The 55,148-nt window shown below is 57.2% G+C and carries 59 protein-coding genes and 1 tRNA gene (1 of these 60 running past the window's edge); 29 read left to right on the top strand and 31 right to left on the bottom strand.

All coding sequences use genetic code 11. From position 1 onward, the window contains the following. The 7 genes from ACN0SC_RS14245 to rsfS form a co-directional block, all read right to left on the bottom strand. Positions 1-1,043, bottom strand: the 5' end (the start) of a protein-coding gene (locus tag ACN0SC_RS14245) for an error-prone DNA polymerase (protein WP_417250352.1). It extends 1,888 nt beyond the left edge of the window; only the first 1,043 of its 2,931 coding nucleotides appear in the window; the start codon lies at positions 1,041-1,043; its stop codon lies off the left edge, out of view. A gap of 89 nt (positions 1,044-1,132) precedes the next feature. Further along, the gene (locus tag ACN0SC_RS14240) at positions 1,133-1,612 is read right to left on the bottom strand and encodes an RNA pyrophosphohydrolase (protein ID WP_417250351.1); all 480 of its coding nucleotides are present in this window, start codon (positions 1,610-1,612) and stop codon (positions 1,133-1,135) included. 50 nt (positions 1,613-1,662) lie between these two features. Then, positions 1,663-2,991 (bottom strand): S41 family peptidase, encoded by a 1,329-nt coding sequence (locus tag ACN0SC_RS14235; RefSeq protein WP_417250350.1) that lies wholly within the window; start codon positions 2,989-2,991, stop codon positions 1,663-1,665. Positions 2,992-3,078: 87 nt separating this feature from the next. After that, the gene (locus ACN0SC_RS14230; protein ID WP_417250349.1) at positions 3,079-4,203 is read right to left on the bottom strand and encodes a murein hydrolase activator EnvC family protein; all 1,125 of its coding nucleotides are present in this window, start codon (positions 4,201-4,203) and stop codon (positions 3,079-3,081) included. Beyond that, positions 4,200-5,726 carry a 2,3-bisphosphoglycerate-independent phosphoglycerate mutase gene (gene gpmI / locus ACN0SC_RS14225; protein WP_417250348.1) on the bottom strand — a complete coding sequence of 509 codons (1,527 nt, stop codon included), beginning with the start codon at positions 5,724-5,726 and terminating at the stop codon, positions 4,200-4,202. The genes ACN0SC_RS14230 and gpmI overlap by 4 nt, the downstream gene beginning before the upstream one ends. Before the next feature lie 93 nt (positions 5,727-5,819). After that, positions 5,820-6,290 carry a 23S rRNA (pseudouridine(1915)-N(3))-methyltransferase RlmH gene (rlmH, locus tag ACN0SC_RS14220; RefSeq protein WP_417250347.1) on the bottom strand — a complete coding sequence of 157 codons (471 nt, stop codon included), beginning with the start codon at positions 6,288-6,290 and terminating at the stop codon, positions 5,820-5,822. Next, the gene (rsfS, locus tag ACN0SC_RS14215; protein WP_417250346.1) at positions 6,290-6,661 is read right to left on the bottom strand and encodes a ribosome silencing factor; all 372 of its coding nucleotides are present in this window, start codon (positions 6,659-6,661) and stop codon (positions 6,290-6,292) included. The genes rlmH and rsfS overlap by 1 nt, the downstream gene beginning before the upstream one ends. A gap of 524 nt (positions 6,662-7,185) precedes the next feature. On the opposite strand from rsfS, the gene leuC reads away from it, so the two are divergent. The 3 genes from leuC (at position 7,186) to ACN0SC_RS14200 (ending at position 9,834) form a co-directional block, all read left to right on the top strand. Then, positions 7,186-8,595 carry a 3-isopropylmalate dehydratase large subunit gene (leuC, locus tag ACN0SC_RS14210; protein WP_417250345.1) on the top strand — a complete coding sequence of 470 codons (1,410 nt, stop codon included), beginning with the start codon at positions 7,186-7,188 and terminating at the stop codon, positions 8,593-8,595. A gap of 11 nt (positions 8,596-8,606) precedes the next feature. Then, a complete protein-coding gene (gene leuD / locus ACN0SC_RS14205; protein ID WP_417250344.1) occupies positions 8,607-9,212 on the top strand; it encodes a 3-isopropylmalate dehydratase small subunit in 606 nt (201 codons plus the stop codon). 103 nt (positions 9,213-9,315) lie between these two features. Next, positions 9,316-9,834 carry an HdeD family acid-resistance protein gene (locus tag ACN0SC_RS14200; protein WP_417250343.1) on the top strand — a complete coding sequence of 173 codons (519 nt, stop codon included), beginning with the start codon at positions 9,316-9,318 and terminating at the stop codon, positions 9,832-9,834. Positions 9,835-9,893: 59 nt separating this feature from the next. On the opposite strand, the gene ACN0SC_RS14195 is transcribed toward ACN0SC_RS14200, so the two are convergent. From ACN0SC_RS14195 to ACN0SC_RS14185, 3 genes are all read right to left on the bottom strand, one after another. Then, entirely contained in the window at positions 9,894-10,133 is a 240-nt protein-coding gene (locus tag ACN0SC_RS14195; RefSeq protein ID WP_417250342.1) for an EF-hand domain-containing protein, read from the bottom strand. A 389-nt stretch (positions 10,134-10,522) separates the two neighbouring features. Then, positions 10,523-11,176, bottom strand: coding sequence for a 3-oxoacid CoA-transferase subunit B (locus tag ACN0SC_RS14190; RefSeq protein WP_417250341.1), 654 nt, complete (start codon positions 11,174-11,176; stop codon positions 10,523-10,525). Between the two features lie 12 nt (positions 11,177-11,188). Further along, complete coding sequence (locus tag ACN0SC_RS14185; RefSeq protein WP_417250409.1) at positions 11,189-11,839, bottom strand: CoA transferase subunit A; 651 nt, start codon at positions 11,837-11,839, stop codon at positions 11,189-11,191. A 348-nt stretch (positions 11,840-12,187) separates the two neighbouring features. Between ACN0SC_RS14185 and ACN0SC_RS14180 the strand changes: the two genes are divergently transcribed. From ACN0SC_RS14180 to ACN0SC_RS14160, 5 genes are all read left to right on the top strand, one after another. Further along, positions 12,188-13,054 (top strand): hypothetical protein, encoded by an 867-nt coding sequence (locus tag ACN0SC_RS14180; RefSeq protein ID WP_417250340.1) that lies wholly within the window; start codon positions 12,188-12,190, stop codon positions 13,052-13,054. 62 nt (positions 13,055-13,116) lie between these two features. Beyond that, a complete protein-coding gene (locus ACN0SC_RS14175) occupies positions 13,117-14,091 on the top strand; it encodes an endonuclease/exonuclease/phosphatase family protein (protein ID WP_417250339.1) in 975 nt (324 codons plus the stop codon). Positions 14,092-14,151: 60 nt separating this feature from the next. Further along, a complete protein-coding gene (gene leuB / locus ACN0SC_RS14170; protein WP_417250338.1) occupies positions 14,152-15,255 on the top strand; it encodes a 3-isopropylmalate dehydrogenase in 1,104 nt (367 codons plus the stop codon). 190 nt (positions 15,256-15,445) lie between these two features. Next, on the top strand, positions 15,446-16,393 hold the full coding sequence (locus ACN0SC_RS14165; protein ID WP_417250337.1) for a DMT family transporter: 948 nt from the start codon (positions 15,446-15,448) through the stop codon (positions 16,391-16,393). 90 nt (positions 16,394-16,483) lie between these two features. Further along, positions 16,484-16,560 (top strand) — tRNA-Pro (locus tag ACN0SC_RS14160). Positions 16,561-16,719: 159 nt separating this feature from the next. On the opposite strand, the gene gyrB is transcribed toward ACN0SC_RS14160, so the two are convergent. The 8 genes from gyrB to mutM all read right to left on the bottom strand — a co-directional run bounded on the left by gyrB (position 16,720) and on the right by mutM (position 26,539). Next, positions 16,720-19,158 (bottom strand): DNA topoisomerase (ATP-hydrolyzing) subunit B, encoded by a 2,439-nt coding sequence (gene gyrB / locus ACN0SC_RS14155; protein ID WP_417250336.1) that lies wholly within the window; start codon positions 19,156-19,158, stop codon positions 16,720-16,722. 90 nt (positions 19,159-19,248) lie between these two features. Further along, positions 19,249-19,869, bottom strand: coding sequence for a LysE family translocator (locus ACN0SC_RS14150; RefSeq protein ID WP_417250335.1), 621 nt, complete (start codon positions 19,867-19,869; stop codon positions 19,249-19,251). Further along, on the bottom strand, positions 19,866-20,975 hold the full coding sequence (gene recF / locus ACN0SC_RS14145; RefSeq protein ID WP_417250334.1) for a DNA replication/repair protein RecF: 1,110 nt from the start codon (positions 20,973-20,975) through the stop codon (positions 19,866-19,868). The genes ACN0SC_RS14150 and recF overlap by 4 nt, the downstream gene beginning before the upstream one ends. 34 nt (positions 20,976-21,009) lie before the next feature. Further along, a complete protein-coding gene (gene dnaN, locus ACN0SC_RS14140) occupies positions 21,010-22,128 on the bottom strand; it encodes a DNA polymerase III subunit beta (protein WP_417250333.1) in 1,119 nt (372 codons plus the stop codon). Between the two features lie 180 nt (positions 22,129-22,308). Then, entirely contained in the window at positions 22,309-23,691 is a 1,383-nt protein-coding gene (dnaA, locus tag ACN0SC_RS14135; RefSeq protein ID WP_417250332.1) for a chromosomal replication initiator protein DnaA, read from the bottom strand. A 727-nt stretch (positions 23,692-24,418) separates the two neighbouring features. Next, complete coding sequence (rpsT, locus tag ACN0SC_RS14130; RefSeq protein ID WP_417250331.1) at positions 24,419-24,682, bottom strand: 30S ribosomal protein S20; 264 nt, start codon at positions 24,680-24,682, stop codon at positions 24,419-24,421. A gap of 167 nt (positions 24,683-24,849) precedes the next feature. Continuing rightward, positions 24,850-25,626 (bottom strand): enoyl-CoA hydratase, encoded by a 777-nt coding sequence (locus tag ACN0SC_RS14125; RefSeq protein WP_417250330.1) that lies wholly within the window; start codon positions 25,624-25,626, stop codon positions 24,850-24,852. 61 nt (positions 25,627-25,687) lie between these two features. After that, positions 25,688-26,539, bottom strand: a complete 852-nt coding sequence (mutM, locus tag ACN0SC_RS14120; protein WP_417250329.1) for a bifunctional DNA-formamidopyrimidine glycosylase/DNA-(apurinic or apyrimidinic site) lyase — start codon at positions 26,537-26,539, stop codon at positions 25,688-25,690. An 86-nt stretch (positions 26,540-26,625) separates the two neighbouring features. Here mutM and ubiE point away from each other — a divergent pair, with 86 nt between their 5' ends. Beyond that, a complete protein-coding gene (ubiE, locus tag ACN0SC_RS14115) occupies positions 26,626-27,378 on the top strand; it encodes a bifunctional demethylmenaquinone methyltransferase/2-methoxy-6-polyprenyl-1,4-benzoquinol methylase UbiE (RefSeq protein WP_417250408.1) in 753 nt (250 codons plus the stop codon). After that, on the top strand, positions 27,378-28,913 hold the full coding sequence (ubiB, locus tag ACN0SC_RS14110) for a 2-polyprenylphenol 6-hydroxylase (protein ID WP_417250328.1): 1,536 nt from the start codon (positions 27,378-27,380) through the stop codon (positions 28,911-28,913). The genes ubiE and ubiB overlap by 1 nt, the downstream gene beginning before the upstream one ends. Positions 28,914-28,916: 3 nt before the next feature. Here ubiB and ACN0SC_RS14105 read toward each other — a convergent pair whose 3' ends face one another. The 3 genes from ACN0SC_RS14105 to ACN0SC_RS14095 are packed head-to-tail and all read right to left on the bottom strand — an operon-like array spanning position 28,917 to position 32,243. Further along, complete coding sequence (locus ACN0SC_RS14105) at positions 28,917-29,744, bottom strand: phosphotransferase family protein (protein ID WP_417250327.1); 828 nt, start codon at positions 29,742-29,744, stop codon at positions 28,917-28,919. Between the two features lie 56 nt (positions 29,745-29,800). Then, positions 29,801-30,472 (bottom strand): flagellar hook capping FlgD N-terminal domain-containing protein, encoded by a 672-nt coding sequence (locus tag ACN0SC_RS14100; RefSeq protein WP_417250326.1) that lies wholly within the window; start codon positions 30,470-30,472, stop codon positions 29,801-29,803. A 1-nt stretch (position 30,473) separates the two neighbouring features. Next, the gene (locus tag ACN0SC_RS14095) at positions 30,474-32,243 is read right to left on the bottom strand and encodes a flagellar hook-length control protein FliK (RefSeq protein WP_417250325.1); all 1,770 of its coding nucleotides are present in this window, start codon (positions 32,241-32,243) and stop codon (positions 30,474-30,476) included. Positions 32,244-32,354: 111 nt separating this feature from the next. On the opposite strand from ACN0SC_RS14095, the gene ACN0SC_RS14090 reads away from it, so the two are divergent. The 6 genes from ACN0SC_RS14090 to ACN0SC_RS14065 all read left to right on the top strand — a co-directional run bounded on the left by ACN0SC_RS14090 (position 32,355) and on the right by ACN0SC_RS14065 (position 36,347). Continuing rightward, on the top strand, positions 32,355-32,645 hold the full coding sequence (locus ACN0SC_RS14090) for a rod-binding protein (protein ID WP_417250324.1): 291 nt from the start codon (positions 32,355-32,357) through the stop codon (positions 32,643-32,645). Further along, the gene (locus ACN0SC_RS14085) at positions 32,632-32,976 is read left to right on the top strand and encodes a hypothetical protein (protein ID WP_417250323.1); all 345 of its coding nucleotides are present in this window, start codon (positions 32,632-32,634) and stop codon (positions 32,974-32,976) included. Before ACN0SC_RS14090 ends, ACN0SC_RS14085 begins: the two co-directional genes overlap by 14 nt. Positions 32,977-33,206: 230 nt before the next feature. Then, positions 33,207-34,682, top strand: a complete 1,476-nt coding sequence (locus ACN0SC_RS14080; protein WP_417250322.1) for a flagellin — start codon at positions 33,207-33,209, stop codon at positions 34,680-34,682. An 89-nt stretch (positions 34,683-34,771) separates the two neighbouring features. Next, positions 34,772-35,149 (top strand): flagellar biosynthesis regulator FlaF, encoded by a 378-nt coding sequence (gene flaF / locus ACN0SC_RS14075; protein WP_417250321.1) that lies wholly within the window; start codon positions 34,772-34,774, stop codon positions 35,147-35,149. Beyond that, positions 35,146-35,553: a flagellar biosynthesis repressor FlbT gene (flbT, locus tag ACN0SC_RS14070; RefSeq protein ID WP_417250320.1), complete on the top strand. Its 408-nt coding sequence runs from the start codon at positions 35,146-35,148 to the stop codon at positions 35,551-35,553. Before flaF ends, flbT begins: the two co-directional genes overlap by 4 nt. Then, positions 35,550-36,347 carry a DUF1217 domain-containing protein gene (locus ACN0SC_RS14065; RefSeq protein ID WP_417250319.1) on the top strand — a complete coding sequence of 266 codons (798 nt, stop codon included), beginning with the start codon at positions 35,550-35,552 and terminating at the stop codon, positions 36,345-36,347. Before flbT ends, ACN0SC_RS14065 begins: the two co-directional genes overlap by 4 nt. A gap of 106 nt (positions 36,348-36,453) precedes the next feature. Here the strand turns inward: ACN0SC_RS14065 and ACN0SC_RS14060 are convergent, their stop codons facing one another. Next, positions 36,454-37,782: a FliI/YscN family ATPase gene (locus tag ACN0SC_RS14060; protein ID WP_417250318.1), complete on the bottom strand. Its 1,329-nt coding sequence runs from the start codon at positions 37,780-37,782 to the stop codon at positions 36,454-36,456. A gap of 81 nt (positions 37,783-37,863) precedes the next feature. On the opposite strand from ACN0SC_RS14060, the gene ACN0SC_RS14055 reads away from it, so the two are divergent. From ACN0SC_RS14055 to ACN0SC_RS14015, 9 genes are read left to right on the top strand one after another with little or no spacing between them, the layout of a single operon-like run. Beyond that, a complete protein-coding gene (locus ACN0SC_RS14055; protein ID WP_417250317.1) occupies positions 37,864-38,256 on the top strand; it encodes a FlgB family protein in 393 nt (130 codons plus the stop codon). 10 nt (positions 38,257-38,266) lie between these two features. Continuing rightward, positions 38,267-38,659, top strand: coding sequence for a flagellar basal body rod protein FlgC (flgC, locus tag ACN0SC_RS14050; RefSeq protein ID WP_417250316.1), 393 nt, complete (start codon positions 38,267-38,269; stop codon positions 38,657-38,659). 22 nt (positions 38,660-38,681) lie between these two features. After that, the gene (gene fliE / locus ACN0SC_RS14045; protein WP_417250315.1) at positions 38,682-38,978 is read left to right on the top strand and encodes a flagellar hook-basal body complex protein FliE; all 297 of its coding nucleotides are present in this window, start codon (positions 38,682-38,684) and stop codon (positions 38,976-38,978) included. Between the two features lie 3 nt (positions 38,979-38,981). After that, positions 38,982-39,248, top strand: a complete 267-nt coding sequence (locus tag ACN0SC_RS14040) for a flagellar biosynthetic protein FliQ (protein ID WP_417250314.1) — start codon at positions 38,982-38,984, stop codon at positions 39,246-39,248. Beyond that, positions 39,248-39,964, top strand: coding sequence for a flagellar hook-basal body complex protein (locus ACN0SC_RS14035; RefSeq protein ID WP_417250313.1), 717 nt, complete (start codon positions 39,248-39,250; stop codon positions 39,962-39,964). The genes ACN0SC_RS14040 and ACN0SC_RS14035 overlap by 1 nt, the downstream gene beginning before the upstream one ends. Positions 39,965-39,977: 13 nt before the next feature. Next, positions 39,978-40,763, top strand: coding sequence for a flagellar basal-body rod protein FlgG (flgG, locus tag ACN0SC_RS14030; protein WP_417250312.1), 786 nt, complete (start codon positions 39,978-39,980; stop codon positions 40,761-40,763). After that, on the top strand, positions 40,760-41,197 hold the full coding sequence (gene flgA, locus ACN0SC_RS14025) for a flagellar basal body P-ring formation chaperone FlgA (protein ID WP_417250311.1): 438 nt from the start codon (positions 40,760-40,762) through the stop codon (positions 41,195-41,197). The genes flgG and flgA overlap by 4 nt, the downstream gene beginning before the upstream one ends. Further along, positions 41,194-41,931 carry a flagellar basal body L-ring protein FlgH gene (gene flgH / locus ACN0SC_RS14020; protein WP_417250310.1) on the top strand — a complete coding sequence of 246 codons (738 nt, stop codon included), beginning with the start codon at positions 41,194-41,196 and terminating at the stop codon, positions 41,929-41,931. The genes flgA and flgH overlap by 4 nt, the downstream gene beginning before the upstream one ends. A gap of 15 nt (positions 41,932-41,946) precedes the next feature. After that, on the top strand, positions 41,947-42,447 hold the full coding sequence (locus tag ACN0SC_RS14015; protein WP_417250309.1) for a flagellar basal body-associated protein FliL: 501 nt from the start codon (positions 41,947-41,949) through the stop codon (positions 42,445-42,447). A 5-nt stretch (positions 42,448-42,452) separates the two neighbouring features. Here ACN0SC_RS14015 and ACN0SC_RS14010 read toward each other — a convergent pair whose 3' ends face one another. The 9 genes from ACN0SC_RS14010 to ACN0SC_RS13970 form a co-directional block, all read right to left on the bottom strand. Then, the gene (locus ACN0SC_RS14010) at positions 42,453-42,812 is read right to left on the bottom strand and encodes a hypothetical protein (RefSeq protein ID WP_417250308.1); all 360 of its coding nucleotides are present in this window, start codon (positions 42,810-42,812) and stop codon (positions 42,453-42,455) included. After that, entirely contained in the window at positions 42,809-43,903 is a 1,095-nt protein-coding gene (locus tag ACN0SC_RS14005; protein ID WP_417250307.1) for an EscU/YscU/HrcU family type III secretion system export apparatus switch protein, read from the bottom strand. The genes ACN0SC_RS14010 and ACN0SC_RS14005 overlap by 4 nt, the downstream gene beginning before the upstream one ends. Further along, positions 43,904-44,680 carry a flagellar biosynthetic protein FliR gene (locus ACN0SC_RS14000; protein ID WP_417250306.1) on the bottom strand — a complete coding sequence of 259 codons (777 nt, stop codon included), beginning with the start codon at positions 44,678-44,680 and terminating at the stop codon, positions 43,904-43,906. Next, the gene (gene flhA / locus ACN0SC_RS13995; protein WP_417250305.1) at positions 44,677-46,761 is read right to left on the bottom strand and encodes a flagellar biosynthesis protein FlhA; all 2,085 of its coding nucleotides are present in this window, start codon (positions 46,759-46,761) and stop codon (positions 44,677-44,679) included. Before flhA ends, ACN0SC_RS14000 begins: the two co-directional genes overlap by 4 nt. Positions 46,762-46,912: 151 nt before the next feature. After that, on the bottom strand, positions 46,913-49,126 hold the full coding sequence (locus tag ACN0SC_RS13990) for a hypothetical protein (RefSeq protein WP_417250304.1): 2,214 nt from the start codon (positions 49,124-49,126) through the stop codon (positions 46,913-46,915). Next, a complete protein-coding gene (gene motA / locus ACN0SC_RS13985; protein ID WP_417250303.1) occupies positions 49,123-49,992 on the bottom strand; it encodes a flagellar motor stator protein MotA in 870 nt (289 codons plus the stop codon). Before motA ends, ACN0SC_RS13990 begins: the two co-directional genes overlap by 4 nt. 70 nt (positions 49,993-50,062) lie before the next feature. Further along, positions 50,063-50,704: a magnesium transporter MgtE N-terminal domain-containing protein gene (locus ACN0SC_RS13980; RefSeq protein WP_417250302.1), complete on the bottom strand. Its 642-nt coding sequence runs from the start codon at positions 50,702-50,704 to the stop codon at positions 50,063-50,065. Next, complete coding sequence (locus tag ACN0SC_RS13975; protein ID WP_417250301.1) at positions 50,701-51,096, bottom strand: hypothetical protein; 396 nt, start codon at positions 51,094-51,096, stop codon at positions 50,701-50,703. The genes ACN0SC_RS13980 and ACN0SC_RS13975 overlap by 4 nt, the downstream gene beginning before the upstream one ends. 10 nt (positions 51,097-51,106) lie before the next feature. Continuing rightward, positions 51,107-51,604: a flagellar basal body-associated FliL family protein gene (locus ACN0SC_RS13970; RefSeq protein WP_417250300.1), complete on the bottom strand. Its 498-nt coding sequence runs from the start codon at positions 51,602-51,604 to the stop codon at positions 51,107-51,109. A 123-nt stretch (positions 51,605-51,727) separates the two neighbouring features. Between ACN0SC_RS13970 and fliF the strand changes: the two genes are divergently transcribed. From fliF to fliP, 4 genes are read left to right on the top strand one after another with little or no spacing between them, the layout of a single operon-like run. Further along, positions 51,728-53,365, top strand: coding sequence for a flagellar basal-body MS-ring/collar protein FliF (gene fliF / locus ACN0SC_RS13965; RefSeq protein WP_417250299.1), 1,638 nt, complete (start codon positions 51,728-51,730; stop codon positions 53,363-53,365). Continuing rightward, positions 53,365-53,997: a flagellar biosynthesis protein gene (locus ACN0SC_RS13960; protein ID WP_417250298.1), complete on the top strand. Its 633-nt coding sequence runs from the start codon at positions 53,365-53,367 to the stop codon at positions 53,995-53,997. Before fliF ends, ACN0SC_RS13960 begins: the two co-directional genes overlap by 1 nt. Beyond that, the gene (locus ACN0SC_RS13955) at positions 53,990-54,268 is read left to right on the top strand and encodes a FliM/FliN family flagellar motor switch protein (protein WP_417250297.1); all 279 of its coding nucleotides are present in this window, start codon (positions 53,990-53,992) and stop codon (positions 54,266-54,268) included. The genes ACN0SC_RS13960 and ACN0SC_RS13955 overlap by 8 nt, the downstream gene beginning before the upstream one ends. Continuing rightward, positions 54,268-55,017 (top strand): flagellar type III secretion system pore protein FliP, encoded by a 750-nt coding sequence (gene fliP, locus ACN0SC_RS13950; protein WP_417250407.1) that lies wholly within the window; start codon positions 54,268-54,270, stop codon positions 55,015-55,017. Before ACN0SC_RS13955 ends, fliP begins: the two co-directional genes overlap by 1 nt. Positions 55,018-55,148: the final 131 nt, after the last annotated feature.

Here is a 55,148-nt window from a genome sequence, read left to right as displayed (position 1 = left end):
GTAAGAAAATAGGGCTCGTAGTGCAGCTTTCCGATCAGGCGCAATTCATGGTCGAGCATGTTCCGCACCTTCTCTGGTGCGCCCTGCGGATAGCGGCGCCGCAATCCCTCATAGGACAGACGCGCGAGACGCTCGGAGGGTGTTTCCCCGTCCGCGATTTCGGAGGGGTATTCGTAGCGCAATTCGTCGAGCGAAAAACGGCAAGCCTCCGCGATTTCCCCCGCCCGTGCGACTGCATCTAGATGGGCGGAAAAAAGGCGCTTCATGTCATCATGGGATCGCAGGCGCTGTTCCGCATTGGCCTGCGCGGTGCGCCCGAGGTCGTCAACGCGAATACCCGTGCGGATGGCGGTCAGTACATCAGCCAGCTTTCGCCGCGATGCCCGATGCAGGATCGGACGCGCGCTTGCCACAAGTTTTAGACCCAAACCCCGCGCAATTTTGCGATACTCCAACCAGCGAGAGTCATCCTGACCATCATAGAGCGGAAAGAGAAGGAGGTGCATATCGTCTCCCAGATGCCGCACCAACTGCCGCGCGTGGTGGTGCCATTTCGTGCGCGGCGGAGCGTCATAGCCAACGGGCGGATGCAGCAAGAGCGTGCATTCACCTAGGCCGTCGGTAAGATCATCAAGAGCCAGAACACAGGAACCTTTCTCCGCACGCAACCGCCCCTTGGAAATCAGCCGAGACAGGCGGCCCCAGCCGTCCCGACTGCGCGGCAGAACGGTAAGGCGCATCTTTTCTTGCGTCTCCAGAAGGGCAGCAGGGATCAGACGCGGAACCGTATCAACGGGCGCGGAGGGTGGTTTGGGAATGTGCGCAGGACGAGGCGGACCGATAGGGTCGGCGGCACGGGCAGCCACCTGTCGGGCAATCTCGCGACATACCGTATGCGCTCTCACAACACCTGCAACAGAATTGACATCAGCAATCGCCACCGCCGCGAGCCCCAGCTCGGCAGCACGGATCACATACTCCTCGGGATGGGATGCGCCCGTTAGGAATGTGAAATTGGAAATGGCAGAGAGTTCGGCAAACATAGCATCACAATATTCACCTTTTGTTCTCAATTGGAGTCAAAAGAACGCGTGCGGCCTATCCTCGCAAAACAGGGCCTAAAGCACCGAAATCAGGCGAGGTAGTCCGCGAATTCCGTCGTGATGGCTTCGTAGATATGGCGTTTGAACGGAACAATCCCCTCGACCAAATCCGATCCGTCCACCCATTTCCAACGCGCAAACTCGGGATGGTCGGTGTCGATTCGGATATCGCCGTCGGTGCCAAAGAACCGTAAAAGCACCCACTGTTGCTTCTGGCCGCGATACTTACCTTTCCACACCTTGCCGAGCAATTCGGGCGGCAGGTCATAGGTCAACCAATCGGCGGTTTGCGCCAACGTCTCGACCTTGTCAGAGGTCACACCCGTTTCTTCCCAAAGTTCGCGGAGCGCGGCTTCATGCGGAGTTTCATTCCCGTCAATCCCACCCTGCGGCATTTGCCACGCACCAGGAGTATCAATTCGCTCGCCGACGAAAACACGGCCCTCGGCATTCAAAAGCACAACACCCACGCAGGGACGATACGGCAGGGTCTCGAGATCAATGGTCATAGCTTATCCGCTCAAGGTGGAACGGGCGCCCAAAGGCGCCCGATTAGGTCTTAGTTACCGATCTTTGCGAGACCGTTGAGGAGATCGATGGCATAGGCCAGTTGGAAATCCTCATCGCGGAGCTTCGCAGCTTCGATAGCGGCGGCACGTTCTTCTTCAATCTGTTTACGCTCGTCTTCCGTGAGGCTGTCGTTATCCAACGCACCACGCAGATCGGCCTCGGAACGGAAGCGCGGTGCTTCCTCTTCTTCAGTGTCCGTTTCAGGCGCGCGCGGCGGTTGCGTCACAACGATGTCGGGCGAAATGCCAAGCGCCTGAATCGAACGACCAGACGGGGTATAATAGCGCGCCGTGGTCAGACGCATACCGCCGCCCGAACGCAGGTTCATAACTGTTTGAACAGAACCCTTGCCGAAGGATTTGGTGCCGACAACAACTGCGCGGTGGTGATCTTGCAAGGCGCCAGCGACAATCTCGGAGGCCGACGCGGACCCGCCGTTGATCAGCACGACGATGGGTTTCCCCTCGGCCAAATCACCTGTGGCCGCATTCACCCGCTGACTTTCCATCGCATTACGGCCGCGCGTCGACACGATCTCACCCGCATCAAGGAAGGCATCGGAAACGCGGATCGCCTGATCCAGCAGACCGCCAGGGTTGTTGCGCAAGTCCACAACAACGCCGCTGACGTTATCGATACCGCCCAACTCTTCGATTCCTTCGCGCAGACCTGCCTCAAGATTAGGATAGGTCTGTTCGTTAAATGTGGTAACGCGCAAGACGATGGTGTTGCCTTCCACGCGCGAGCGCACGGCAGTGAGCTTGATCTCATCGCGGATAATCGACACATCAAAAGGCTCTTCGACCCCCTCACGGACCACGGTGATCACGATCTCGGACCCGATAGGCCCGCGCATCAGATCGACAGTCTCATCGAGCGTCATGCCCAGAACGCTTTCACCATCCACATGGGTGATGAAATCGCCCGCTTCGATGCCCGCGATGTCGGCAGGAGTGCCATCCATCGGCGCGACAACTTTTACGAAACCTTCTTCTTGCGTCACTTCGATACCCAGACCACCGAAAGAACCGGATGTCTGCACCTGCATGTCTGCGGCATCTTTCGGGGAGAGGTAGGAGGAGTGCGGATCAAGCGAGGACAGCATTCCGTCGATCGCGGCCTCGATGAGATCTTCTTCATCGACTTCCTCGACATATTGCGCGCGAATACGCTCGAACACGTCGCCAAAGAGGTCGAGCTGCTCGTAGACGTTGGTGTTGCGTTCGGTTTCCTGCGCAATCAACGGGCCTGCAAACTGTGTTGCCAGCAACGTTCCCGCAAGGACGCCCGCAACGCCGGCCATCATATGCTTTTTCATTCGTCTTCCTCTCTCGGATGCGCCGAGAAGCATCCTGTTCGGTGTCGTAGTCATACCCGTCGCCGCGCGGTCGGGTGGAGGAATCGCCTATCTGGTGAACCAATTCGCCGGATCGACCGATCTGCCTCCTTCTCTTATCTCTATATAAAGCGTCTCGGATAGCCCCGCGCCAGTGCCTTCCTGCGCATTTTCAACGAATGCGTCGAGTTCAGGGGCGGCGCCGCCCATCAAACCTACAGCAGTTCCTTCGGGGATCACGTCACCGATCTCGCCATAGACCTCTTGTAACCCCGCAAGAACCAACAGGACATCATTGGCTGGTTCAAGGATGATCACGTTTCCGTAGTCAAGGAAAGTGCCATGGTAGCGCACCGTGGCGGGCCACGGTGTAACGACGACCGAGAGGGGACGCGTTGCGACGAGCCATCCCGGGCGAGCGACACCTGCGGCATCGGCCTCTTCGAACGCGCGCAGGACGGTGCCGCGAACGGGCATTGGCCAGCTTCCCTTCGACTCTCCGAGCGCAGGAAGCGGAGCAACGCCATCAACCACATCCATCACGGCGAGACCCGACGCAAATCCTTCAAGCGTGTCCGAACTGGCAATCAAGGTCTCAAGCCGCTCGTTGTCGGTGACAAATCGGCGTGGCAAATCGGTGCGGTCCGACATGGCCTGGCTAAGCGCTGTGCGCGCGTTTTGCGCTTCCTGTAGTCCGCTTTCCAAGGTGGCGAGCGCCTCGCCCTGCAATTCGCGCAGGATCATCGCCTCCTGAAGCTGAATGCGCAGTGCTTCGGCCTCGGCCTGCATCGCAGGAGTAACCGAGGACACCAGCATTCCCGCCCGCGCATGACCCAAGGGGCCCGTCGGGTGGATCAGGGCTTCAGGCGTGGCATCTGGTTTGAGCGTAAGAAGAACGGCCATGAGACTGGCCACCTGCCCGCTTTCATCCTGAAACTCAGCGGACAATTCGGACTCGCGCAGCGCCACTTGACGCAGCCCCGCACGCATCGCTTCCAGACCTTCTTCATAGGCGCGGATCACGCCTGTCAGCGCTTTAACACGATCCGTAGCGGCGTTGGCAGCCTCAAGTTGCGCGCGCGCCTCCTCGAACTGCGCAACAGCCGCCTCTGCCAAAGCCGCGGGCGCATCCTGTGCGACGAGCGCACAAGGCCATAGGCTCAAGGACAGAAGGGCCGCGCGGATCAGGTTCATTTCTCGATCAAGCTCTCGCCAGTCATTTCAGGCGGCAGGTCGAGCCCCATCAGGTCTAGAAGCGTCGGCGCAACGTCGGCCAACCGTCCGCCATCTCGGAGCTTCGCACCATCGGGTCCGCCGAACATAATCACGGGCACGGGGTTGGTCGTATGCGCTGTATGCGCACCACCCGTGACAGGATCGACCATGGTTTCGCAATTCCCGTGGTCCGCAATGACGATCATCGCGCCGCCCGCTTTCTCAAGCGCCTCGACGACCTGACCCAATCCCTGATCAACGGCGACACAAGCCTTCATCGCCGCATCGAGATCACCCGTGTGCCCGACCATATCGGGGTTGGCATAGTTGGTGACGATCAGATCGTAACCCGCTGCAATCGCCTCGACGAACTTCGCAGTAACTTCAGGCGCGCTCATCTCGGGCTGCAGATCGTAGGTCGCGACCTTTGGTGATGAAGGCATGAAACGATCTTCACCAACTTCGGGCGTTTCTTTGCCGCCATTGAGGAAGAAGGTGACATGCGGATATTTCTCGGTCTCCGCGAGACGGAACTGGCGCAGGTTGTGTTTCGCCACCCATTCACCGATTGTGTTGACGATCTCGCGTTTGGGATAGGCCGTGGCCATGTATTCGTTATGCTGGACGGAGTATTCTACCATGCCCAACAGAGCCGCCCACTCGGGGCGCGGTCCCGTGTCGAATTCCGAAAAATCGGGCTCTCCGATGGCGCGCAGGATTTCGCGAGCGCGGTCAGCGCGGAAATTGAGGCAGAAGAAACCGTCCCCGTCCTTCGCGCCGTCATACCCGTCGAGCACCGTCGCCTTGATGAATTCGTCATTTTCATCCCGCGCGTAGGCCGCCGCAACAGCAGCCTCCGCCGAGGGCGCAGTTTCCTGCCCTTCACCATTGATCATCGCGACATAGGCTTCGCCGACACGCTCCCAACGGTTGTCGCGGTCCATTGCGAAATAGCGTCCGATCACCGTGCCGACGCGCGCGCCTTCGGGCAGACGCGCAACGAGATCAGGGATGAAACGATCCGCGGATTTGGGCGCCACATCACGTCCATCCGTGATCGCATGGATGACCACAGGCACACCACGATCCGCAACGAACTTCGCCGCCGCCAGCGTGTGTTCGATATGACCATGCACGCCGCCGTCAGAAATCACGCCCATGAGGTGCGCGGTGCCGCCGCTCTTCTTCAACGTGTCGCAGAAGTCGGCAATCGCTTTGTTTTCGAAGAAGGAGCCGTCCTCGATTGCGAGGTCGATCTGACCCAGATCCATCGCAACAACGCGACCCGCTCCAATATTTGTGTGCCCAACTTCGGAGTTGCCCATCTGACCTGACGGCAGACCCACATCGGGACCGTAGGTGATCAGCGTGCTGTTCGGGCATTCCGCCATCAGGCGGTCGAAAGTGGGGGTCTCGGCGAGGTCGGGCGCGCTGGCATCACCTGTCGGCGAGATACCCCAACCATCGAGAATACAAAGGACGACGGGTTTCGGTGCGGCCATGGTCGGCTCCTATGCTGGATATTCGCGCCACTTGTAGCGCGATGCAGACGCGGGGTGAACCGTTGCTTTGTTCCTTACGCCCGATTTCGGGCATCAAACCCTATGGTAGGGTGCGCCTGCGAGAATGGAAGCGGCGCGGTAGAGTTGTTCAGTGAGCATGGCGCGGGCCAGCATGTGCGGCCAAACCATCTTTCCCAATGAGATAGAAAAATCCGCCTTGGCGCGCAGGGACGGGTCGATCCCATCCGCCCCGCCGATAACGAAGGCAACATCCCCTCGGCCCGTATCCCGCCAATCGGCAATTTTCGCGGAGAAATCGGGAGAAGACAGAAGCTTTCCGCGCTCATCCATCGTCACGATGACCGCGCCTTTCGGGATCGCGCGCTCCAGGAATACGGCTTCCGCGGCCATGCCGCCGCCCTTCTTGTCCTCAACCTCGTGCAAAGACAAAGGGCCGAGCCCTAGGGCCCGCCCCGTGCGATCAAACCGCGTGACGTAGTCTTTGATGAGATCGGCTTCGGGCCCGCCACGTAGGCGGCCCACAGCACAAATATGAACCCGCATCAGCTCTTGGACGTGACCGCCTCTTGCGACGTGATCCACATCTTTTCCAACTGATAGAAGTCACGGACTTCGGGGCGGAAGATGTGCACCAGAACGTCACCAGCGTCGATCAGAACCCAATCGCCCTGATCCTTGCCCTCAACGCGCGTGGCAATGCCATGTTCGCGCTTGAGCAAATCGGCCAGTTTATCGGCCAACGCGCTGACCTGACGGGTAGAACGCCCCGAACAGATCACCATAAAGTCGGCGATCTCGGACTTACCCTGCAAGTCGATCGAGACGATGTCTTCGGCTTTTTCGGTATCGAGTGTGTTTTTGACGACGCCCAACAGTTCGGACCCCGTCAGGGTCGGGATCGCACCATTTGTCATAGGCGCGCCCTGCAGTGCAGCGGTAGCTGCGGTCTGTGCGTTAGACAGGACATTGTCCTCCTCGGCTACGCGTCGCCACAAACCCCGACGCTGGGCATAACTCTAGTATAGTCATGGATGACCTAAATCTCAATAAACCACGTAGGGATTACGTGCTTATCCCTCAATCAAGCGACTTCGTGCCCACTAGAGACCCGTCGAGCACGTTGATTTCCCTCTGCGGGAATGCCGTTCGCCCAGAAGCCGTGCCTCGCCGCGAGGTAGCCCATGCTGCACCTTATGATCCAACCCACGCCTGTACCACCTATGCTTGCGCTTGCGAGACTCGCGCGGCTCGGGTATGTGATCGCCCATGACACGTGTTTTCGATATGGACGACCGCGCCCGCCTTCCTTGGCGGTTCTTCGGTGCGACCATGACCATCCTCGCCCGACTTCGGGCTTGAGGACCAGTTTTCTGCGCGCGGACCCATTCCCCTCGCAGCCCGTGACATAGCAACATCATCCTGAACAACGGAGAGCGAAATGACCGCCCCGAAGACCCTTTATGACAAAATCTGGGACGCACACGTCGCCCACGAACAAGACGACGGCACCTGCCTGCTCTACATCGACCGTCACCTCGTCCACGAAGTGACATCGCCGCAAGCCTTCGAAGGCCTGCGTATGACAGGTCGTAAAGTGCGCGCACCTGAGAAAACCATCGCCGTGCCCGACCACAACGTGCCGACCACTCTGGACCGTGTGTCCGGCGTGATCGCCAATGAGGAAAGCCGTATTCAGGTTGATGCGCTCGATAAGAACGCCAAGGATTTCGGCATCCACTACTATCCCGTGTCCGACGTCCGTCAGGGCATCGTTCACATCGTCGGACCAGAACAGGGCTGGACCCTTCCTGGCATGACGGTTGTTTGTGGCGACAGCCACACCGCAACACACGGTGCGTTCGGCGCGCTGGCCCACGGCATCGGCACCTCCGAGGTCGAGCATGTTCTGGCCACGCAAACGCTGATCCAGAAGAAGTCCAAGAACATGAAGGTCGAGATCACGGGCAAACTTCGCCCTGGCGTGACCGCGAAAGACATCACCTTGGCTGTGATCGGCGAAACAGGCACCGCTGGCGGCACGGGTTACGTCATCGAATATTGTGGTGAAGCGATCCGTGATCTGTCGATGGAAGGCCGCATGACCGTGTGTAACATGGCCATCGAAGGCGGCGCGCGCGCTGGCCTCATCGCACCCGACGAGACCACCTTCGAATACGTCAAAGGCCGCCCACACGCTCCGAAAGGCGCACAGTGGGAAGCCGCGATGAATTGGTGGAAGACGCTTTACACCGATGAGGGCGCTCACTTCGACAAAGTTGTCACGCTCAAAGGCGAAGAGATCGAGCCTGTCGTCACTTGGGGCACCTCGCCCGAGGACGTTTTGCCGATCTCCGCCGCTGTGCCATCGCCTGACGACTTCACGGGCGGCAAGGTCGAAGCCGCGAAACGCGCGATTGAGTATATGGGCCTCACTCCAGGACAGAAGCTCACAGATATCGAGATCGACACGGTCTTTATCGGGTCGTGCACCAATGGCCGGATCGAAGATCTGCGTGCCGCAGCAGAGATCCTCAAAGGCAAGAAGATCAAAGACGGTATGCGGGCCATGGTTGTGCCTGGTTCGGGCCTTGTGCGTGCACAGGCCGAGGAAGAAGGGCTTGCTGATATCTTCCAAGAAGCAGGTTTCGAATGGCGTCTGGCAGGCTGTTCCATGTGTCTGGCGATGAACCCCGACCAACTGTCCGAAGGGGAGCGTTGCGCCTCCACCTCGAACCGTAACTTCGAGGGCCGCCAAGGCTACAAGGGACGCACCCACCTCGTCTCCCCCGCGATGGCTGCCGCCGCCGCGGTGACGGGCCACCTGACCGATGTTCGTGAGATGATGTAAGGAAGAGACCGATGGAAAAATTCGAAAAACTGCACGGCATCGCCGCGCCCATGCCGCTCGTCAACATCGACACGGACATGATCATCCCCAAGGTCTTTCTCAAGACGATCAAACGTTCGGGACTTGGTGTGAATCTCTTTGACGAGATGCGTTATGACCGTCAGGGCAATGAAATCCCCGATTTCGTGCTCAACAAACCGCAATATCGCAACGCGGAAATCCTTGTGGCTGGTGACAACTTCGGTTGTGGCTCCTCGCGGGAACACGCGCCTTGGGCGATTGCCGACTTTGGCATCAAATGCGTGATTTCCACGTCCTTCGCCGACATTTTCTACAACAACTGCTTCAAGAACGGCATCCTGCCGATCGTGATGCCGCAAGAGGTTGTGGATGTGTTGATGGAGGATGCCGAAAAAGGCTCCAACGCCCGCATGACCGTGGATCTGGAAAATCAGGTCGTCACCACGTCTGACGGGCAGGAGTTCCCCTTCGAGGTGGATGCGTTCAAAAAGCACTGCCTGCTCGAAGGTCTCGACGACATCGGCCTGACTATGGAAAAAGCGCCCTCCATCGACGCCTACGAAGCGAGGATGCAGCAAGAGCGTCCTTGGGTCTAATCACCCGTCAAAATTCAGAAATCAGGAAGCGGCGGCCATTGGTCGCCGTTTTCTTTTGTCGAGACATGCATATATCTAGAGAGACAACAGACAGGAGAGTGTCATGACGAATTGGAAAGCTTGGGTCGGCGTTGGAACCCTGATGTTTCTCTTTGGCCTGCTGGCGCTAGGCAATGCGGTTGTGACCTCGCTTGCGATCACGGTCGTACTGGGGACGCTTTTCGCCATTGGTGGCGTAGCACAGCTTTGGGCTGGTTTCTCTGGCGTGTTGCATGTCAATCGGGTCTTCACACTGCTTTGGGGACTGATCAGCCTGTTGATCGGCGTGAGCTTCATTGTAAATCCTCAGGAGGGCACCGTGTCGCTTACCATGCTGGTCACGGGCTTTTTGCTCGCGTCTGGCCTGATCCGCCTTCTTATGGCCTGGCGGATGCGGGAAAGCCGATTGTTTTGGGCGCTGCTTTTCTCTGGTGCCGTGACAGTGCTTTTGGGTGGTTATATCCTTGGAAACTTTGCCGCCATTTCCCTGTCGCTTATGGGCATCCTCTTTGGCGTCGAGCTTTTGGTAGACGGCGCTGGCTTGATCGGCTTCGGGATTTTCCTGCGCAACCACCGTCTATGACAAAGCAAAAGAAAACGGCGACCCTTTCGGGCCGCCGTTTCCTGTAGTTAGGATCGATGTTATTCGGACATCGGGAGTAGCCCAGCCTCCTGCGCGGCGGCGAGTTCCTCTTCGCTCACCTCACCACTTGCATCCGCATCAATGGCGATGAAGGCCTCTTCCGTCACACTCGGATACGCGGCCATCAGCTCCTCTTGGGAATAGCCACCCGATGCGTCCATATCCTCGACCATGACCTGTGCAAACAGCGGAGCAGACGCGAGAGTTGCTGCGGTGAGGGTAAGGGCAAAAGTTTTCATATTTTCCTCCAGTGAAGTGCGCCAACATGAGTGTCGGCACGGTTTCGATCAAACGGGTCAGCCCCGTCGCCTCAAGACATTGCTCACGGAAGGAGTCACATCAACCTACTGATTTACAATAATAAATGGATCTAAATTAGTGGCGATCCCTCGCCGATGATGCGCGGAAAATTGCTCTGAATTTCGGCGAAAATTCGCAGCGCGGTTTTCGAGAAACACTGTCTAAGCCAGTTTTCGCCTGCGAAATGCGCGATCCATTGCCGGTTCCATTCGAATAGCAACGGAGATGGAGAAGGGGCAGATTTTCGCGCATCAATCGGACGGGAGCGAGGCTAAGAATCACGCGCCATTTCACGTCCTGATTAGCCCCACCTTCAGATCAGAATGAGTTAGGACAGTTTCATTTCTGGAACGTCGCCCTCGTAGATCAATTTGGCCGTCGTAACTGCGAGAATGCTATCAATCGAGGCATCTGGCGCGTGTTCAATAAGATGCAAACCATCGTCCTCAGGTTTGATCACGGCCAGTTCGGTAACGATCAGATCCACGCGGCGTTGAGAGGTAAGCGGCAAGGTACATTCAGGCACGATTTTCGGCTCACCCTTGGCTGTGTGCTGCATGGCGATGATCACTTTCTTCGCACCCGTCACGAGGTCCATCGCACCGCCCATGCCAGGGGTGTACTGGCCAGGAATGATCCAGTTCGCGAGATGGCCCGCCTCATCAACTTGCAATGCGCCCAGAACGGTCAGATCAAGGTGGCCGCCGCGAATGAGACCGAACGAGAAGGCACTGTCGATCACCGATGCTCCGGGGACAAAGGACGTGAACTTTCCCCCCGCATCTGTCAGGTGGCGGTCAGTCATGCCTTCGGGCGGGCGGTGCCCCATGCCAACGGCACCGTTCTCGGCCTGAAAGAACACGCCGAGGCTTTCATCAAGGTATTCGTTAACCAAAGTCGGAATGCCGATCCCGAGGTTCACCAGTGTTCGCGGCTGGATTTCTTTCGCAACGCGGCGGGCGATGAGTTCTTTGGGGTCCATTGCGTTGCCTCCTTAAACCGATTTCTTGATGACATGATCGACGAGAACACCAGGTGTTTTCACCGCGTCTGGAGGGATCACGCCCACGGGCACGATCTCTTCGGTTTCACAAATCGTAATCTTCCCTGCCATCGCCATGATCGGGTTAAAGTTGGTGGCCGTCATCATGTAGGACAGGTTGCCCACGTAGTCGCAGCTTCGCGCTGCAATCAGGGCGAAATCGGCATGAAGCGCTTTTTCCAATAGGTAGTCGCGCCCGTCGACGTTGATGATCTCCTTCCCTTCCTCAACCTGCGTACCGACGCCAGTAGGGGTCAGGATGCCGCCCAGACCAACTCCCGCGGCGCGCACGCGCTCGACGAAGGTGCCTTGCGGGGTTAGTTCAACCTCCAGCTCTCCGCTGGCGAATTGTTCCTGCACGATGGTGTTGAGGCCCATGTGACTACAAATGAGCTTCTTCACGCAATGAGCGGCGAAGAGAGGACCAGGACCAGTGGTGTCGCGAGCAGTGTCGTTTGAGATCAGCGTGAGTTCTTTTTTTCCTGCCTCGGCGAGGGCGTGCACGAGAGTGTCTGGCGTCCCAACCCCCATGAAGCCAGAGAGCATCACGGACGCCCCGTCAGGGATCATCTCAACCGCCTCCTCGATGGAAATGAGATGCATAGTATCTGCTCCGTTCATGCGTCAGTCCTCCTATCCTCGATCAAAGTCGTTTTGAGGCGATCTTCTATGCGCTGAGTCAAATTTTAGAACATCATCCGACTAATTTTGCATGACCGCCTGAATTGCGCCGAAAACTCAACATCTTGTGGCAGATTGATCGCTGACGCATAGGGTGCAGCAACAATGATGCAAAATCGCACCGCTTTATCCACGAAACTGCCCGATTTCCGCTGTTAACCTTAACCAATCCTTGATGGGCATGGCGAAAGAAGGCAGAAATTGGGCAAGATTGAGGCAATTCGCCATAATTGGCGATATCAAAATGGGAAAAGAACGCGGCAAGGTATCGTGTTCGACCAGTTTGAAGGGAAATGGGCAGTGCTCTATCGAGTTCTGGGAGCAGCTATACGCGCGATTTTGGTCGTTGCGTTGATCGTGATGCCGTCGGTGCTTTTGCCGACTGTATCGGGCGATGGTGGTCAGGTGATCGCCCTCGTTGCCATGTTCGCGGCCGCCCTCACCTTCTTTGAATATGTCTCCGCCTATCCTGGTCTTGTGGAATTTCGCGATGCACCGCCCTTCAATCGCATCCGTTTCGGTTCCCTGTTTATCTCCATTCTCTTGCTGACGGTGATCTGTCGCGGGATTAACGAACCAACCGTGGTCAGCGAACTCGTGACATCCATTGGCGGTTTGATTGGCTACGTCATGGATTTCCCCTACTCCCCCGTGCGCCTGATCGTCCTTGCTCTCCCCTATGGCACGCCGCCCGAAATGATCGCGTTGATGCGGGTCGCGGCAGGGATGAGCTATCTGATCTCCCTGCTGTCGCTGTGCTATTTCTATGTTGCCCTGCGCGTCGGGAACTGGCCGTCTAAAAACGGGCTGTTCAATGTTTGGGTTAACTTGCCAACTTTTGATCCCACTGCGGGCGGCGATGTTGTGGCGCGGCTTACCCGTGATGCGCGGATCAACATTGTTCTTGGTTTCCTATTGCCCTTCGTGATCCCCGCAGTGCTACATTCGGCAACGAACATCTTCGGCCGTTTCACTGTGGAGAACTACCAATCGCTTATCTGGACCGTTGCCGCATGGGCCTTTCTGCCCTCTTCGCTTTTCATGCGCGGGATCGCTATGGGGCGTGTGGCAGACATGATTTCGAACAAGCGTCGCCGCACCTACGCGGATACCGATATCGACCATCAGCCCGCCTGATTGCCGCTCTCCTTCTCACGCTCACCTCTACGTCTGCGCTCGCAGCGCAAGACGCAGTGCGCGTGGCGTTCTGGTCGGTGGAGTTGGAGCGGCGCGGGCCAGGCCTCTTGCTCCACGACATCCGAAAAGGCACCGATCCAGACCTTTTGGTCGCGCGCGATGCGATACGACAGCTCGATGCCGACGTGATTTTGCTCTCGGGCGTCGACACGGATTATGACGGATACACCGTCGACGCGCTCGCGCACTTTCTCGACGCAGGCTATGATTTCACCTTCACCGAAATGGGCAACACAGGCGCCCCATCGGGTTTCGATATTGATCGCGACGGGAGGTTGGGTGAAGCAGAAGACGCGCTGGCCTTCGGGCGATTTCGGGGCGAGGGAGGCATGGCGCTTCTATCCCGCCATCCGATCGCTCATGAGGCAATTGTCACACTCACAGATCTGAAGTGGCGCGATGTGCCAGATACTCGTCTACCTTACACCTATTTCAGCCCCGCAGAAGCGGAGCTGTTAACTGTTTCATCACGGGGACACTGGATGGTGCCCGTGGAGATTGGCGGAATACCCCTGACAGTTCTTGCATTCCACGCAACGACGCCCGTGTTCGATGGTGACGAAGATCGCAACGGACGGCGCGGCGCAGATGAGGTGGCCCTGATACGCCATATCCTGAACGGTCGGATTGGCGAGGCGCCCGAGGGAACCTTCGTCGTGATGGGAAGCACCAACATTGATCCCGTTGACGGGGAAGGTATCCATGGCGAGGTTCGCGCGCTTCTCGCGCACCCGCTCCTCCAAGACCCGCTACCTCGCTCCACCTTTGGCCCCGCACCAAACGGGGATCAAAAGGGAGATCCGACACTCGATACAGCGGATTGGAGAGACCCCGATCCAGGCAACCTTCGGGTGGACTACGTCCTTCCTTCGCGCGACTTGGACGTCTTGGACACTGGGTTGGAATGGGTTGATGGACCAGAAGACGGCCCCTTTCATCATGCCGTGGTTTGGGTCGATTTAGTGCCGTTTCCTTGACGTTGGCGGCCTGCTTCGGTAGGCGATGCCAACGCTTGTTAAACAAGGATCTGACGCGACATGAGCAACCCTTCCATTCTTATCCTGCCCGGCGATGGTATTGGCCCCGAAGTCATGGCCGAGGTCGTCAAAATTATCGACTGGTTCGGCGACAAACGCGGTCTGAAATTCGACGTATCCCAAGACCTCGTTGGCGGCGCGGCCTATGACAAGCACGGCTCCCCCCTGTCGGACGAAACAATGGCCAAGGCGCAAGAAGTGGACGCGGTTCTGCTCGGTGCTGTTGGTGGACCGAAGTATGACAACCTCGACTTCTCGGTGAAGCCCGAACGCGGCCTTCTTCGCCTGCGCAAGGAAATGGACCTTTTCGCCAACCTGCGTCCTGCCCAGTGTTTCGATGCGCTGGCTGACTTCTCCTCGCTCAAGAAGGACGTGGTTGCAGGCCTCGACATCATGATCGTGCGTGAACTGACATCGGGCATCTATTTCGGTGAACCTCGTGGTGTCATCACCGAAGGCAACGAGCGTGTCGGTATCAACACGCAGCGCTATACCGAGTCGGAAATCCGTCGCGCAGCGGTTGCCGCCTTTGAACTGGCGATGAAGCGGAACAAGAAGCTCTGCTCCATGGAAAAAGCCAATGTGATGGAATCGGGTATCCTCTGGCGTGATGTCGTGACCGAAGTGGCCACCGATTACCCCGAGGTCGAGCTTTCGCATATGTATGCCGACAACGGCGCGATGCAGCTGGTGCGTGCGCCGAAGCAGTTCGACGTGATCGTAACTGACAACCTCTTTGGCGATATCCTCTCCGATTGCGCTGCCATGCTCACTGGTTCGCTCGGCATGTTGCCTTCCGCGTCCCTCGGTGCACCGATGGAAAACGGGCGTCCTAAAGCCATGTATGAGCCGGTGCACGGCTCCGCGCCCGACATCGCAGGACAAGGCAAGGCAAACCCGATCGCCTGTATCCTCTCCTTCGCGATGGCACTTCGCTATTCCTTTGATGAGGGTGATGAGGCTACGCGCCTTGAGAAAGCAATCGAAACAGTCTTGGCCGATGGTGTCCGTACGGCTGACCTGCTTGGCGATGAGGGCGCTACGCCCGTATCGACGTCCGAAATGGGCGACAAAATCGTTGGGGCTCTCGACGCATCCCTCTGACCACAAACGGTCCTTAATATCGCGAAGGGCGTCTCGTTCGGGGCGCCCTTTTCTTTTGACCGATTGCGCCCTCTCGGTTCAGCCCATTGGCATCATTCAAACGAGCACAGTACACGCGCGAGAATTCCCCCTTGCAGCGGCGCTTTGTCGCGTGTTTGGTGGGGACGCAATATGACGGAAAGTTCCGACCATGAACCTTACTGGCGCATTTTATGCCCTGATCGCCTTCGCGGTCTTCGCGTCGCATGACGTTGTCATCAAGCTGCTCGGTGCCTCGTTTTCGCCGTTCCAGATGATCTTCTTCTCGACGCTGTTTTCCTTTCCGCTCATCACCTTCATGCTGATGCGGGACAAGACGCCAGGCAATTTGCGGCCCGTGCATCCGTGGTGGACGCTGATCCGAACCACCTGTGCGACGATCAATGCAATGGGTGCCTTTTATGCCTTTTCGACCCTGCCGTTGGCACAGGTTTATGCGATCCTCTTCGCCTCACCGCTGATCATCACTGTGCTGTCGATCCCCGTACTCGGTGAGCGTGTCGGCTTCCATCGGTGGGCGGCGGTAGTTGTTGGTCTGATTGGCGTGATCATCGTCTTGCGGCCAGGTACGGCGGACCTAACGCTCGGGCACCTCGCCGCGCTTTCTTGTGCGTTCTTTGGCGCGTTCGCGTCCATCATCGTGCGCAAGGTCGGGCGTGAGGAAAGGACGGTCGTATTCATGCTCTATCCGATGGCGGCGAATTTCGTGATCATGGGGACGCTGATGACGTTTAGCTACGAGCCCCTGCCGCTCAAGGATCTCGGCGGCATTGCTACACTGTCGTTGTTTGGCTTCATTGGTGGCTTGCTTCTCATCAGTGCTTACAAGGCGTCTGAGGCGGCTATCGTTGCGCCGATGCAATATTCGCAGATCATCTGGGCAACCTTGTTCGGTTACGTCATCTTTGGCGAAACGCTTGATATGCCAACTATTGTCGGGGCGGGTATCATTATCCTGTCTGGACTTTACATCGTCTTCCGCGAAGCCAGCGGTGGCACATCGAACAATACGCCTGTTCTACGGACACGCTCTCGCGCCTCGTCAGCGGCGTCGTTTCGGATTTCTCCATTTCTGCGACGCTCGAAAACAACGCAATAGTCTTCAAGGGATTGCGCCCGTTGACGCGGCTGGGAGCGGTGCTTTTGGTCTTGCAAAACCCGCAGTCCCGCTATATTCCGCCCGCACGGTCGGAGCGTAGCTCAGCCTGGTAGAGCACTGTCTTCGGGAGGCAGGGGCCGGAGGTTCGAATCCTCTCGCTCCGACCAATTTCATCACAAGAAAGCCACGACACCCCTCTCGAGGGATGCCACCGAGGTAGGCGATAGGGTTTTCTGAAATCAGGGACATCGTACGCCAGGATAGCGCGTACCGAACAGGCAGTCTTACGCCCGTTCGGTCCATAGTTTCAAAACAGCAACGCGCCTTTATGCGTCGAGGTTTTCGACGTTCAGCGCATTGTCCTGAATGAACTCGCGGCGCGGCTCAACGACATCGCCCATCAACTTGGTGAAGATGTCATCGGCCTCGGCAAAATCTTCGATCTTCACCTGCAACAGGGTCCGCGCTTCTGGATCAAGGGTGGTTTCCCACAATTGGTCCGAGTTCATCTCGCCCAGCCCCTTGTAGCGCTGGAGAGACAAACCCTTTTCGCCTTCTTCAAGGATCGCGTTGAGAAGATCGACGGGGCCATGAATAATCGTTCCGCGCTCTTTGCGCACCAGATGCGATGGCTCTTTGTAGATCCCGTTGGTCGCTTCGACTTCCTTGCTGATCCGACGCGCTTCGCCGCCGCGCAGGATAGAGCCGTCCAAGGTGCGTACTTCTTCGACACCGCGCAAAACCCGCGTGAGGCGGATACCCGCATCCTGCGTGGGGCGTCCAGTCCAACCACGCTCGTATTCCACGGCAATCATATCAAGCCGCTTCGCCACGGCGTCCGCGACCCCCGCCAAATCGGCATCCACGCGCCCCGCTTCAAACGCACCCGCAAGTGCGGCCTGCTCGACGATATGGCGCGGATAGTGGGTCGGGAAGGCATCGAGAATACGCTTGAAGCTCCGAGCGCCCTCGACCACACGCGCCAGATCGGCGCCTGCAATCTCTTCGCCCGACTTCAAACGCAACACTGCACCGTCGGTGCCTTGATGGATCAGGTAGTCTTCCAACGCGGCCTGATCCTTGAGGTAGACCTCCGACTTACCACGCGCGACCTTAAAGAGAGGCGGCTGGGCGATGAAGAGGTGGCCGTTTTCGACCAACTCAGGCATCTGGCGGAAGAAGAACGTCAGGAGCAGCGTTCGGATGTGCGCACCGTCAACGTCAGCATCGGTCATAATGACGATCTTGTGGTAGCGCAGTTTGTCGAGATTGAACTCGTCGCGCCCGATGCCCGTGCCGAGCGCCATGACAAGGTTGCCGATCTCTTGGCTTCCCAACATCCGATCAAAACGCGCACGTTCCACGTTGAGGATTTTTCCGCGCAAAGGCAGGATCGCTTGTGTCCGACGATCCCGTCCCGTCTGCGCCGACCCGCCTGCGGAGTCACCCTCGACGAGGAAGACTTCGGTTTGGCTTGGATCTTTCTCGGAACAGTCCTTCAGCTTGCCGGCCAGAAAGTTCACATCGAGCGCCGATTTGCGTCGGGTCAGCTCACGCGCTTTTCGTGCGGCTTCGCGGGCCATCGCCGCTTCGACAATCTTCGAGACGATCATCTTCGCTTCGTTAGGGTTTTCGTCGAACCACTCGGTGAGCTTTTCACCCACAAGGTTCTCGACAGCGGGCCGCACCTCGGAGGACACCAGTTTGTCTTTCGTCTGCGACGAGAACTTCGGGTCGGGCACTTTGACAGAAAGCACGCAGGTCAGCCCCTCGCGCGCGTCATCGCCCGTGAATGTGATCTTTTCCTTTTTCGCAATGCCACTCTCGGTCGCATAGCGCGTCAGCGTTCGGGTCAATGCACCGCGGAAACCCGCCAAGTGCGTGCCCCCATCCCGCTGGGGAATGTTGTTCGTGAAGGGCAGGACGTTCTCGTGGTAGCTGTCATTCCACCACATCGCGACCTCGACGCCGATATCGTCACGCTCGCCCGTGACAAAGATCGGTTCGGGCATCATCGACTGCTTGGAGCGGTCCAGATACTTAACGAATTCCTTGACCCCGCCTTCGTAGAAAAGCTCGGTCTTCAGCGGTTCTGCGGGGCGGTCATCCTCAAGGATAATCCGCACACCTGAATTCAGGAACGCCAATTCGCGCAGTCGCTTCTCAAGGATCTCGAACTGGTAGTCGAGATTGGAGAAAGTGCCACCTTCAGGGTCGTTCGTCTTGGCGGAAGCGAGAAAACGCACCTCGGTGCCCGTCTCATCGCCTGCATCCCCGATCACCTCGAGGCTCTCGGTGGTTTCGCCACGCTCAAAGCGCGCACGGTGGATTTTGCCATTGCGCCAGACCTTGACCTCCAGCCATTCAGACAGGGCGTTAACCACGGACACACCCACACCGTGCAGACCGCCAGACACCTTGTAGGAGTTGCTGTCGAATTTCCCGCCCGCGTGAAGCTGGGTCATGATGACCTCGGCCGCCGAGACACCCTCTTCCTTGTGCATATCAACAGGCATACCGCGCCCGTTGTCGCGCACGGACACCGAGCTATCGGCGTGGATTTTGACATTCACATAGTCGGCATGACCAGCAAGCGCCTCGTCAATCCCGTTGTCCACGACCTCATAGACCATATGGTGCAGGCCAGAGCCGTCGTCTGTGTCACCGATATACATACCAGGACGTTTACGGACAGCCTCCAAGCCCTTGAGGACCTTAATAGAATCAGCGCCGTATTCGGAGTTGTTCTGCGCGTCGTCGGACATTCGAAAATCCTTGTATTTCCCTGCCAGATTTATACGCGATGGTTGTAGGTTTGTCACGCAACAGACACAATATTTGGTGCGTCTCGTCGATCAAGTGAACGGGATCACGAAGGCCACGATAACCAACAGGAAGCCCGCCGTCATATTCAGACGCTTCAGCCCCTTCGGTGTTGATATCAATGCGCGCACCCGCCCCACCGACGCCGCCAACACAAGGTTCCCGATGAGCGGCACAATGGCGGAGATAAGACAGATCGCCACGATGTCGGGACGGGTGAGTGCGCCAAGGTCAAAGAACCCTGGCAAAAGGCCCATGTAGAACAAAATAGCCTTCGGGTTGCCCATGATGACAACCAATCCCGCAACAAACCCCGCCCAGACACCAGGACGCGTCAGGCGACTATCCGTGGCAATGGCACGGTCGGCATGGCGGAGTAACATCACCCCCATGAAAAGGAACATCACGACAGCGATCCAGCGCATGACCGTCAGGAATGCTGCGAATTCGGACACGATCCACGTCACACCGAGGATCGCCAGAAGCGGCCAGAGGATATCTCCGACGACCACACCCAATGCCAGCGGCGCCGCCGAGGAAAATCCGCCCGACAGAGCACGCGCAAGCATGGCGACCCAGACGGGTCCGGGCGTAAGGAAAAGCACCAGCAGGGCGAAAGCGTAGAGCAAAAGCTCGGAAGGTCCGATGGTCATTCGATCTCTTTCACGACCGAGGCTCCGTCGATATCGGACACCTCGAAATGGGCCGCGCGGCTTCCTAGCTCTGCGAACAATTCTGGCCCTGTGCCCGTCATGAACGCCTGCGCACCGAGCGCGGTAATCTCGTCATAGAGCGCAGCGCGGCGATCGGCGTCAAGATGAGCCGCGACTTCATCGAGAAGGAAAATCGGCGCGGCCCCGAAATCCTCCGACAGAGCGCGTCCGTTGGCGAGGATCAAGGAGATCAGGAGAGCCTTTTGCTCCCCCGTCGAGCATTGCGCGGCGGAGACACCCTTGGCGGCATACGTCCCATCGAGATCAGCACGGTGCGGCCCGATCAAAGTGCGGCCCGCGTGAAGGTCGCGTTGCCGATTACTCTCAAAGGCGGTGAGAAGTTCCTCTTCCGTATCGGGCAAAGGTCCGTCATCCGAGGCACGCAACGACAGCGTTGCGATAGGGAACGACGTTTTCGCCCCCTCTTGGGCGGCTGCCAATCGGTCGAGCGCGTCCAGCCTCATACGCATGATCGCCGCCCCCTCGCGGGCCATTTGCGCCTCTAAGGCCCCGTACCAATGCGCGTCACGCACCATGTCTTTCAGCAGGCGGTTGCGCTCCCGCATCGCCTTCTCATAGGCCAGAACCGCTTCGGCATGGCGCGGCTCGAAACTCATAACCATCCGATCCAGAAACCGCCGGCGCCCTTCCGCGCCTTCGATCCAAAGACGGTCCATGGCGGGAATGAGCCACACGATCCGCGCTATTCGCCCCAATGCCACCTGTGCAGCGGCTTTGCCGTCGATCTTCACACTGCGGGATTGGCCAACTTCAGCGCGGGTTTCGATTTCGTGGGTCTGGCCGAGAGACCGCAGCTCCGCCGCCACCCGCCATCCCAAGGCTTCGGGCTTTCGTGCGATCTCGTCAGGCCCTGCACGCCGCAAACCGCGACCAGGCGAGAGCATGGAAACGGCTTCGAGAATGTTAGTTTTCCCCGCGCCATTGGGGCCGAAAATAGCAACAGGCCGCCCGTCCAATTCGAGACGCGCGGCCCTGTGGGAGCGAAAATGCGACAGGGTCAGCTCTTCTATAAACAGGCCGCCCATGGCACCACTCTGGTCGTTTTCGTGACGGGAATTCTCAAACGCGCATCGGCATGACAACGTAGACCGCCGAGGTGTCGTTGCCTTCGCGCATCAAGGTCGGGTCGCCTGACGAGTTGAACAGAAACACCGCGTTCTCGCGATCAACTTGTGACGCGATTTCCAGAAGGTATTTCGCGTTGAACCCGATTTCGAGGTGTTCGTCGTTGTAGGCCACGACCAGTTCTTCTTCCGCCGCGCCCGCGTCGGGGGCGTTGACCGACAGGGTGAGCTTGTCTTCGTCGAGCGACAGCTTCACCGCGCGCGAGCGTTCGGATGACACGGTAGCCACACGGTCAACCGCCTTGGCAAATTCGGAAGCGTCGACCTCGAGCTTACGGGTATTTCCAACAGGAATAACGCGCGTGTAGTCGGGGAAGGTGCCGTCGATGACCTTAGAAGTAAGTGTGATGTCGGGTGTCGCGAAACGGATTTTCGCCTCCGAAACGGACACAGCGATTTCCATGTCGTCGTCATCGAGCAGTTTGCGCAATTCACCCACGGTCTTACGCGGCACAATCACACCCGGCATGTCGGCGGCACCCGCGGGAAGAGGCGCGTCTACGCGAGCCAGACGGTGACCGTCCGTCGCCACGCAACGCAGCACCTGACCACTCTCAGCATCAGATACATGCATGTAAACGCCATTGAGGTAATAACGGGTTTCCTCGGTGGAAATTGCGAACTTCGACTTATCGAACAGGCGGCGCAGAACTGGTGCAGCAATCGCGAAATTGCTGTCGTAATCCGTGCTAGCCATCACGGGGAAATCTTCTTTCGGAAGTGTGGCGAGCGAGAAGTTGGACCGACCAGCTTCCACAGTGAGCCGCCCCGAGGCCCCATCGTCGGTCAGAACGACCATCGCACCGTCGGGCAGTTTGCGCACGATCTCGTGCAGCGTCACCGCCGAAACCGTCGTCGCCCCTGCACGCTCAACCATGGCGGCACATTTGTCGACCACTTCGATATCGAGATCGGTCGCTCGGAAGGACACATGGCCCCCATCCGCCTCGATCAGGACGTTGGCGAGAATCGGAATCGTGTTGCGCCGTTCGACCACGGATTGCGCTTGTCCGACGGCTTTCAGAAGCGCGCTACGCTCGATGCTGATTTTCATTACACCCTCGTGTGTCAAATGGTCGGGGCGCCGAACGTAAACCATCCGTCGCTCGACGCAAGAACTTGTTTGGATTGACTGTGTTGCGTCACGCGCGAAGGGTCAAGAGCAAGAGGGTACTGCGGCGCGAAATGTCACCGCCACCGCACAGTTTTCGTGCCCGCCATCACGGATCGACCGTCAGGCCTCCAGCATCCTACGCAGCAGCTCCAGATCATCGGCGATTTGGCTGTCGGCGGATTTGAGTTCCTCGATCCGCTTGACGCCATGCATTACCGTTGTGTGGTCGCGTCCACCGAAGCGGCGACCAATCTCGGGCAGCGAACGCGACGTCATCTGCTTGGACAGATACATGGCGACCTGACGCGGGCGGGCAATGGAGCGCACACGCTTGGGGCCGATCATGTCGCTGAGACGGATCGAATAATGCTCGGCCACCTTGCGCTGGATTTCTTCGATGGTGACTTTGCGCTCGGAAGCCTTGAGGATATCGGCGAGACATTCCTGCGTCATTTCCAGCGTGATCTCGCGCCCCACAAGAGAGGCGAAGGCAAACAGGCGCATCAGCGCGCCTTCGAGCACGCGGACGTTGGTGGTGATGCGATGCGCAAGGAATTCCAACACGCCATCAGCGAACACCAAATCAGGATATTGCGCGCGGTAGTTCTCGGCCTTGGTCTGCAATACACCAAGGCGGAGCTCGTAGTCGGTCGGATGCAAGTCGACAACGAGACCACATTGCAGCCGCGACTTGATACGGTCCTCAAGATCCTTAATCTCACCAGGTGCGCGATCGGCAGAAATGATGATCTGCTTGTTCTGGTCCACGAGGGCGTTGAACGTGTGGAAGAATTCTTCCTGCGTGCTGTCTTTACCTGCGATGAATTGCACATCGTCAACCATCAGAACGTCGACGGAACGGAAGATCTGTTTAAAATCAATCATCTGCTTGTCGCGGAGCGCCTGAACGAAGCGATACATGAACTGCTCGGCGGACAGGTAAAGGACGCGCAATTCGGGGCTACGGGCCTGAATTTCGTGGGCGATGGCGTGCATCAGGTGGGTCTTACCTAGCCCAACACCGCCATAGAGAAACAACGGATTGAAGGTCACGGGACCACCTTCAGCAACCCGACGCGCGGCGGCGTGGGCAAGTTCGTTGGGTTTGCCGACGACGAAATTGTCAAAGGTAAAACGTGCATCCAGCGGCGCACCTGGAAGGGGCGCACGTTGTTGTGGCGCGGCTTCAGCAGGGCGGGATGGCGCAGGTGCCGCCTTGGCTGTCTGAGCACCTGCGGCTTCTTTAACTGGTGCAGGGCGGTTGGCAATCACATCAAAGCTCACACGTGACGCGCCTGAGTTGGCCGCTTTGAGATGTGCCAGAATCGTATCGGAGAAATTGCGGGACACCCAATTCGCCATGAAGCTCGTTGGAACCGAGAAGCGTGCGGTGCCGTCCTCGATTTGCGTCAGTTCCAGAGGCTCGATCCAGTTCGAGAAGTTGTTCTGGCCAATCTCCTCAAGAAGATGCCCCTTCACACGTCCCCACACTTCGTTTTTCATTTTCTCGTTCGACCCAAATTATCGTTTTCGTTGACCGCCGCAAACATGGCGGCTGACATCCAAAATAGATGCCGGCTTACAGACGCCTCACGATTACTCGGAAAACAGCACCGGACGTTTGCTACAGATGCTCACCATCCATAGCCCCTGCTTAGTCCGGTCCCTACGCGGCCCGCTCAAATTGATAAAAGCCACTGGCACGGATGCCTCACCATCCGCAAACGCCAGGCCTTTCAGCACAATATGATCGGGTCGTTGGACAATCGGAACAACTTCCGCGCCATAAGAGCGCTGTGTCGTCCGACGGTGGCCATGCGGTTACCCCTAACCGCTTTGAACACCTGCAAATGCACGGGAAATACGCCCTCGAAGCCGTTTGGCCCAATATGGTATTTCGCGGTGCACTTTCTCGCTTGTCCCCCCAAGTCGACGTGAATCGCAGGGTGAAACTAGCAACCTCGTGAGCGCACGCGCAACGGAACTTCGCGCTTGACTCGGGCTTTCCCCAAACCGAATCCGATAACCCCTTTTTCTTTCAGCAATCCCGTGGCGAAATTGCTGCAATCGGTCACGCTTGAACCTGTGCCTCGAGATTCCCAGTTGCGCCAAACCGAAGTTGAGGCCATCGGCCGCCATCGAGAATCAGCGCGGCATAGATCACGCCGAAAAACCCACAAAAAAAAGCGCGCCCAAGGGCGCGCTTTCCATATCGTCATGTCCGAAAGACTCAGCCGAGCGATTTCACACGTGCGGCGAGACGGGACATTTTGCGGGACGCAGTGTTCTTGTGCATCACACCTTTGGTCACACCGCGCATCAATTCGGGCTGCGCGGCTTTGAGCGCTTCTTGCGCTGCGGACTGATCACCGGATTCGATGGCTTCTTCTACGGCGCGAAGGTGAGTGCGGATACGCGAGCGACGGGCTTTGTTGACGTCGGTGCGACGAACGGCCTGACGGGCGCGTTTCTTGGACTGGGGCGAATTCGCCATGATTAGTTCCCTCTCGTGGGTTCGGTTTGCATCTCTGTTGCGAAGGAACCCACGTCCTCATTCAGGACGGGCAAATCATAGCCTGAGCGGGCTCCACGCGCATGTAAGCCGTCTCTTTAGAGAAGAATCGCCCTAAAGGGAAGCCCCTATCGGCCACGTGTGCCCTACTATTTGTCGCGAAATTGCGGCGTGCGCTTCTCGATGAAAGCCAACATGCCTTCCTTCTGATCCTCGGTCGCAAAAAGCGCGTGGAAACTGCGACGTTCAAACAGCACGCCTTCGGAGAGAGAGACCTCCTGCGCACGCTTCACCGATTCCTTTGCTGCAGCGACCGAAATCAGGCTCTTCTCCGCAATCTTCTCCGCCGCGCTCAAAGCCTCGTCAATGAGCTTTCCTGCGGGCACAATGCGCGATACCAGGCCAGAACGTTCGGCCTCTTCGGCATCCATGGACCGCCCCGTCAGAATCATCTCCATCGCTTTCGACTTGCCGACACATCGGGTCAGGCGCTGCGTTCCACCAATTCCGGGGATAATCCCGAGGTTGATCTCGGGCTGGCCGAATTTTGCGTTGTCCGCAGCGATGATGAAATCACACATCATCGCCAACTCGCAACCACCTCCAAGCGCATAGCCTGCCACCGCCGCAATGACGGGTTTGCGGATCCCTGCGATGATGTCGGCGTCAGAGGCAAAAATCTCCTCATGCGCCATGTCGGCGAAGCTCTTGGTGGACATTTCCTTAATATCGGCTCCGGCGGCAAATGCCTTTTCCGAGCCAGTCAGGACAATCGCTCGCACTCTTTTGTCCGCATCCGCCGCGGTCAGCGCCTCGGCCAATTCGGCCAGAAGCTGCGAGTTGAGTGCATTCATCGCTTTAGGGCGGTCGAGTTTGATCAACAGAACCGCGCCATGGGTTTCGGTCTGGATCGTGGAATAAGCCATTTGTGTCTCCAAAGTGCTGCGCGCTTGGTTGAGTCCTATCAGGGTGTTCCCTATTCGCAAGTTATCTTTGGCAGCGGGGGCAGTAGAAGCTTGATCGCCCCGACTGCGCCACGCGCTTGACGGTCCCGCCGCATCCCTCCCGCGAACAGGCCCCGCCCTCGCGCCCGTAGACACGGAAATTGTGCTGAAAATATCCCAATTCCCCGTCCGCCTGTCGATAATCCTTGAGTGAAGATCCCCCCGCCTTGATCGCCTCGTTCAAGACATAACGAATGATCGGCACTAAGGAAGCGACGCGCGCGGGTGAAATCTGTCCGGCTTTGCGCAGAGGGCTGATTCCCGCGCGAAAGAGAACTTCACAAACGTATATATTGCCAAGCCCCGCCACGATCCGCTGATCAAGCAGAGCCGATTTCACTGGCGTATTGCGGCCCTCGAATGCGGCAACCAGATGATCCTCGTCGAAACGGTTCCCCAACGGTTCAGGCCCCAACTTTGCGAGCAGCGGATGTTCTTCCGCACGCGCCGTGTCGAGCAAATCCATCGCCCCGAACCGCCTCGCATCATTGAATGTCACACGGGCACCGTTTTCCATGTCGAGAATAACATGGTCATGCTTTGCAATCTGCGGGTGCTCATGCACGAACTGGCCCAGTGGGTCGCCTGACACAGTCATTCGCCCCGACATGCCCAAATGGATCAGGAGGCTCTCGCCCGTATCAAGGTCTGCGAGGATGTACTTTGACCGCCGCCGCAACCGCTCGACCCGCGCGCCCGTGAGCCGTTCGGCCATATTCGGAGGAAACGGCCAGCGCAGATCAGGCCTACGTACATCCGCCCGCGAGACACGCTCGCCAGCCATCGAGGGTTCCAGACCGCGACGAACCGTCTCGACTTCGGGTAATTCGGGCATAGTTACTCCTCTTGGGGATTGCTTGCGATTGTATCGCGTGGAATGCGCCCTATAAGAAGGGGACGCTTTTGAGAGGTTCAAGAACGATGGCGCAATCGGGCGAGAAAACCACCCATTTCGGTTTCAAGGATGTTGCCGAGAACGAGAAGGCCGGCATGGTCCACGGGGTCTTTACCTCCGTGGCCTCCAAATACGACATCATGAATGACGTGATGTCGATGGGTATCCACCGTGTCTGGAAAGATGCGATGATGGATTGGCTTGCTCCGCGTCCCGGTCAAAGGCTTCTAGATGTGGCGGGCGGCACAGGCGACATCTCGTTCCGCTTCCTTGAGCGCGCCAAAAGCGGGTCGTCTGTCGTTCTGGATATGACGGAATCGATGCTGGTCGAAGGGCGTAAGCGTGCCGAGGCCGCCGATATGGCCGAAAGCTTGTCGTGGGTGACAGGCGACGCGATGGCCCTCCCCTTCGATGACAATCAATTCGACGTCTACACAATCTCTTTCGGCATTCGGAACGTCACACGTATTCCCGACGCGCTGTCTGAGGCTTACCGCGTTCTCAAACCAGGCGGGCGGTTGATGGTTTTGGAATTCTCGCAACTTCCAAACCCCGCGATGCAAAAGGCCTACGACCTCTATTCGTTCAACGTCATTCCGCGCATGGGGCAGGCGATTGCAGGTGATCGCGACAGCTATCAATACCTCGTCGAAAGCATTCGCAAATTCCCCGACCAGGAGACCTTCGCCTCCATGATCCGTGTCGCTGGCTTCGAGCAGGTTGCCTATCGCAATCTGTCCTTGGGGATTGCTGCGTTGCACTCGGGGTGGAAAATCTGATGCGCGGCCCGCACAATATCTGGCGGCTCATCCGCACGGGTGCCACGATGGAGCGCACGGGCGCGATGAGTGTCGCGCTGGAAGCCATGGAAGCGCCGCGCGCCTTCCGCATTCTGGCGCGCACCTTGATGTGGCCCGTTCAATGGCTCGGCATCAAGGGCGACAGTGACCAGCCGCCCGTTACGCGCGCGCTCACCGCGCTCGGACCCGCCTACATCAAGTTCGGACAGATCATGTCGACCCGTCCCGATGTTGTCGGCACCGAGCTGGCCCGCCAATTGCGGGTGTTGCAAGACGAGCTTCCTCCGTTCTCTCGCGCCAAAGCGGCAAGCACCATCGAACGGGAATTAGGCAAGCCGCTGGATGAAGTGTTCTCGGAATTCTCCGAGCCCGTGGCCGCTGCCTCCATCGCTCAGGTGCACCGCGCGCGGCTTCAGTCCGACGGGAAACAGGTGGCCGTGAAAGTCCTGCGCCCTGGGATCGAAAAGGCTTTCCGCAAGGACATTGACGCGTTCTATTTCGTGGCATGGGTCATCGAGAAACTGCTGCCATCCTCGCGCAGACTGCGCCCACGTGATGTGGTCGCGCATTTCGAAGGCGTAGTGATGGGTGAGTTGGACCTGCGTCTAGAAAGTGCCTCCGCCTCCGAGTTCCGCGCCAACACGCAAAATGACGAAGGTTTCGACGTTCCCAAAGTCGATTGGGAGCTTTCGTCACGCCGTGTCATGACATTGGAATGGGTTGACGGTGCACCCGCCTCGGATATCGAAGCCATTGATGCGCTCGACGTTGATCGTTCCGCGATCGGCAAACGTGTGCTGCAAATGTTCCTTCGGCACGCCCTTCGCGATGGCTATTTTCACGCGGACATGCACCAAGGCAATCTCAAGATCGCATCGGACGGAACAATCGTCGCGCTCGATTTCGGGATCATGGGTGCCCTCGACGCTTACACGCGGCGGGTCTACGCAGAGATCCTCTACGGTTTCATTCGTCAGGACTATACCCGCGTTGCCGAGGTGCATTTCGAGGCAGGTTATGTGCCCGCCGACCGCGATGTAGCTGAGTTCGCCCGGGCCTTGCGTGCTGTTGGCGACCCCATTTTCGGCATGGATGCGACCCGCATTTCCATGGCGCGCCTTTTGTCCTATCTGTTCGAGGTGACTGAGCGCTTCGGAATGGAGACCCGCACGGAGTTGATCCTGCTTCAGCGCACGATGGTGGTGGTCGAAGGAGTGTCACGCTCACTCGATCCGCATATCAACATCTGGGAAGTCGCAAAGCCGATCGTCGAGGACTACATCAAGGAAAACGTCGGCCCGAAAGCCATGCTTCGTGATCTCGGCTCCACGGTGCGTGTTCTGTCCCGCTTTGGTCCTCGCCTTCCCGAAATCGCCGAGAACTTTCTGATGGCGCAGTCGAAGCAAACCCCGCCGCCGCCCCATATGTCGCGCAGATCCCGTATCGCGTTGCTCATGTTGGGCGCTTCAGTTTCCGCCGTGCTCGGTGCTGGCGTGGCTCTCTTCTTCTCGTAAGCCTCAAGTAAGCGCAGCCAGATAGGCCATTTCCGCATCAAGCGCAGGCGCATAGTCCTCCTCACCACATGCCACTTTCCAGCGGCAGTAGTTGGCAATCGCACGGCTGAGGTCAGGTGCAAGTAGTTGATACCGCGCCACCGTGGCTTTGTCGGGATATGCCTCCAAGACCATGCGCCGCTCGAACGAGGTCAGAACCCGCGCACCATAGACCACATGCATCGCTGGCGAGACGAGCACGGCTAGATCATCGACAGGATCGCCGTGGGTTGGACACTGCCAATCGAGGAACCGCACACCATCGGCTGTTTTCAGCGCGTTTGCTGGTGTCGGATCACCATGCAGGAACACCCGACGTTCACCGTAGTCCACCCTGATCGGGGCAGGATCATCGTCGAAAAGCGCGCACCCCGCACCGATCAGACCGCCCGTATCCGCACGACTGCCACTCAAACCAGATGGCGGCATTGCGTGAAGGGTCCCGAGCGCACGCGCCATCTCTGGCGTGGCGGTCTCAAAAGTCTCTCCTGATACATAGTCGTAGACGAGGCAACTCTGCCCTTCGACTTCCAACAATTCAACGGGTTGGGGCGCAAGGTTGGTGCCTTTGAGCGCGGATAACACGCGCCATTCCGCGTGGGGGTCGTTGGGGAAAACGGGATTGGAACGGTCCACGCGGTAGAGCTTGAACACGAGGTCTCGGTGGCCATCGCGTCCGCGCCACCCCGTGTTCGTCCGCCCGCCTTCAAACGCCGACCACACCGCATCATCCGTCAGAAATCTGGCGGCGGCGCTACGGATGGCTGGTGGTGGCAACTCTGAATTGGTCATTTGGCCCGTCTGTCTGTCGAGCCTTTCTACGTGTCACGGGACCGCCGCCGCAAGTGTTAGCCCCCTTCGCGCAGTGCAGCGACGCTGTCGGCCGACACTACCGCCCCACTTTCCAGCACCAGAAGAATATCTCCACCATCGCGGCGCGCCTCAATTACGCGTCCGAAAGAGGACACATCCGAATTCGAATGGAACTGACCGTTTGCATGGTTCTCGACAATAAACTCGTAGGTGCCCATATTGAACTGCGTTCCGTTGGCATCTATCCCAGACCACGTAAATTCACTGGCATGGGGGTCTAGAGCGATCCGTTGGACTTCGCCACCACCGCTATCACGGACAATCAGGAAGGATTGGTCGACCCCGTATTGCGGTTGCACCTTGAGGTCGACGGGGTCGCCGTTGAATTGAACGGGCGCATCGGTCTCAACATCCATCCCGACCCAGCCCGTCGCCTGCGACATGCCGATCACCCCGAGCTGCGTGGACAGGTCGTTAATCAGGTCGTTGGTCAAAACCTGCTGCTCAACACCCGAGAAGGTTGCAAGCTGCACTGCATAGTCGGTCGATTCGATGGGATTTAGCGGGTCCTGGTTCTTCAACTGAACCGTGAGCATTTTCAGAAACGTTTCGAAATCCGACGAAAGCGCATTTTCGGTTGTGGACGTTGTGGTGCTGGCACTCGGATAGCTCGTCTGCGTCGTTTGGGTTTGTGTAATCTCGGTCATGTTACAGCCTCATATCCATACGCGTTGAACCATCAAGCGCGACCCGAACAGGCACAGGAGCATCGTTCATCGCGGGACGGATCAATTCGGGCACTTCACCTTCAGCGGAGGAGTCGAATGCACGCGACGCGCTGCCATTTCCATGGCTCTCCCCGCCTGTATTTTCAGAAAATTGAAACTCGCTTTGTTCGTAGCCAAGCGCTGAGAGCTCTTCCTGAAGCAGATGGATATTGCGCCGCATCATCTCGGCCGTGTCGGGTTTTTCCGCCTGCACCACGACCGTCATCGCACCTGTCTCTGACACCTGAAACGTCAGCCGAACGCGCCCGAGTTCCTCGGGCGAGAGCGAAATCTCGACAGGGCGATCGGGCAGTGACTTCACCGCCTCGACAATTTGAGCCGCGATCCCCGCAGTCACTTCAATGCGCTGCATGTTCAGCGTTTGCGTAACTGCCGTGGCATCGCGCGGGTGCGTAACCGCGGACGAGTCAAACCGTCCTTGCACATCATCCACACCGAGCGCGCCACTCAATTCGGCAGATGTCGGTTCATCACCCCTTGCATTCGTCATGACCGCGCTGGCCAAACCGTATGTCTGCGTCGGCGCAACGGGTGCAACTCTTGCCGCCTGTGCGCTCTCTTTCGGCATTTCAAACGCGCGATCGGCGGTCTTAGCGTCACCCGTTTCTGCCGCCCGTGACGAAGTACTCTGCGCGCCAACATCAACTCCAACCGTCGGAGATTTGGTGGATGTATTCGTGGCGACAGGTTGAGACACGGTCACAGTTTCTTTAGAGTTTTGGACATTCTGTGCCCTCTCCGCTTCCAGTTTCTCAGCCACTCCCTCCGCCCCCACAAAGCCAACCTGCCTGTCTTCCAACGTTGCCATATCCGCCGCTTTTGGCGCTTCGCTGGACCGCATGACCAAGGGTAACACCATCATTCCCTGAGCCTTCTCGCCAAGAGAACCTGCAATCGGTTTATGCTTATCACCACTACCTTTAATATTGCCAGTGCTTCCCACCTCCGTGATCGGCATTTCGGGAATCGCAACTGTCTCAGTCAAAACACCAAGTTGTAGGACGCCAACATTGTGTTGAGCGATCGCTTTCGCTCCTGACTTTGTAACGGGTGCACCCTCTATGACCGGCACACCGGTCCCCCTTAGGGCAAGCCTCTCCGATTGAGCATCGTCCGTGACGGGTATGGTCGTCATATTTGTCACCCCGCCACTCACACCATCAGGAACCTGACCCTTCAACCTGGGCAGTTCTACGGCACGCTGCCCCAAAGGGGGGTCTTCATTGGCCTCTACGATCTTCATAGCCACATCTGGCGAAGGCTCGTCATGGGTCGCCACTATTGTCCGAACGCCAAACGCAGGAATCGCCGCACCCGCCAGTTCTGCGACACCCTCGTCCGACGCGTCTCGCTCTACCTCGCCAGCCCCTTGCGCAATCACAGCATCGACTTTCTCAAAGGCAACGTTCAAATCACTGGTGAATGTGGCAATGATCTCACCACTGCTTAACTCGGCACGCATGGGCAACGAGACCGCATTCTCTACGCGCGCGGACGACTGTTCAATCAGCTCGGACATATCCGATTGATTTGGCGCTGGCTCATACACATCGCGAAACACCCGTTCGCCGCTCCCCAGATAGAACGCTCCAAACGCTCCGCTGCCATCCTCACGGGGCAATACGGCGCCAGTTCCGTTCTCTACAGGCGTGTCATTGGACCCAAGCGTACCCACGGAATTGAACTGCATTTCTTGCACCTGTTCTTAACTCTTCGCAGTCACAATCCCAGACGCAGGTTACTGATCCTTTACCGAATTCCACTAAACCGAGAAAGTTACCTAGAATTGGAGATATCCAGAATGGAACTTTCAGGCCTCCTGCCATCAACCTCTCCGAAAGCGCTGTCGTCGCACGAAGCAGAGAAACTGCGCACCGCATCCGAGAAACTTGAGGCGAGTTTTCTCGCCCAGATGCTCAAGGAATCAGGCTTCGGCAAAACGCCCGATTTCGCAGGCGGCGGCGAAGGAGAGAGCCAGTTCACCTCCTTCCTGATCGACGCGCAGGCGGAGAAAATCGTCGAGGCGGGAGGAATCGGTCTGGCCGAACAAATCTTCAAATCTCTGACGGAGCGCGTAGATGGCATTTCTTGACCGTTTCCACCCCGCCAAACACATGCTGGCCATTCTCGAACAGGAACGCGCCGCCATTCTGGCAATGGACTTTAGCGAGATGTCGCGGATCGCCCCGCGTAAGGAAAGGGCCTTGAAAAACCTTTCAACTGCCAAGCTCACACGCAAGGATCTCGACGCGATCCAGAAGGCATCCGCGCGGAACCAGAACCTGCTTTCTGCGGCGTCTAAAGGAATCAACGCAGTGCGGCAAAGGCTGGATTCGGCACGGACCGCCAAGAGTAGCTTCCAGACCTATGACAGGAAAGGCCGCAGCACATCGCTTGTTCGTAAACCATTAACCAACAGATGAATTCTTGGGGGCTTTGCCCGATTTTTGCCTCAAATTGATTGAAACTTCACCGCACGGATTAGGAAACTCTCAATCAATCCGCATCAAGTTCAGTGTGCACCCGAGGGGGTGGCACGGATAGACGCAAAAGCGCCTGCCCGTATTCCGTCAGAATGACAGTCCTGAAACCGCCACTCGGCGGGCAATGAAACTATGGCGCAAAACGCGCCTTCAGATCAAAGGAAAATGCTATGTCCAGCATTCTGACTAACAACGGCGCAATGGTTGCGCTGCAAACCCTGAAATCCATCAACAACGACCTGTCCAAGACGCAGAGCCAGATCTCCACGGGTAAGAACATTGCATCCGCAAAGGACAATGCATCCGTCTGGGCCATCTCGAAAGTGATGGAATCCGACGTCAAAGGCTTTCAGGGCATCTCCGACAGCCTCGCACTCGGCCAATCTACTCTCGCGGTTGCCGCGGGTGCCGCCGAAAGCGTCACCGACCTGTTGACCGACATTAAAGGCAAAATCGTTGCCGCGCAGGAATCGAACGTCGACCGAGAAAAGATTCAGACAGATATCGAAGCCCTCACGAGCCAGATTGACTCCATTGTGGGCGCCGCCCAGTTCAACGGGTTGAACCTCGTCAAGGGAACGGAAGACGTTGACATCCTGTCCTCTATGGACCGTGCGGCAAACGGAAATGTGTCGGCATCCCACATCACCATCAACCGTCAGGATTTGTCTACGACAGTTGGTACTTATGGAAGCGATGGTGACCTCTCAGATCGAGGTGCAGAGTCATCCGCAACCGTCATAACTGGCCCTAGAACCGCAGACATTGAAGTGACCTACGCCGCTTCGGAGAACTACACTGTTTCGATCGGCGATAAATCCGTCACGGTTGATGCTGTCGATGACGATGATGTCACCGAATCTGCTCTTGCCGCGGCCATCAACAACCTTGGGATTGAGGGCGTATCTGCAAGAATCGATGGCAATACGCTGAAGGTGGAATCGATGCTCGACTTCGATGATGTGCAAATTGAAGTCAGCCATAGCGGCGGCGGCGCCATTACTGTAGACGGCAGCTCTTCTGCCACAGTTAACCAACGCGCGGAAACCATTACGTTCAACCAGGCAGCCAAAGTAAACGATGGCGATTCCTTCCGAGTAACCTATGGCGGCAACAATTACGATTACATCGCTGGCAAGGGTGAAACGATGGAGGACGTCGCGCGCGGCCTCAAAATCGCAATCGACTCTGCTGGCCTTGAATCTGTGTCCACGAAAGTGACGCAGAACGACACTGGCGAATGGGAACTCAACATTGCCAACCACGGCTCTGGTGATGTAACCGACCTTGCTTTTGATGGAAAAGAAGGTGGTACGGCTTCCGGAGGATTGTTCGGCCTCAAGAGCCTTGATGTCACAACCGAATTCGGTGCCGAAAACGCACTTGGGACAATCGAGACGCTGATCAACAACTCGATCGATGCCGCCGCCGAATTCGGTTCCGCGCAGGGCCGAATTGAGACGCAAACGGATTTCGTCTCGAACCTGACCGACTCTCTAAAATCGGGCATCGGTGCAATGGTTGACGCCGATATGGAAGAAGCTTCCGCGCGACTTCAGGCGCTTCAGGTCCAGCAACAGCTCGGTGTGCAATCGCTCTCAATCGCCAACCAGGCTCCGCAGACCATCCTGTCGCTCTTCCGCTAAGGGCATTACTCGGGCGTCAAAAACTGACGCCCGAGATCCACCGCGGTAAAGCCGCGCAATAGAATTCATGGTCACCGGAAGGACACGACGTGAACGCTCTAAACATGGCCCGAACGGCCTACTCCAACACCACCGCCCCAATCCGCACCCCGCGCGGAACGGAATACGAGGTCTTCGCTCGTATTTCCCACCAACTCAAACAAACATCCCAGAATAAGAAAACCGACTTTCCCGCTTTCGTTCGCGCACTCAATCACAACCGTCGCCTATGGACCCTCCTCGCGTCTGATGTGGCGGACAAGGACAACGCCCTGCCCAAGGAACTCCGCGCGCAGATTTTCTATCTGGCTGAATTCACGATCCAACACACCTCGAAAGTTCTAACCGGCAACGCGAACGAGGAGCCTCTTCTCGACATCAACCGCTCAATCATGCGCGGCCTCCAAGGTGAAGGGAGCGCGACATGAGTGGTCTCGTTCTGAAACTCGGCCCGAAAGAGCGGGTCCTGATCAACGGTGCCGTGATCGAGAACGGCGAGCGACGTTCGCGCCTGTCGATTGTCACGCCCAATGCCAATATCTTGCGCCTCCGCGATGCGATCCATCCCGAAGAGGTCAACACGCCCGTGCGTCGCGTCTGCTATATCGCCCAATTGGTTCTGTCGGGCGACGCCGATCCTGTAGAGGCAAAGCACCAGCTTTTTCGAGGCATTGAACAATTGAGTCAGGTTCTGACCGACGTAGACAGTCGAACGTTGCTCAACACCGCGACAGACGCCGTCAAAACCGACCAATTCTATCAGGCGCTCAAGTCCCTTCGGAGCCTCCTTCCTCGCGAGGAACGCCTGCTTTCAGCCATGGAAATCCAATGAGCTTTCAACCCATTGTCCCATTCGGAGGATACTCGGGATGGGCATTCCTCAATCGCACCAAAGACGCGCAGTTCGAAACATTCCAGAACTCGCAAGACATCAAGCGCGACGTTGACTACTTCAAGGAGAACATCTCCAAGATTACGTCGGCAGAAGATCTCGTGGCAGACCGCCAGTTGCGCAAAGTTGCATTGGGAGCCTTTGGGTTGGGCGATGATATCAACAACATCTTTTTCATCCAAAAGGTGCTGTCCGATGGCACCACCGACCCTGATGCATTAGCAAACAAACTCGCGGACAAACGCTATCTGGAGTTTTCAAAGGCTTTCGGCTTCGGAGATTTCGACACCGCCAACACGCAACTAAGCACATTCGGTGAAGAAATTTCAGAGCGGTATATGGAGCTCCAGTTCGAAATCGCAATTGGAAATCAGGACGAAAATCTACGTTTGGCAATGAACCTCGATCGAGAGCTTGAAGCCATCGCTAGCAAAGAAACATCCGACAACGGGCGATGGTATAATGTGATGGGGAATACGGCCGTTCGCTCCGCACTTGAAACTGCTCTTGGATTACCCTCTTCACTTGGCGCTCTAGACCTTGACCAGCAACTTGGCGAATTTAGGGACAAGACATCACGCTACTTCAACGGCGGCGAAGTCTCACAATTCTCCGACCCAGAGGTGCGCAGTGAACTCGTCCGCCTGTTCCTCGTCCGTTCGGAAATTGCGGCTGGAAGCACCACGACCTCATCCGCGTCCAACGCATTGGCGCTTTTGACAGGCGCGGTATGACCAAAAGGCAATCACTCGGATAAAACACGCTGTCACGCGAGTCGATCACGCAAATTCTGGTCGTATTTGGGGTGCGTAGACACACTCGCAGCGTTGACGCTTAACATTACGATTGCGCTTCATCCACCGACAAGCAGGCTTCCAGCTTTTCGAAACAGCGTGAAATTCCATCCGCGCTCGACTCGGCAAGAAACCGATCCAGCTTTGGCCAGACCGCAATAGACTTGTCGAGGTGAGGGTCGGTGCCATGCTGATAGAGACCCGCCTGAGCCATCATTTCGGACCGTTCGTATGTCCCAAGCAGGCTGCGGGTCTCGCGGATAAGCGCGTTCTCATTTTCGCTGGCTACATCAGGAAGTGCGCGCGACACGGACCGTAGAAGATCAATTGCTGGGAACCGCCCACGTTCGGCGATTTCGCGACTAAGCACCACGTGACCATCAAGCACACCGCGCAGGATATCCGCAATGGGTTCATCCATATCCGATCCAGCAACCAAAACGGTGAAGACCGCTGTTATGTCACCTGCGGATTGAATGCCTGGACCTGATCGTTCGCACAGCGAGGTTATCAAGTGGGAGGTCGATGGTGGAAATCCTCGCAGCGAACTCGACTCACCCGTCGCCAATGCGATTTCACGGTGCGCTTCTGCAAATCGCGTCACCGAGTCGGCGAGGAGAAGAACCTGCCGCCCCTGATCACGGAAATATTCGGCAACCGCCATCGCAGTCCAAGCGCACCGACGCCGCACAAGGGGCGATTGATCGGAAGTCGCGGTCACGACGACGGAACGCTTCATCCCATCGGGCCCAAGAACCCGCTCAACAAACTCACGCACTTCGCGTCCGCGCTCGCCAATCATCGCAAGCACCACGACATCGGCCTGAAGACCTGTCGCGAGCTTCGCAAGCAGGGTTGATTTCCCCACACCAGACCCCGCGAAGAGACCAACTCGCTGACCGCGCACGATTGGCAAAAGCGTGTTAAAAACCGCCAAGCCCGTTTCCAAGCGCGGGCCAAGCGCCTTGCGCTCCGTCGGGTTTGGCGCCTCTGCGCGTAGAGGTCGCGACTTTGCGCCGCGCAGGATCGGGCGACCGTCGATGGACTGGCCAAAAGGATCAATCACGCGACCGATCCAACTGTCGTCGGGCGCGATTTCGTTTCTTCCAACATGAGTCACAGGATCACCGATGGACAATCCGTCGGCTCCACCGTCAGGCAAAACAGTAACTATGTCCTCGTGAAGTTGTAGAACCTCACCTCGGCGCACCCTATCGCCGTGCCCGATCTCGACGAGATCACCCAATGCCGCCGCACCACTTAATCCCGACACCATAAGGACACCGCGCGCCACCTCCACCACACGACCGATGTGATGGACCGATTTCACCGCAGAAATCTCCGCACGCAATTGTTCGAAAGCGAATGCTCTCATCGCTGAATCCTCATCTGACAACTCTTTCTAAAGGAATCAGGGTTAAGCCTTGGTTGAGATGTAATCGTGGGAGAAGCCCCGATGTTTGAGAACTTGGAAATTTTCCGTATGGCCAACGGGCTCGCGCGCCACTCTGCGACCCGGCAAGAGGTCATCGCCAGAAACGTAGCGAATGCGGACACACCTAAATATCGTGCAAAGGATGTACAGTCTTTCGTCGAGGCCTTTGACCATGCGCAGACCAGCCGCCAGACCTTTAAGGCTACCCGCGCGGGGCACATCACGCCGCACGAAGTCGGGCTGAACTGGATAGCCGAAATCGACACCCCCGAAGAAGCATCTCCCAACGGCAACACCGTTTCGCTCGAAGCCGAGATGATGAAATCCTCCGAGACACGCCATCAGCACGAGCTCGCGCTCAGCGTCTATCGCAGTTCAATGACCATTCTTCGCATGTCAATTGGCCGTAGTTGAGGGGGCGAAAATGAGTGATCTCACCCAAATTCTCTCTCTGTCCGCGTCGGGTATGAAGGCGCAAGCCAACCGTTTGCGCCATGTGTCCGAGAATATCGCCAATGCGGACACCCCTGGATACCACCGCAAGATTGTCGCCTTCGAGCAGGAGCTCCTCAACGGACGTGCCACTGGTGCCGTGAAAACTGGTCCCGTCGAACTGGACCAATCCCCGCTATCGCCAGTTTTCGATCCTGGTCATCCCTTGGCCGACGAGCGCGGTTTCTACGACGGGTCCAATGTCGATCTGATGTTCGAAGTGGCCGATGCGCGCGAAGCGCAACGCAGTTACGAGGCGAACCTGAAAGTGTTCGACCAAGCCAGACAGATGTCGTCGTCGCTACTTGATCTGCTGCGACGCTAACCCAAACGGATAGGAGACCAGAATGGATATCCGCTCCACACTCGCAACCCAAGGCTACGCCGCCACGCGACCCGCAACCGCCCCAAAGCCGCCGGACGGCTCAGGCGGCGCGAGCAACCCCTTGCTGGAAGCAGGTAAAAGTTTCGCCGAAACACTGTCGGAAAGCGAACAAGTGGCAAAAGCCGCGATGACTGGACAGGCCGACACGCAAGCGCTCGTCATGGCACTCGCCCAATCGGAACTGGCCGTAGAGACCGCAGTCACCGTGCGCGACAAGGTCGTCGAAGCCTATCAGGAAATCCTCAGGATGCCCGTGTAAGCCATGGATGAATTCATTTTCTATGACACGCTGCGTCAGGGCCTTTGGATTAGCGTGATGATTTCGACTCCGATCCTTGTTGTCGCCCTCGTCACGGGCGTCGGCGTCGGTCTCTTTCAAGCTTTGACCAGCGTTCAGGAAATGACTCTGACCTTCGTTCCCAAACTGGCGGCGATTGTCATCGTGTTCTGGGCGTCTATGGGCTTCATGACCGAAACCCTGACGTCTTTCTTTCAAAACCACCTAATTCCATTGATTGCGGGGTTCTGATGGACAACGCAGGTTACACCGTCCTCACGCGCCTATCTGGTCTGAAACACGAGCTTCAGGCCATCGCCAACAACGTGGCCAATGCCTCCACGACCGGCTTCCGCAAGGAAGGGCTGATCTTCTCCGAGCACATTACGCGCCTCGACAGCGACGATCCATCGTTGTCGATGGCAAACGCAAATGTGCGCCTGACCAACAATGCGCAAGGTCCGGTCACACCGACGGGCGGGACCTTTGACTTCGCCATCGAGGGTGACGGTTTCTTCCTGATCGAGACCCCCGACGGCGACGCATTAACCCGCGCGGGTACATTTACGCCAAACGATCAGGGCGAACTGACGACGCACGACGGATACCGCGTCCTCGATAATGGCGGCGCGGCAATCTTCATCCCGCCCGACGCGAAATCCATCGCCGTGGCGTCGGACGGCACGCTCTCCGCCGATGGCGAGAACCTCGCCCAGATCGGCCTGTTCATGCCCACTGACCCAACATCTTTAAGCAGGCAGGATGGCGTGCGCTTTTACACCGAAGCTGGTGTCGGTCCCGTCGAGGAGCCAGTCATTTTGCAAGGTTATGTCGAGAACTCCAACGTCAACCCAATCGCGGAAATCACCCGCATGATCGAAGTGCAGAACGCCTATACGCTCGGTCAGAAATTCAGCCAACAAGAGGACGAGAGAATCCGTTCGGTCATCTCGACTCTTGGCCGATAGTTAGGAGAAAGCCATGCGTGCCCTTAAAATCGCGGCCACGGGGATGAGTGCCCAACAAATGCGGGTCGAGACCATCTCTCAGAACCTCGCGAATATGAATACGACGGGCTACAACGCCCGTCGCGCAGAGTTTTCAGATCTGCACTATCAACAGATGGCCCGGCCCGGCACAATCAACGCCGCCGACGGGACGGTCCTGCCGACAGGCATACAACTCGGCCTCGGCGTGCGTCCCTCTTCCGTCACCGTGCAACTTGCACAGGGGGCGCTTTCGCAGACCAACGGCGATTTGGATCTTGCGATAGAAGGTCAGGGCTACCTCGAAGTCACGCTGCCTTCAGGTCAATCTGCCTTCACGCGCGATGGAGCGTTGAAACGGTCGGCTGATGGCCTGATCGTCACCTCCGACGGTCATGGTGTCGTCCCCGACATCGTGATCCCCGACGACGCGCGGTCCATTTCGGTCAACGCGGAAGGTGAGGTTTACGCGTATTTCAGTGATCAGGTGGACCCGCAGCTTCTTGGCCAGTTCACCTTGGCCGATTTCACAAACGCCAAGGGACTGGAAGCCATCGGCTCCAACCTGTTCCTTGAAACCCCCGCATCGGGACCAGCGATCATTTCGATTCCTGGAACCGATGGTTTGGGGACGCTGCGGCAAGGCTATCTCGAAGACAGTTCCGTAGATGCCGTGCGCGAAGTCACCGAACTCATTGAAGCGCAGCGCGGATATGAGCTGAACGCCAAGGTCATTACCGCAGCTGACCAGATGCTCTCTGCCACGAGTAACATCCGATGATCCGTGCATGTGCCATAGCTTGGCTCGCCGCCTTCCTGCCCGTATTCGCTTCGGCCGAAACCGTCGTCGCCGCCCGCACTATCCGCGCGCAAACTGTTTTGTCCTACTCGGACCTCGCAATAATCAAAGACTCCGTGCCAGGCATGTTCGTATCTGTCGACGAAGCCATCGGGCTGGAAACTAAGACTGTCCTTTACGCGGGTCGCCCGATCCGCCCCGAAGACGTAGGCCCCCCCGCTATCGTCGAGCGCAACCAACTCGTATCGCTCACATTTCAGAATGGCGGCCTAGAAATCCAGACCGACGCACGCGCCCTTACCCGCGCGGGCGTCGGCGACACGGTCCGCGTCATGAACCTCAACTCCAAAACCATCGTCACCGGGATCGTTGCATCCGATGGTGGCGTCTATGTCGGAAGGCTCCCCACGAAATGAAACCGCTCGCCAGAACCGCAATCACATCCGCAATGTCTCTCAGCCTGCTGGCATGTTCCCCACTTGAGGAGGTCGGCAGGCTACCAGAATTCAAGCCCGTCACGGGCAGCACCGAAGCAACCGCGATGCGCACCCCGACCTTGCCGCGAACGGTGGCGGACCAATCGCCAATCAGGGGCGCGTCCCTGTGGACAGCCTCGCGCCAGTCGCTCCTCGGCGACCGTCGCGCCATTCAACGGGGTGACATTTTAACGGTCGTGATCGAAATCGACGAAAGCGCGGAGATTTCCAACAACACTTCGCGGGGTAGGTCGGGCTCCGAAAGCATGGGAATCGACAGCCTCTTCGGCATTCCCGAACGCATTGACCAAGCCCTCCCCGACGGGGCGTCACTAGCCAACGCAATCGGAACCAATTCCTCGTCCAGCTCGTCGGGAAGCGGCTCTGTGCAGCGTAACGAGAAACTCGAACTCATGGTCGCCGCAACCATTATCGACGTCTTGCCCAACGGTGTCCTGCACATTCAGGGGTCGCAGGAAGTGCGCGTGAATTACGAGATCCGCGAGCTTCTGGTCGAAGGGTTCGTGCGTCCCGAAGACATCTCGCGCAAGAACGAAATCACCTACGACAAGATCGCATCCGCCCGCATTTCCTACGGCGGCCGCGGCCAGATTACACAAATGCAGCAACCGCGCTATGGCCAGCAAATCGCTGACATCGTGCTGCCGTTCTAAAAGGAGCCGCGCCCGATGCTTGGGAAAGCCCTGCCAATCCTTCTCGCTCTCATCGGCCTCGGTGGGGGCATCGGCGCGGGCATTATGCTGCGCCCCGCGCCAGAGGTTGCCGTTAACCCCTGCGCGGACGATCCAAACGCGCTGGATCAAATCCATTTACCCGCCGCGAGCGCCCACGAGGGAAGCTCCGCCTACGAGTATGTGAAGCTCAACAACCAATTCGTCATTCCTGACATGAAGGATGGCAAAGTCGCAGCGATGATCGTTCTCTCAATCAGTCTGGAAACACTGCCAGCAGCGCGCGAAACCATCTATGCGCGTGAGCCGAAGCTGCGTGGCGAGTTCCTGCAAGTGCTATTCAACCACGCGAACATTGGCGGTTTTCAAGGGACATTCACAGAGACCACAAAAATGGAGACCCTTCACAATGCTCTGCTGGAAGTCGCACGCTCACTTCTCGGCGACACGGTTAATGATGTGATTGTGACGGATATTGTGCGTCAGGACATCGGATAGAGCAATTATCGGAATTTCTTCTGAAGCGATTTGAGCGCGTCGAGCTTGCCAAAGGCCCGGCGTGTTTTTTCCATCTGCTCTTCGCGCTGCGCAGCGACGCCCGCCACTCGTTGCAACGCGGCGACACGTTCGGCGCGAATCCATGACTGCCAACGCGCGTCGGCACCAAGCTGGGCGGCGAGATCAAATGTCTCAGATTTCTGCAAGGCGTCACCGCGAATTCTAAGTGCCTGCGAAAGCTCGCTCAGTTCGGCTGCGATCTCATCTTCTTTCCGTCGAATTTCCGACAGACGTTTGAGCTCAACGGTAAGGGCGACATCCGCAACACCCTCAAGATTTCGCAGCGACTTCAGCTTCTTGTTCATTGGCGCAGCCCAGGACGTTCACGCATTTTCTTGCGCATTTCTTCGGCGAACCGGATCGAAGCGGCAACGGCAGGATAATGCTCGGGCCAGATTTCGGAGCCAATCTCCACGCTTGCATGAAGCATCCGCGCGGTCGGTGGATCACGATGGATCGGAACACCGTTTTCTATAGCAACATTCCGAATACGGGCCGCAACCTCGTCCACCCCCTTGGCGACACAAACGGGCGCTCCTCCCGCTTTACGATCCCATTTCAACGCAACTGCGTAATGGGTCGGGTTAACGATGATGACATCGGCACTCGGCACGTCCTTCATCATCTGGTTCATCGCGATTTCCTGCCCCTTCTGACGCCGCTTTTGATTCATATGCGGGTCACCGTCCTGATCCTTGGCCTCGTCGCGAAGCTCCTTGTGAGACATACGGTTCTTGCGCAGATGTTCGTTATACTGGAACAGGAAATCGACACCGCCGATTGCGAAGGAAATCATGAGTACGATCATGAAGAACCCAAGGCCCATTTCGAGCAGCGTCACCGTGATCATGCCCGGACTAAGCGCCATGGTGGTGATCATTTCGGGGATTTGCGACCAAAGGTAGATCCCCAGAACAACAGAATAGATCGACAGCTTAGTAAAACTTTTGCCAAACTCGAAAAGACCCGTCCGCCCGAATTTGTTTTTCGCATTCGAGATAATCGAGATTTTCGACAATTTCGGCTCAATCCTGGACGGGGAAAAAACGAAAGACCGCGTCGCGAAAAGCCCCCCCATAACCAGAACCGCAGGGATCACGACCCACGGCAGAAGATATATCGAAATCGCGCCCATGATATCCCCGCTCCACCTTGCGCTTGATCCCGCGAACCAATCGTCGGCCATGAGATCGGCGTTCTGCAACACTCCCTGAAGCGTGCCGCCGATGTCTTTCAACGACGCCTCCCCCACAACCAAAGCCGCGATGACGAAACCGAGATAGGCCGCAGAAGTGTTGAGGTCGGTTGACCGTGGAAGTTCGCCTTTCTTGCGGGCGTCATCGAGCTTTTTCTGCGTCGGCTCATGTTGCTTGTCGGTGTCGTCGTCCTGAGCCATTCAGAACACCCCCAACGGATTGTCGAGAACCGCGAAGAACTTCTGAACCCAGATTTCCAACAAGAACGGTGCACAAATCAACAAGAGCGCCAAGCCGCCAAGTGTAATCGCGGGAGCACCGACAAAAGCGACCATAAGCTGTGGCATCGCACGGTTAATTACGCCAAGCGCCGTGTTGTAAATCACCGACGCAATCATGAATGGCGCGGCGAAAGCAAACCCGAGCGCAAACGTGCCCGCAACGTGTGACACCATGAGAGTGGACAGGTCCTCGCTATCCGGTAGCAATCCAATGGGCAGAAACGAATAGCTTCGGATAATCAGAACGGCGATTTTCTCGTGAAGGCCTAGCGTGACAGCAATAGCCAAACCTCCAGTGAAGAGGACATGGCCCATTGCTGGCTGCGCATCCACTGCGCCGCCGCCGAAAAGCTGCGACAGAGAGGTCGATTGTGCGATGTTGGCACCCGCGATTTGCAAGGCCATCACCATGAAGCGAATAATCAGCCCAATCGCCAATCCCGCAATGGCCTCGGCAACCACAAAGCGCACCATCATAAAAGAATTTCTGGTCGCGTAAGCGTCTGGCACAGCGATCGCAGGAAAGGTAATGAGGGTAAACGCGAGCGTCAAAACCAGGCGCACACGCAAAGGCACCACCTGCTCCCCAAAGGCCGGTAGAACGGCCATCACACCAGATACGCGAACGAACACAAGAAACGCTGTCAGAACAGCCTGCGTCGAGTAGCTCGAAAGATCCGCAAGCGTCTCCATCATGCTGGAACAAGTCCAACAAGTGCGGGGCGCGCATCCGTTCCTATTTCCTCGAAGGAGAACACAGGATTCTGGATGCCCTGCGCCGACAGGACCGTTCGGATGAACCTACGGCGCGGGCGTGATGTCACGATCCCTGGATAGACGCCGTTCTCGCCCGCTTTCCCAATTCTGTCCGCCATGGATTTTGCCAGTTTGTTAAACTGATCGGGCGGGAGTGCTATATCTGTCTGGCCGCGCTCACCCTCGACTTGATATTGCGCAAAAGTCTCTTCCCACTCAGGCGCAAGTTGCAAAAGGGGAAGTGTTCCGTCCTCGCGTTTGACTTCCGAGACCAGTTGGAACCCGAGCCGCTGACGAACATGTTCGCAGATGGATTCGGGTGTCGCATGTGCGCCGCGCGCCTCCGAAATGGCCTCCAAGATCAACGGCATATTGCGGATCGAGACCCTCTCTTCCAAAAGGAGGCGCAAGACCGCGAGGAGCATATCCATCGGCACCTTATCGGGTATGAGATCATCAATCAGGCGCTGGTTGGCCTCCGCGCGCGCACGATCCGTCAGGTTCGTCATTTCATCAAGTATCCGGCGCAAGGATTTCATCGATAGCAAACGCGGGAAGCTGCGTTTGACGATCTCAAGAAGGTGCGTGGCAAGGACTTCCGTCGGCTCTACAACAGTGCACCCCTGCATCGCGTATTCATCTTTTGCAGAGGTCTCAATCCAACGCGCGGGCGCGCCATAGACGGGTTCGGAGACATTTTCTCCTTGTGGCAGGCCTGCCTCGTTTCCATTTAAGAGCGCCAGAACTTTATCTTGGCGAAGCGTGTCGCCGCCCTGTTCGACCCCTTGGATGCGCACAACATAGCGGCCAGGAGGCAGGGTCGGATCATCGGTCAATCTGATTTCAGGCAGGATGATCCCGTATGACGTGGCAATATGGTTGCGCATATTCGTAATACGCGCATCGAGGCCCGTTTGAGGATCCAACACCATGGGCACAAGATCGGCCGCGAATTCCACATGCACTTCGTCGAGATCAAGGATGTCGCCGAGAGATTCGTCTGGCGCTTTAGTCACTTCTTCGGTGGACTTCGAGGCGTCGACCTCCGCCACCGCGATGCGCTTGCTTTCATACCACCCCGCAACACCGAGCGCGGCGGCGCCCCCGATGAACGGGACAAACGGCAATCCAGGAACAAAGGCAAAGAGCGCGAGCAAAACCGAGACGGTCAGGAGCGCGGGCGGATATCTGCCAAGCTGGGCGAAAAAGGCGAGATCGACCGACCCGTTTGCGCCACCCTTTGCGAGCAGGAGCGCGGCGGCAATCGAAATGATGACCGACGGGATCTGGCTCACCAAACCGTCGCCGACAGTGAGGATGGAATAGGTTTCAAATGCCTGTCCGATTGGCATTCCATGACCAACTATACCGATGACCAGCCCCATAACGAGATTGAGCAGGGTGATCAGAAGCCCCGCAACGGCGTCACCCTTTACAAACTTTGAAGCACCGTCGAGCGAGCCGAAGAAAGTCGTCTCAGCCAATTCGAGTTCGCGGCGTTCTTTCGCTTCCTCATGCGTGATTGCGCCCGCGGACATATCTGCGTCAATCGCTAGCTGCTTCCCTGGCATGCCATCGAGTGCGAAACGCGCGCCGACTTCGGCCATTCGCCCCGCGCCCTTGGTGATCACCATGAAGTTGACGATCAAGAGAACCGTGAACACAACGAGCCCAAGCGCCACCGACCCGCCCATGACGAAATTTGCAAACCCCTCAATCACGTGACCCGCCGCGGATGTGCCTGTGTGGCCCTGTCCGATGATGAGCTTTGTGGATGAAACATTGAGCGAAAGGCGCAGCATAAGGCTGGCCAACAGCACGGTCGGAAAGGCCGAGAAATCCAGCGGGCGTTCGGCGAACAAAGTGACCGTGAAAATCAGGATGGCCAGCGCGAAGCTCGCTGCGAGCCCGAGGTCGAGAACCCATGACGGAACGGGTAGGACCATCATCACAATGACCGCCATGAGCGCGAGAGCAAGCAAGATTGTCGGACTGAAAATATCCCCGATTTTGAAGGTCATTCCTGACCTCCACGCGACGCCGGCAGGCTCGACGTTTCCGTTAACTCAGAAGGTCTCGGTTGTTTCATTCTCTTGGCCTGTGAAGTTCTTTCACCAGCCACGAATTTACGTCTCATTCGGTTTACAAATGGTTTCTGGATGGCGTCCGAAATCACTCTTTCAAAAGCTCTTGCAGCATTTGTCGGTTGGACGAAATATCTTTGAGCAAAGCGTCGAGGTCAGCGAGATTCAGATCATCCGCATCACCGATACGAACATCGGTCTTGATGGGAGCCAATGCCTCAAAAGGTGCGGTTCGGACTATCGAGCGATTATCGAAGACGGTCGTTTCGTTGGCCAGCCCAGTTTCATCAAGGCCCCACTTCACGATATCTGCTTGCGCACCGAATCCCAGACTCTCAAAGCGATCCGTCGCCGCCGCGCGCACATCTGGCGGTAACGAAGACAAGCCATCCTTCTCGACGCGGGGGAACATAGTTTTCAAGAATATGCCATCGCTACTGTTCTCTATGATGTAAGTCAGCGCAAGGTCCTCGAGTTCCGCATGGGCGGAACGCGGCAACCTGTCTTTCGCAACCGCATTTTCCAGATAGGCCAGCGCCGCTATGGGATCGCCACTATATAGCATTGCGAGATAGGCCGTTTCGACGAGTTCCGCTTCTTTCTCGTGATCTCGATATTCCATCGCCACAACTTCAGCGATGCCCGCAATCCTTCCTTGAATTGGCGTTCCGTGTTCTACCGCAAGCTCAACAAACCGCACCAAGGCCTCAGGATGGGTAGCAGCATGTTCTAATGTGATGTCTTCGAGTATCTCGGCTTCTGCTTCATGGTCGCTTTGCGCCGACGCAACTTTAGCGTCGAGCATTTGCTTTTCGACATCAGGAAAAATGGAACCACGCCCGACAATCGCCTCGACTTGCGACGCAGCCTGAAGGTCGCCGAACTCAATCAAACGCTTCGCCAATCCTGGCCCGATATGTAGCCGTAAATGCGGGGGAAGTCCGTCAAGGGTTTGCAGGACCGCCCTGACATTGACGTCCGTCCCTTTGGGCAAACGCTGTGTCGCCATCACGGCCCAAAGCGCAGCATGTGAGTTACAGCTTGTGTAGTCGCTTAACGGCCGGGGATTTTTGGCATATCTGAACTCCATTATTTCCCCGAGTGTGCGGTAGACCTGTAGATAACTGTGGGATCGGGGCACCTCGTCGAGAAGGACCAAAGCCTCCGCCCCAAACGTCAGATAGATATAGTATTTCGCGAGATCGATTGCCGCTTCCTCGACGGGTGCATCAAGTTCATCAACCAATGCGGCGCGCAAGCGCGGCAAATCCAATCCGTATTCAAGAGAGTGCCCCCAACTACCGACGTCGATGATACGCGACGGGATGCAGGTATCGCCATTGGTTGCGAATCCCATATCCGTGCTGGCGTGTTGCTCTTGCGCACGCTGAATTGCCGACTGAACCGCAATGTGCGATTGCGGCGTTGCCTCCACAACGGTCTGATCCATATCGCCGCCCTGCTCCGCGTTATGCTCGGGCACCTCGGGCTGGGTTGCTTCAACTGCATCTTCCACAATCGGCAAGGATGGCTCCAGAAGACCGTCAGAGACGGCTCGCCCGATACCTTCTATCAGGGCCATTTCCAGCTCGGCCAAGTTGACGCCAGACTTAGACGTGTCCGCCTTGGACGACACGGTGGCGCCCACCATATCCAAAGGGTCAAGAGGCTCCGGCGCGGCGCTCTCGGTTTGTTTCTGGCCAATCGACCGACCAAAATCCGCTAAACCGCCAAGGCTCGAAGAGAAAGAATTAGGCGCGAACGTCTCGCCGCCCACACCCGTTAACTCCCCCTCCTCATCGGGTGTATGCGAAACGAAGGTTTCCTCATCAGCACTTCTTTCTACTGCGTTCTGCAGGACAGGGACGACAGCCGCGGGATTTTCGGCGCTAGCAATCGAATCCACCGGAACTGGAGTTTCGAAACGGGATGTCTCATCCGGAGGGCCGTTCTTAATATCAATCACGATGCGCCCTTCACGGAGTTCAAAGGCATCTGCATGCACATCTTCTGCAACAGTGATCTCCAGACTGCTCGAACCGACGTCGCGCACTTCTAGGATGCGCGTGCGAGGAATGCGGACAAACACATCAGTGGTCACGAAGTTGACACCTTCACGCGCAACGACAAGTCGGTAGCCGTCATCGGAGCGACCGAAAGCCCACGGTGGAGCCTCGTCCAACTGGACCACAAGGCGGGAGAAGTCGGCATGCTCTCCTGAACGCACAGTCACAGTCTCGGCAAACGCCGAACTGGCGAGCACCATCATACCCAATATAGTGAAGAGCAGTCTCGCAATCATGCCGCGTCCGTTTTCACCTCTTTGAGGGCTTCTTCGAGTTCGGAAAAACTGGGCCGACAATGGGACGGCGTATTCTGCCGACCGACCTCGATGCAGATGTTCGTCGCATGGCTATGAAGGTTGGCGACAAGCACTTCCCGAATAAGTTGGTAGAAGTGACCGTCCTCCTCGATCACGGATTTCATTTTCGCTGCGAATGGGCCGACAAGCCCATAGGCGAGAAACACGCCGAGAAATGTCCCCACCAGTGCGCCGCCAATCATTTTCCCCAGAATTTCTGGAGGTTGATCGATCGAGGCCATCGTCTTGATCACGCCAAGAACAGCGGCCACGATTCCGAGCGCGGGCAAACCATCGCTTACGGCGGCAAGCGCATGCGGGGAATGCAAGGCATGGTCGAGCGACGCCTCGATGCGCTTCTCCAGAACCTCCTCAACCTGATGGGGATCGTCGTAGTTCATAGACGCCGAACGAAGCGTGTCGCAAATCAGGGCAACGGCCTCTTTGTCTTCGAGAATTTTTCCATATTTCGTAAAAATTGCCGATTCTTCTGGCGCCTCGACATGTTCCTCCAGAGCGACGGGGTTTTGACGCGCAAGCCGAATGAGCTCAAAAAGGAGACAAAGTAGATCTTTGTAGTCTTCCTGCTTCCAATGCGGACCTTTGAAGACCTTCCCCATATCCTTCATCGTGTGCTTGATACCTGACATATCGTTGGAAATGACAAAGGCACCCGCCGCCGCACCGCCGATCATCATGAATTCAAATGGCAGTGCCTTAAGAATGATCCCCAGTTTGCCACCCGCAGCGATATAGCCGCCGAACACCATGACAAATATTATGAGAATCCCGACGATACCGATCATGGCTTTTGATTTCCGAGCTTAGTTAAGGATGGGGTGAATGTGACAGGTATCGGTTAAGAAACTGCTGCGCTCACTCAACGGGTGCATTGGCATTGCGACCCGCCAGAATAACCGAGATCGAATAGGCGGTTTCGGGCTTCAGCCCCGCCATGATTTCCGCGGCTGCATCAGGTCTCATGCGGCCAAGGAAGCCAGCCGCAAAATCGGGCGACATAGCTTCGAAAAGCTCCGCCGCATCCTTGGCCTTCATGTTCTCATAGACTGCGGTCAGGCGCGCCACATCGTTTTCGGCCGCTGTGCTGGCAACGGTCATTGTAGAGGCAAGTTTCGCTTCCGCCTCCTCAAGCGCCGCGAAACTCTGTTCAACCTCCGCTCGGGCGCGTTCTACAACGGCCATCTTCTGATCGATCTCCAATTCGCGCGCTTCGACCTCTTTCTCACGTGCGCGCAGCGCGGCAACGAGGCCATCAAGTTCGTCGCCAGCCATACAGGCAATGGGATCAACGGGCTCGACCTCAGCATGATCCAAATCGGAAAGGCCCGCGAATTCCTTCGCAATGGCCGCCCCTGTTCCCGACGCAAGCCGCACCGCGACGGAACCGACAAGGATCAGGGCAACCAGCGTCATAGACCCGCGCCCCATTTTCCACGGTCTCCGCACGGCGCGTTTTTCAACCGGAGGTTTGGCCGACTTCTTGTCCTGCGTCATCATTTGGCGGCCTCCACGCGATTACGTTGACTGAGGAAGAGCATTTCAGCAGCCGCGTCCTCGGACGCACTCTTTGCACTCGCGGCGGCTTTAGGCTTCGCTGCAAGCGATTCTGGCAGGTCGTGCATCGACGCGATCAGGAGTTCCATTCGTTTCGATGTCGCTTCGGCGCGTTCCGTGAGGTCTTGCAAACGTGCCGCCGAACCTGCTGCAGATTTCTGCGCCGCTGTCAGTGTTTTGGTTAAATCATCCACCTGCGCGGACAGCACCGCGACCGCGCCACCGACTCCCTTCTCAAGATCGGTGAAGCGGCTCAAGCGTCGCGACAGAACCATACAGTAAACGGAAACCGCGAGGGTGCCCGCTATCATCAGAAAGTCGGCAATGAGTTCCATGCGCCCCTCCTTAGTTAATGACAAATTCCATGATCAGGACGTCATTGACGCGCTGATCTCCCGCCGCGATCTTCATTCGTCGCAGCATCTGTGACCGCAGCTGGATCAGTGCGGACGGGCTTTCCAACTCTTCGACGTCCACAGCTCTCAGATAGCCGTTCAGAATGTCCACAATGCGCGGAACCAATGCCTTCACATCTTCTTCGAATTTCGCGGGAACCTCGATTTGAGCATGAAACCGAAGGTGTTTTGGCGAGCCGCTATCGGTTGCTAAATTGACAATCAACGGCTCAATCGGAATGTAGGTCACATCGGGAAGAGGCTCGACTTCAACGTCTTCCACTGCATATTCGACAGCACCTTCAGACACAGGATCGTGGCCGAAGAGCATTCCCGAATAGACAGCGAAAAAGCTTCCGCCACCCAAGACAAGCATGAGCACCACTCCGATCATCAACGGGATCTTAGACTTCTGCCGTTCGTTTTTGGTCTGTTCTTCGTCAGCCATAGCGCAATCCGATTCTTCGTTCTCCGACGATATAAACCGAATGAAGCTAACTGATTGTTAAGGCTGATCGGACATTCCTAGAGCAACGAACGGCAGAAGCCTTCGAGATCAAGGAGTGAACACTTGGAGCAGATACTCTCTGTTTGGACGAACCTGAACCCGCGCCGCCGTATCGTTGTGGTCGGTGCCACCGTACTGATGTTCGCGGCCATCATTGCGCTATCGCAACTGGCAACACGGCCAAGTTTAACCCTTTTGTATTCGGGACTTGAGCCATCCGCCGCTGGCGAAGTCGTGCAAGCGCTAGAGCAACGCGGCGTGACACACGAGGTGCGGGGCGGGGCGATCTATGTCCCGATGGACGAGCGTGACCAGTTGCGCATGACCCTCGCATCGGAGGGCCTTCCCGCGGCGTCGTCCTCGGGCTACGAGTTGCTTGATTCCCTGACTGGCTTTGGCACAACAGCGCAAATGTTCGACGCGACCTATTGGCGTGCGAAGGAAGGTGAACTCGCGCGCACAATTGTGTCTTCGCCTACCGTTTCCGCCGCCCGTGTGCATATCGCAAACTCATCCTCGACCCCTTTCAGCAAGACCTCCGCAGCCACCGCCTCGGTCACAGTCACCCCTGTTTCAGGAACCGTGTCAAACGAACAGGCCGAGGCCTATAGATACCTTGTTGCCTCCGCCGTCGCGGATCTCTCCGCCGATGATGTCTCCGTGATTGACGGACGTAAGGGCATCGTCATCTCGGGTGACACAACCGTCGGAGGGGCATCTGACACATCCGACAAGGCCGAGATGCTACGCCAGAACGTATTGCGCATGTTGGAGGCACGGGTCGGCAAAGGGAAGGCTGTCGTCGAAGTGTCCGTCGAGACGGTCTTGGATTCCGAGCAAATCGTTGAGCATCGTTTCGACCCCGATACTCGGGTCGCGATTTCAACTCAGACAGAAGAACGCACGAACGCCTCAACCGACTCACGCGGTGGCAGTGTGACCGTGGCATCCAACCTCCCCGACGGCGACGGTCAGAACAACGGCGAATCCTCCACCAATAATTCGGAAGTGCGCGAGAGTATAAATTACGAAGTGTCCGAAACACGCCGCGAAGTGCAGCGTGGACCTGGGGCGATAAAACGTCTGTCCGTGGCCGTTCTGGTGGACGGTATCGAGACGTTAAACCCCGCCACAGAGGAAATGGAATGGGCGCCGCGAAGTGCGGAAGAACTTGAGGCGTTGGAAGCTCTGGTGGCGTCTGCAGTTGGCTTCGATGCCACACGCGGCGACACGCTGACCCTGCGGACGATGAAGTTCGAACCAGTCATGATTGAAGGCACCGCAGCGACCGCTTCCATGTTCTCTATTGCAAACATGGACATCATGCGAATCCTTCAACTCGCTGTTTTGGCGATCGTGACCTTGGTTCTTGGCCTTTTCGTCATTCGCCCGATTTTCGCCAAACCTAGAGCCACGCCCGCTCTCGCAGACCATAGCGAGCCCGCCGCAGCTCTGAGCGACACCGATGTGCAGGCAGCCTCGCCCGCCAACGACTTCGATGTCCCTGCATTTCCCCCGGACCTTCCGGATGACGATTTCGAGCTTCCGACACTCGGTGTTGTCTCCGACTTTGACCTTGATGACGCGATGGGCATTTCGAACGACCCCGTCAAACGACTGAAACAACTGATCGCAGACCGTGAAGAAGAAACCGTCGAAATTCTGAGAAGCTGGATCGAGGACACGGAGGAAACTGCCTGATGCCGTCCCCGTTCACTTTCGAGGATTTTTCCGAGTCCCAAACGCCGCAAAAGCCCGCACCCAAGCCGCGCGCCCAGCCACCTGGACCGACCGCAGCCGAAATGCAACGCGCGGTCGAGGACGCTAAATCGGAAGGCTATGAAAGCGGTTATAGAGCGGGTTGGGACGACGCGGTGAAAGCCGAAGAAGAAACGCGCAAGCGCATAGGTGCAGAATTGGCCCGCAACTTGCAGGATCTCGGTTTCACTTTCCACGAAGCCCGCGCGCATGTGATCAGATCCCTTGAGCCGCTGTTCTCAGAAATGACGGAAAAGGTACTGCCCGAACTGGCATCTCAAAGTCTTGGCCAGCTCGTCATCGAAGAGCTCATGCCCGTCGCAGAAAAATGCGCCAATACACCCGTTGAAATCCTCGTGTGTCCCGCGAACCTGCCCGCCATCGAAGCGCTCGTTCAGTCGAACCTGTCACTTAACGTCCATTTCATTGAAGAGCCCAGCCTGTCTGATGGTCAGGTCTTCCTCCGCCTTGGAACCAAAGAGCTCAAGATCGACCTTGACGGCGCCATCGAGAAATTTCGCAGCACCATTAACGCTGCCTTCACCCTAAACAAGGAAGCCATGAACCATGGTTGAAGAAACCGACTCCGCACGCCCCAATCCTTTTTCCGACATTCCGATCGAAATCAAAGTGACCGTCGGAAAAGCGCACCCATTGGTACGCGATCTCCTCAAACTCGAAAACGACAGCGTTCTGTCTCTGGACCGCCGCATAGAGGATCCCGTCGAACTCTACGTTGGCGACAAATTGATCGCGCGCGGCGAACTTCAGGAAATCGAAGGGGATCCGAACGGCCAACTTGCCGTACGCCTCACCGAAGTGGCCGATTTGAAAGACAGCCTATGATGCGACTTTCTTTTCGATCAATCGGGATGCTCCTTGTCTTGGCATTCCTGCTTTCGACCACGGCCAACAGCGTCTCGGCGCAGGATCTTTCGATTTCCTTCGGAGATGCAGAAACACTGACCGCGCGGTCTATCCAGTTAATCGCACTCGTCACGCTTCTCAGCATTGTGCCAGGCCTCGCGGTGATGATCACCTGCTTTCCGTTCATTGTGACGGTGCTTTCGATATTGCGACAGGCAATCGGCCTGCAACAGTCACCCCCGAACATGATGATCGTGTCGCTCGCACTGTTCTTGACCTACTTCGTAATGGATCCTGTTCTCACAGAGAGTTGGACCCGCGGCATCGAGCCTTTGATGAACGGCCAGATTGATCTTGAAACCGCGTTTGTAAACGCGCTTGAGCCGTTTCGTGTCTTCATGTCGGGCCGAGTGAGCGAGGACACCTACTATCACTTGGCGGAGTTACGGGCCGCGCCCGAGTTCATCGAACCCGTAACAGCAAAAACATCGCTCTCGCTGCTGGTTCCATCGTTTCTTTTGTCCGAAATTGAGCGCGCGTTTCAGATCGGATTCTTGGTGTTCCTACCATTCTTGATCATCGACCTCGTCGTTTCAGCAATCCTCATGTCGATGGGCATGATGATGGTGCCACCAGCGATTGTGTCTTTGCCGTTCAAACTCGCATTCTTCGTTGTCTCGGACGGGTGGACCTTGCTGTCGGGCGCGCTTGTGCGGAGTTACTTCTGAAGGAGCTCCCTGCTATCTTTCTGCCAACGCAGTTCGGTTCGAAGTGTCGTGGTGAGAGGTGGTCCAGCTTTTTCGACCATATTGCAGCCCATTTAAGGTGGATCAGGGTTTCACATTAGGCTGCTAATCTC

Source organism: Celeribacter sp., assembly GCF_048261515.1.
Lineage (GTDB): Bacteria > Pseudomonadota > Alphaproteobacteria > Rhodobacterales > Rhodobacteraceae > Celeribacter.
The sequence above is the reverse complement of the archived record's forward strand: the minus strand, read 5'-3'. Positions and strand labels throughout refer to the sequence as shown.

What these genes read in the sequence shown, in the direction of transcription:
- ACN0SC_RS14240 (WP_417250351.1), bottom strand. Translation starts at nt 1,612, where the DNA reads ATGACCATTGATCTCGAGACCCTGCCGTATCGTCCCTGCGTGGGTGTT.
- ACN0SC_RS14235 (WP_417250350.1), bottom strand. Translation starts at nt 2,991, where the DNA reads ATGAAAAAGCATATGATGGCCGGCGTTGCGGGCGTCCTTGCGGGAACG.
- ACN0SC_RS14230 (WP_417250349.1), bottom strand. Translation starts at nt 4,203, where the DNA reads ATGAACCTGATCCGCGCGGCCCTTCTGTCCTTGAGCCTATGGCCTTGT.
- gpmI (WP_417250348.1), bottom strand. Translation starts at nt 5,726, where the DNA reads ATGGCCGCACCGAAACCCGTCGTCCTTTGTATTCTCGATGGTTGGGGT.
- rlmH (WP_417250347.1), bottom strand. Translation starts at nt 6,290, where the DNA reads ATGCGGGTTCATATTTGTGCTGTGGGCCGCCTACGTGGCGGGCCCGAA.
- rsfS (WP_417250346.1), bottom strand. Translation starts at nt 6,661, where the DNA reads ATGACAAATGGTGCGATCCCGACCCTGACGGGGTCCGAACTGTTGGGC.
- leuC (WP_417250345.1), top strand. Translation starts at nt 7,186, where the DNA reads ATGACCGCCCCGAAGACCCTTTATGACAAAATCTGGGACGCACACGTC.
- leuD (WP_417250344.1), top strand. Translation starts at nt 8,607, where the DNA reads ATGGAAAAATTCGAAAAACTGCACGGCATCGCCGCGCCCATGCCGCTC.
- ACN0SC_RS14200 (WP_417250343.1), top strand. Translation starts at nt 9,316, where the DNA reads ATGACGAATTGGAAAGCTTGGGTCGGCGTTGGAACCCTGATGTTTCTC.
- ACN0SC_RS14195 (WP_417250342.1), bottom strand. Translation starts at nt 10,133, where the DNA reads ATGAAAACTTTTGCCCTTACCCTCACCGCAGCAACTCTCGCGTCTGCT.
- ACN0SC_RS14190 (WP_417250341.1), bottom strand. Translation starts at nt 11,176, where the DNA reads ATGGACCCCAAAGAACTCATCGCCCGCCGCGTTGCGAAAGAAATCCAG.
- ACN0SC_RS14185 (WP_417250409.1), bottom strand. Translation starts at nt 11,839, where the DNA reads ATGCATCTCATTTCCATCGAGGAGGCGGTTGAGATGATCCCTGACGGG.
- leuB (WP_417250338.1), top strand. Translation starts at nt 14,152, where the DNA reads ATGAGCAACCCTTCCATTCTTATCCTGCCCGGCGATGGTATTGGCCCC.
- ACN0SC_RS14165 (WP_417250337.1), top strand. Translation starts at nt 15,446, where the DNA reads ATGAACCTTACTGGCGCATTTTATGCCCTGATCGCCTTCGCGGTCTTC.
- gyrB (WP_417250336.1), bottom strand. Translation starts at nt 19,158, where the DNA reads ATGTCCGACGACGCGCAGAACAACTCCGAATACGGCGCTGATTCTATT.
- ACN0SC_RS14150 (WP_417250335.1), bottom strand. Translation starts at nt 19,869, where the DNA reads ATGACCATCGGACCTTCCGAGCTTTTGCTCTACGCTTTCGCCCTGCTG.
- recF (WP_417250334.1), bottom strand. Translation starts at nt 20,975, where the DNA reads ATGGGCGGCCTGTTTATAGAAGAGCTGACCCTGTCGCATTTTCGCTCC.
- dnaN (WP_417250333.1), bottom strand. Translation starts at nt 22,128, where the DNA reads ATGAAAATCAGCATCGAGCGTAGCGCGCTTCTGAAAGCCGTCGGACAA.
- dnaA (WP_417250332.1), bottom strand. Translation starts at nt 23,691, where the DNA reads ATGAAAAACGAAGTGTGGGGACGTGTGAAGGGGCATCTTCTTGAGGAG.
- rpsT (WP_417250331.1), bottom strand. Translation starts at nt 24,682, where the DNA reads ATGGCGAATTCGCCCCAGTCCAAGAAACGCGCCCGTCAGGCCGTTCGT.
- ACN0SC_RS14125 (WP_417250330.1), bottom strand. Translation starts at nt 25,626, where the DNA reads ATGGCTTATTCCACGATCCAGACCGAAACCCATGGCGCGGTTCTGTTG.
- mutM (WP_417250329.1), bottom strand. Translation starts at nt 26,539, where the DNA reads ATGCCCGAATTACCCGAAGTCGAGACGGTTCGTCGCGGTCTGGAACCC.
- ubiE (WP_417250408.1), top strand. Translation starts at nt 26,626, where the DNA reads ATGGCGCAATCGGGCGAGAAAACCACCCATTTCGGTTTCAAGGATGTT.
- ubiB (WP_417250328.1), top strand. Translation starts at nt 27,378, where the DNA reads ATGCGCGGCCCGCACAATATCTGGCGGCTCATCCGCACGGGTGCCACG.
- ACN0SC_RS14105 (WP_417250327.1), bottom strand. Translation starts at nt 29,744, where the DNA reads ATGACCAATTCAGAGTTGCCACCACCAGCCATCCGTAGCGCCGCCGCC.
- ACN0SC_RS14100 (WP_417250326.1), bottom strand. Translation starts at nt 30,472, where the DNA reads ATGACCGAGATTACACAAACCCAAACGACGCAGACGAGCTATCCGAGT.
- ACN0SC_RS14095 (WP_417250325.1), bottom strand. Translation starts at nt 32,243, where the DNA reads ATGCAGTTCAATTCCGTGGGTACGCTTGGGTCCAATGACACGCCTGTA.
- ACN0SC_RS14090 (WP_417250324.1), top strand. Translation starts at nt 32,355, where the DNA reads ATGGAACTTTCAGGCCTCCTGCCATCAACCTCTCCGAAAGCGCTGTCG.
- ACN0SC_RS14085 (WP_417250323.1), top strand. Translation starts at nt 32,632, where the DNA reads ATGGCATTTCTTGACCGTTTCCACCCCGCCAAACACATGCTGGCCATT.
- ACN0SC_RS14080 (WP_417250322.1), top strand. Translation starts at nt 33,207, where the DNA reads ATGTCCAGCATTCTGACTAACAACGGCGCAATGGTTGCGCTGCAAACC.
- flbT (WP_417250320.1), top strand. Translation starts at nt 35,146, where the DNA reads ATGAGTGGTCTCGTTCTGAAACTCGGCCCGAAAGAGCGGGTCCTGATC.
- ACN0SC_RS14065 (WP_417250319.1), top strand. Translation starts at nt 35,550, where the DNA reads ATGAGCTTTCAACCCATTGTCCCATTCGGAGGATACTCGGGATGGGCA.
- ACN0SC_RS14060 (WP_417250318.1), bottom strand. Translation starts at nt 37,782, where the DNA reads ATGAGAGCATTCGCTTTCGAACAATTGCGTGCGGAGATTTCTGCGGTG.
- ACN0SC_RS14055 (WP_417250317.1), top strand. Translation starts at nt 37,864, where the DNA reads ATGTTTGAGAACTTGGAAATTTTCCGTATGGCCAACGGGCTCGCGCGC.
- flgC (WP_417250316.1), top strand. Translation starts at nt 38,267, where the DNA reads ATGAGTGATCTCACCCAAATTCTCTCTCTGTCCGCGTCGGGTATGAAG.
- fliE (WP_417250315.1), top strand. Translation starts at nt 38,682, where the DNA reads ATGGATATCCGCTCCACACTCGCAACCCAAGGCTACGCCGCCACGCGA.
- ACN0SC_RS14040 (WP_417250314.1), top strand. Translation starts at nt 38,982, where the DNA reads ATGGATGAATTCATTTTCTATGACACGCTGCGTCAGGGCCTTTGGATT.
- ACN0SC_RS14035 (WP_417250313.1), top strand. Translation starts at nt 39,248, where the DNA reads ATGGACAACGCAGGTTACACCGTCCTCACGCGCCTATCTGGTCTGAAA.
- flgG (WP_417250312.1), top strand. Translation starts at nt 39,978, where the DNA reads ATGCGTGCCCTTAAAATCGCGGCCACGGGGATGAGTGCCCAACAAATG.
- flgA (WP_417250311.1), top strand. Translation starts at nt 40,760, where the DNA reads ATGATCCGTGCATGTGCCATAGCTTGGCTCGCCGCCTTCCTGCCCGTA.
- flgH (WP_417250310.1), top strand. Translation starts at nt 41,194, where the DNA reads ATGAAACCGCTCGCCAGAACCGCAATCACATCCGCAATGTCTCTCAGC.
- ACN0SC_RS14015 (WP_417250309.1), top strand. Translation starts at nt 41,947, where the DNA reads ATGCTTGGGAAAGCCCTGCCAATCCTTCTCGCTCTCATCGGCCTCGGT.
- ACN0SC_RS14010 (WP_417250308.1), bottom strand. Translation starts at nt 42,812, where the DNA reads ATGAACAAGAAGCTGAAGTCGCTGCGAAATCTTGAGGGTGTTGCGGAT.
- ACN0SC_RS14005 (WP_417250307.1), bottom strand. Translation starts at nt 43,903, where the DNA reads ATGGCTCAGGACGACGACACCGACAAGCAACATGAGCCGACGCAGAAA.
- ACN0SC_RS14000 (WP_417250306.1), bottom strand. Translation starts at nt 44,680, where the DNA reads ATGATGGAGACGCTTGCGGATCTTTCGAGCTACTCGACGCAGGCTGTT.
- flhA (WP_417250305.1), bottom strand. Translation starts at nt 46,761, where the DNA reads ATGACCTTCAAAATCGGGGATATTTTCAGTCCGACAATCTTGCTTGCT.
- ACN0SC_RS13990 (WP_417250304.1), bottom strand. Translation starts at nt 49,126, where the DNA reads ATGATTGCGAGACTGCTCTTCACTATATTGGGTATGATGGTGCTCGCC.
- motA (WP_417250303.1), bottom strand. Translation starts at nt 49,992, where the DNA reads ATGATCGGTATCGTCGGGATTCTCATAATATTTGTCATGGTGTTCGGC.
- ACN0SC_RS13980 (WP_417250302.1), bottom strand. Translation starts at nt 50,704, where the DNA reads ATGATGACGCAGGACAAGAAGTCGGCCAAACCTCCGGTTGAAAAACGC.
- ACN0SC_RS13975 (WP_417250301.1), bottom strand. Translation starts at nt 51,096, where the DNA reads ATGGAACTCATTGCCGACTTTCTGATGATAGCGGGCACCCTCGCGGTT.
- ACN0SC_RS13970 (WP_417250300.1), bottom strand. Translation starts at nt 51,604, where the DNA reads ATGGCTGACGAAGAACAGACCAAAAACGAACGGCAGAAGTCTAAGATC.
- ACN0SC_RS13960 (WP_417250298.1), top strand. Translation starts at nt 53,365, where the DNA reads ATGCCGTCCCCGTTCACTTTCGAGGATTTTTCCGAGTCCCAAACGCCG.
- ACN0SC_RS13955 (WP_417250297.1), top strand. Translation starts at nt 53,990, where the DNA reads ATGGTTGAAGAAACCGACTCCGCACGCCCCAATCCTTTTTCCGACATT.
- fliP (WP_417250407.1), top strand. Translation starts at nt 54,268, where the DNA reads ATGCGACTTTCTTTTCGATCAATCGGGATGCTCCTTGTCTTGGCATTC.